Genomic DNA, 57,671 nt, shown 5'->3' on the forward strand with positions numbered 1-57,671 from the left:
CCGCTCCCGCCGCCCTCGATGTGGACACGCGGATAGGACCCGATACGCTTCTTCACCTGAGGAGTGCTTCTTTCATGCGCCGACCCGGACCCTAGACAAGTCCCATCGTCGCAGGTCAGGAGCACTCTTCGCGTTTCCGATCACGCATCGGACACCCGGCCACGCGAAAGCCCGAGGCTAACTCGCAGGTCACAGTGGGCGATTCTGCTGCTCGATGTACTGACGGACGATGGACAAGGGAGCCCCGCCCACCGACCCGGCGAAGTAGGAACCGGACCACAGACGCTGAGCCCGCCAGTAGTGCCGGACCAGTTCCGGGTACTCCTGGCGGAGCCGGCGTGAGCTGACGCCCTTGAGCGAGTTGACCAGCTTGGACAGGGCCACCTTCGGCGGGAAGTTCACCAGCAGATGTACGTGGTTGTCCTCGCCGTTGAACTCCACCAGCTCGCACTCGAAGTCCTCACACACGGCCCGCATGACCTCCTCCATACGCGTCAGGTGCACGTCCTCGAAGACCCTGTGCCGGTACTTCGTCACAAAAACCAAATGTGCGTGGAGGGCAAATGCACAGTGACGACCAGTACGAATGTTCTGATACTCAGCCATAGGCCAACTGCATTACGGTGTTCGGTATGCAGCTTCGGTACACCTTCCGCGTGTACCCGAACGGTCCTCAGCGTGCCGCGCTGTCCCGGGCGTTCGGGTGCGCCCGCGTTGTGTTCAACGACGCGTTGCGCACCCGAAAGGACGCCCGCGAGCAGGGCCTGCCGTTTCCGAAGGCCGGGGAGTTGTCCAGGCAGGTCATCACCGAGGCGAAGAAGACCGGGGCCCGTGCCTGGCTCGGTGAGGTGTCCGCCGTGGTGCTGCAGCAGTCCCTGCGGGACCTGGACACCGCATACACGAACTTCTTCGCGTCGCTGAAGGGCACCCGCAAGGGGCCGAAGACCGCAGAGCCCCGGTTCAAGTCCCGTAAGGACAGTCGGCAGTCGGTCCGCTTCACCCGGAACGCGCGGTGGAAGATCACTCCCGGCGGGGACCTGTCGTTGCCGAAGATCGGCAAGGTGCGGGTGAAGTGGTCCCGGTCCCTGCCGTCGGTCCCATCGACGGTGAGCGTGATCAAGGACGCGGCGGGAAGGTACTTCGCGTCGTTCGTCGTGGAGACCGAGCCCGAAACGCTGCCCGCCGTGGAATCGGTTGTCGGTATCGACCTCGGCCTGGGGCACTTCGCGGTCCTGTCCGACGGGACGAAGATCAGCAGCCCCCGGTTCCTGCGCCGGGCGGAGAAGAAGCTGAAGCGGGATCAGCGCAGTCTGTCCCGTAAGGCGAAGGGGTCGAAGAACCGGGAGAAGGCCCGGGGCAAGGTCGCCTGCGCGCATGCGCGGGTGGCCGATGCGCGGCGCGAGTTCCACCATCAGCTCTCCACACGGATCATTCGCGAGAACCAAGCGGTGGCCGTGGAAGACCTGGCGGTCAAAGGGCTCGCCCGCACGCGTCTGGCCAAGTCCATGCACGACGCCGGATGGTCCGCGTTCGTTGCGATGCTGGAGTACAAGGCTGTCCTGTACGGCCGTGTCTTCGTCCGGATCGGACGTTTCGAGCCCACGAGCCAGGTCTGTTCGGCCTGCGGTGTCAAGGACGGACCCAAACCCCTGCACGTCCGCGTCTGGCAGTGCCGGGCGTGCGGGGCCGTCCTGGACCGGGACATCAACGCGGCGGTCAACATCGCCCTGGCCGCCGGACTGGCGGTGTCAGCCTGTCGAGCGAGGGTAAGACCGGGACTTGTCCCGGCACAGCGCGAAGAAGCAGGAACCCACCGAGACGGTCGGACGACCGTGGTAGGAATCCCCGTCCCTTAAGGGCGGGGAGCGGAAGTCAAGGGCGATCAGGATGCCCCGGCCCGAGCCGTCGCTGCCGCGCTGCGCATCGACGAGGTGCACACCCGCTGCACCCCCGAGCACAAGGCGGAACTCGTCCGCGCCCTGCGGGACAAGGGACTGCGGGTCGCCGTCGTCGGCGACGGCGTCAACGACGCGGCCGCCCTCGCCGGTGCCGACCTCGGCATCGCGATGGGCACCGGCACCGACGTCGCCATCGGCGCCGCCGACGTGACCCTCGTCCGCGACGACATCGAGGCGCTCGCCGACGCAGTACGCCTTGCTCGCCGCACCCTGGCCACGATCCGCGGCAACCTGCTGTGGGCCTTCGGCTACAACGTCGTCACCATCCCGCTCGCGATGGTCGGCCTGCTGAATCCGATGCTCGCCGCCGCGGCCATGTCCCTCAGCTCCGTCCTCGTCGTCCTCGGCAGCCTCCGGCTGCGCCACTGGCAGCCCGCGCCCGCCCGGGTCCGACGGCCGCGCGAGCCACGAGCGGCCCTGTGATCCCCGCCTCCGTCAGGAAGAACCGTCCGTGAAGAATCCTCTGCCCACCCGTCTGCGTGCCCCGCTCGCCGCAGTCGCCTCCCCGGTGCTCGCCAGTGGAGTGGCCCTCGCCGGGCTCGGCGCCTGGACCACGAACGGCAACGCGGGCAGTCCGCCGCGCCTCGCCGTCGTCGAAGGGCACGTCTTCCTGCGCCTGGGCGCGACTCCGGAAACCGCCGCCTTCTTCACGATCACCAACACCGGGGGATCCACAGACCGACTCGTCTCGGTCACCTCCCCACGCACGGCCGTACGGCCGGAGCTGAGCCGGCACCGGATGTCCGACTCCCGAGCCGCCTACCGCGAACCCGCGGCGAGTGCCGCGATCCCGCCGGGGGACGGCCTCACCATGACCCCGCACGGCATGGACGTGACCGTCCGTCCGGACGACGACTGGCGGGAGGGGGAACGCATCCCCTTCACTCTGCGCTTCGAACGCGCCGACCCGGTGACCGTACTGGCGACCGTCGTACGCCCGGGAGAGAACCCGGCCTGAAGCGTGCCCCGCGCATCGGGTCCGATCCCGACCCGGCTCGTGAAGCCCGAGCCCGTCCCCGCCGGAGCGCTGGACCGTCGGTGGTCTTCGGCGCAGCACCCGTGTGAGCGCATACGCCGTGCCTTCGCGAGCTCACGTATCTATCCGATATTGGTGATGAGGCGGACACCTCGCCGTACCCAAGTCCGCCCCGCGATGGGAGGATGAGGGGCCATGGAGGCAGGGCGGATCGGGCGCGCGATGCGAGCGGCGATGTTCGCCGTTGTCTCCGTCACGCTCGCGGCCACCGGCCACGTCCTGATGTCCGAGGCCCCGCTGCCCTTCCGGGTACTTGCAGCGGGCTTCTTCGCGATTGCTGTGCCCGGCTGGTGGGTCGCCGCACGTGAGCGCGGCACCTGGCTGGTGATCGGCCTGACCGTCACCACCCAGGCCGTTCTGCACAACGCCTTCGCGACGGCCCAGACCCGCTTCACGCCGGCAGCCACCGTCTCCGCACACACGCGTCCGCCGGTCGACACCTTTTGCTCGACGGGCGAGGACATGGGGACGTGCACCGCGGCAGGAGGCGGCGGGCGGATGGCGGGCACGGACCACACGGCCCACGGGGGCTCCATGCCGTCCATGGAGAACATGGGGGACATGAGCCACGCGGCCTCCTCCACGGGCTCCATGGATCACATGGGTTCCATGGGGCACATGGGTCACGACATGGCGGGGATGTCGTCGACGGGCATGCTGGCCGCGCACCTCCTCGCCGCGCTCCTGTGCGGGCTGTGGCTGGCCCGGGGGGAGCGGGCGGCGTTCCAGATCTTGTGGTCAGTGGCCGGATGGCTGCTGGCCCCGCTCCAGATCCCCCTCACCGCCCCGGCTCCGTCGCCCCGTCCCATGACGAGGGCCTGCCGAGGTCTCAGCGACCGGCTTCCGCGGGGCTTGTTGTGCGCCCGCGACCTGGATCCACGCGGACCGCCCGGGGGCCTGGCCGCGCTCTGAAGCAGCGGCAGGCATCCCGAAGGACCATCCGCGACCGGTGAGACGACCGGCCGCGCGTCGCTGTGCCCGTATGGTACGGCGGCTTCCTTCGGGCACACCCGGGCCAAGCGGCTCCGGGTGCCCCTTCACCGGAATCCGGCCTCCCGCCCCCCGGCCTCGGCACGTGGCGACCTCATCGTCTCGTCCCGCGTGCGCGACAGCCCTGAGGGCACGGAGCGGCCCGGCTTCCGGACCGATCCGCGAAGGACACCAGGCGATGAAGACAACCCTGCCCGCCACCCGCGGCGGGCCGCGCCGGCAACAGCCTCACCGGCGTGGGAAGAACCCCGAGCCCGCAGCGTCTCCGTACGTCGTGGGAACCCAGCACGACGACGCCGCTTCCACCCACTGGGCCTTGGCCGCGCGCGCCGGGGACCCGGCGGCGGCCGAGGCGTTCGTACGGGCGCTGCACCGCGACGTCGTACGCTACGTCGCCCACCTCTCGGCCGATCCGCAACTGGCCGAAGACCTCGCCCAGGACACGTTCCTGCGCGCGCTGCGCAACCTCCACAGTTTCGAGGGACGGTCCTCGGCGCGTACCTGGCTCTTGGCCATCGCCCGACGTGCCGTCGTCGACGACTTCCGCAGGGCGGCGGCACGCCCCCGGCTCGCTGACACCGACGACTGGCGCCTCACCATCGAACGCACCCAGTCGGTCGGTCTGCCGGGCTTCGAAGAGGGGGTGGCGCTCCAGGAACTCCTCGCCGCGCTTCCCTACGAGCGACGCGAGGCGTTCGTCCTCACCCAGCTCCTCGGGCTGCCCTACGAGGACGCCGCGCGGGCGGCCGGGTGCCCGGTCGGGACGGTGCGATCCCGGGTGGCCCGCGCACGTGCGGCACTGATCGCGCAGCTCACCGCGAGTGAGGCGGCCGCGGGCGGCCCGCTGGAGGCGGTCGCGTAACCCTCACCGTCATGGGGGCAGTTCCCCGACCGGGATCTGCCCCCATGACGCGCCGGGTGCTCCCCGGCCGGACAGCAGCGCCATCCCCATCGGTAACCGGGTGAGTTCCCCGGTTTCGCGGTCGGATGACACACACGTCGCACACGTCTGGGTCAGGACGCATCCGGGTATATCGCCCCCGTTACGGAACCGTCCCCCGGACGGCTGGGCGCCGACGGGGTGCTGGGGCGGCTCGGCATCGCCCAGGCCACGCCGCAGGCCCTGCGTTCGGCGCGGCCGGGCGGCAGCGTGAACTTCGGCGTCCCGCACGACGTGGCCGTGGACGGCCAGGACCTGGACTGTCTGGCCAACCGGTGAGCTGGCCCGGGTCTTTCGCCGCACCCGCCGGGGACAGCGGGGCGTGACCAACTCGTCTCCGCGTCTCTGACGTACCAAGGCCCTCTTGCTCGGGAGCGGCCGGGGCCTGCTCCTTCCGTTGAAGAACCGCCTCGCCGTGGTCAGTCGGCATACCAAGCCGCTCGGTGACGACTATCTGGTGCCGCAGGGCATGGCGCCGGCCTCCAGCGGTGTGCGGGTCTGCCGCAGGCACCTGTTGAGCGGGGCAGGCAGACCTCGGCCGTGACGCTCGTTTGACGCTCCGGGCGCATGGAAGCCGCTCCTCGTGAGCGTGAAACCACGTCTGACCTGCTGGTTCTCTGCATGCCGCTTCCGATGACGTGATCCCGATGACGCACCATGTGGAGTGCGTGGCGATTCTGGACGTATGCGACACAGGGAGGTTGCGCCGTGATGCTCGCTCTGGCGGAAAATCAGGGGCCCACTCCTCGAACGTGGTTGGGGCTTGGTGGACGTGGAAGGTGAGGCCGGTGATTCGGCCTGATTGGATGACGGGACCGTGCTGAACGCCGCCGTTGATTTCGTTGTGCACGGTCCCAGGGCGCGTCGTTGAGTCAGCTGCGAGCTGCTGCAAAGACCTGGGTGCGGCTGCTGACACGGCCGGGGGCGCCGCAGCTGGTGGACACCGTCCTGGTGCGGACGTCCGAGGAGAGGGCATCAGGTGTCCCCGGCACCGATCTGCCGCCGCCCTCCGCGGAACAACGGATCGAATGCTTCCGCTCCTCGTTCTCGCCGGAGGCGTACCGGCTGGTGGTACGGCTCTCCGCGATTCGCCCGCTGAGCATGCCCGTCATCCAGCTGATCCGCATCGCGACGCTGCCCGCGACTACTTCGGCCGTGGTCGCGGAGGTACTGCTGGGCGAACTCCTCCAGCCCGTCACGGCAGACGGGGCAGCGGGGCAGCCGTTGTCGGCGGCGGCAGTCCTGGGCGGAACCGGCGAGGTCCTGTACGACTTCAGGCCCGGCGTCCGCGACCTGCTGGCCGGCGGGCTGGACACCGAGCAGTCCATCGAGGTCGTCGAGGCGGTCGGCCGGGCCCTCGAACCGTATCTGGGCCGCATGCCGGACTTCGCGGCACTGCTGGCGGATCCGGGCGGCAGTGCGCGCCTCTCACCGGGGACGACCGCGTTCGCGGTGCTCGTGAGCCCGCTCCTGGACCGGCTGTACGGGGGCGGGAGGCGGCCGAGGAAACGGTGGAGGCGGCGCACGCGGTTGACGAGCTGCCCCAATTGCCCGCCGTACCCCTGCTGTTCACGGTGTTCGGGCCCGAACTGGCGCGACGGGGCGATGAACCGGTCTCCATGGGGTCTCCGCAGCAGCAGGCCGTTCTGACGGCGCTGCTGCTGCACGAGCACCGGAACGTTTCCACCGTCCACCTGGTGGACGCGGTGTGGGGTACGGACGGTATGCCGTCGTCCGCGTTTCAAGCGGTGCGGGACCATGTGTCACGGTTGCGACGGATCCTCGCGCCCGCCGGCTTCGACATCGAGAGGCACCCGAGCGGATACAGCCTTCGTTCCGCACCGGCCGGTTCCGCGATCCCGCTGGACCTGACCGAGGCCGAGCGGCTGCACGCCGAGGCCGGTTCGGCACACCTGCTCGCCGATGAGCTCGGCATCGACCCGAGCCCCGAGCTCTCCCTGCTCCAGCAGCGCATCCTCCAGGCCGATGAGGGGCTTCTCGCCCCCTCGCAGTCCAGGCCGGAGGAAGGAACGGGAGTGATCCTGCGGCCCGTCCAGCTTCCGGCCACCGTCCCGGACTTCACCGGGCGCGCCTCCTTGGTACGCGAGCTGGGCGACCGGCTGGCGAGCGCCGAGGGGTCGGTGATGGCCGTCTCGGCCCTGGCCGGCATCGGCGGCGTCGGCAAGACGACCCTCGCGGTGCACGTCGCCCACCAGGCGCGGCAGCACTTCCCGGACGGCCACCTGTACGTGGACCTCCAGGGCGCCGGAGCACGCGCCGCCGAACCGGAGACGGTCCTCGGCGCGTTCCTGCACGCCCTGGGTATCCCCGGATTCGGCGATCCCCGCTTCCCTGGACGAACGAGTCGCCCTCTACCGCTCCACGCTCGACGGCCGCCGCGTCCTGGTCCTCCTCGACAACGCCCGCGACACGGCCCAGGTCCGCCCTCTTCTCCCCGGCACCGCGGGCTGCGCGGCCCTGGTCACCAGTCGCGTCCGGATGGTCGACCTGGCCGGCGCCCACCTGGTCGACCTGGACGTGATGTCCCCGGACGAGGCGCTCCAGTTCTTCACCGGCATTGTGGGCGAGGAGCGGATCAGCTCCGAGCGCGAGGCCGCCTTCGACGCGGTCGCGTTCTGCGGCTTCCTCCCCCTGGCCATCCGCATCGCCGCTTCCCGCCTGGCCTCGCGCCGCACGTGGACGGTCTCCGTCCTCGCGGCGAAACTCGCGGACGAGCGACGCCGCCTGGACGAACTCCAGGCCGGTGACCTCGCGGTGAAGGCCACCTTCGAACTCGGCTACGGCCAGCTGGAGCCCGCCCAGGCCCGTGCCTTCCGCCTCCTCGGTCTGGCCGACGGCCCTGACATCTCCCTGGCCGCGGCGGCGGCCCTGCTGAACCTGGAGGTGCATGCGGCGGAGGACGTACTGGAGTCCCTGGTCGACACGTCACTCCTGGAGTCGGGGGCCCCCGGCCGCTACCGCTACCTGAGTCTCGTGCGCCTCTTCGCGCGAGCATGCGCGGAGCGCGACGAACTTCCCGTATCGGAAAGGGAACTGGCGCTGTCGCGGCTGCTGCTCGGGGCTGACCTTCCGCGACGGCCGGGAGGCGCTGGACTGGCTGTATGCCGAAGCCGGTTGTCTGCTGGCCTGCGCACGGCAGTCCTCCGCCGAAACCCTTCTGGGCCGGGCCGTCGACCTCCTGTGGGTGGCGAGGGACCTCAGCGAGTCCGGCTCCAACTCCGTGCAGTACGAAGCGACGGCGGTGGCCCTGCACGAGGCCGCCGTGGCGTCGGGCGTCCACCGCACGGCGGGTCGGGCCGCCCTGGTCCTGGCCGAAGGACACTCCCTCGTGGGCCCGAGGCCGCCGTGGCGTCGGGCGTCCACCGCACGGCGGGTCGGGCCGCCCTGGTCCTGGCCGAAGGACACTCCCTCGTGGGCCGTCACGACGAGGCGGCGGAGGGAGCGGAGCGGGCGCTGCGGGAAGCGGCGATGTGTGCGGACCCGCCCGTCCTGTGCCGGGCGGTGAGTCTTCTCGGTACGGTCGCGCTGTACCGGAGCCGGTACGCCGAGGCCGAGTCCTACTTCCGCCGTGCCCGGGAAGAGTTCCGGGCCGACCGGGACGGTCCGGGCGAGGCAAGCGTGCTGTGCAACCTGTCCCGTGTGGAACTCGCGCTGGGAAAGCTGGCCGAGGCCCTGTCCCTCGCCGAGCGGGGTGTCGCCATGTATGACGGTCTCGGTGCCACGCTGCGCGGTGCCAACGCGCGCTACGCGCTGGGCCTCGCGCTCACCCGGGCGCGCCGGTACGCCGAGGCCCAGGAGTTGCTCGACGCGGCCGGGGCGGTCTTCAAGGAGCACCGACAGCACCTGTGGGAGGGGATGACTCGCTTCCGGTTGGCTGAGGTACATCTCGCGGCCGGGCGCCCGCAGCAGGCAGCCGCCCATGCCGAACAGGCACTGGCCGGCATGGGCGCTTCGGGCGGTGAATGGCGTCGCGGCAACATCCTGACCGTTCTGGGGCGCGCGCTGCGGGACATGGGCCAGCCCGACCGCGCCAGAGCGTGCTGGCAGGAAGCGCTGAACATCTACGAGGAGATCGGCCCCGCCGAGACCGCGGACCTGCGTGCCCTGCTCGATGACACGGTGGCCTCTTCCGCACCGAAGCCCGCCTGAACAGGGCCGCACCGGTCCCGCCCGTCAAGCCGGCCGGGGCGATCTGTCTCGCGCCCGTCGGGGCCGGTGGACCAAGGGACGCCCTGCGTGCGATATGCCCTGCGGGCCTCACCTCAGGGCAGTGTGGTCGCGAGTGCTCCGGCCGCCCGCCGCATCCGCTCCTCGTCGCCGCGCACGCTCCGGCTGAACTCCATGTGGAGGAACGGGACACCGTCCGCCGCCGCGCGTCGTCCCTGTTCGTTGCTGCGGCCCTCCAGCGCGCAGCGTCGCGCCCACGCCCGGCAGACGGCGAAGCCCTCTCGCTGTAGGGCGGTCGCCGTGCGGCGGGCCGCTGTGCGCCCCCGGTCGCCCTTGCCGGTGGACGCGATCACGTCGTAGTCCGGTTCGGTGGAGTCGGCGAAGCCGTGCACCTGCAGGCCCGGCAGCCGGCGCCGGACCAGTTCGTCGCAGACCACGTCGAAGACCGAGTCGCCGCGGTGCGCGACATCGGCGCGGTTCCCCTTCCCGGCGTTCCGGTGTGCGCCGGCCAGCACCAGTACCCCACCGGTCCTGGCGCGCAGCACCTCGATGCCCAGTTGCTCGCTGCGCGTGTCGGCGACCGGATGCGGCACCTGGACCGACCAGCGGACCGGGGTGCCGAGGTCGACGTAGACCCGCCCCCAACCCCGCCTGACCTCCGTCGCGCGGTCGGCGATCTCGGCGAAGCGCCGGCCGGTCCCGGTGTCGGTGAAGGTACGGATGCCGAAGTCGACCTCGGCCAGGCGTCGCCCGGCTTCGGCCCGGTGGCCGTCCAGGAAGAGCCCGACGGCCTCGGCGACGGTACGGCGCTGGGCGGGCAGAGGCCGCTGATAGTCGCTGTGCGCGACCGTTCCTCTGGTGAATTCGGTGATGCGCCGGGCCAGGTCGTCGCCGTCACGGGCATCAGAAGCGGCCGGACCGTGTCGGGCCCGGTCGCCGGACGGGACGAGAACCGCCGCCAGCGCGCCGATCGTGACCAGTATCACTGCGGTACTCAGCAGTATTGCCTTGATCGTTATCTTCACGGCAGGGTCTCGTGTCCTATTCAAACGAAAATATCAGGGGTGTCATCATTCCCTCTCAACTCCTTCGCGGCCCGCGCCGCCGTGCTGGCGCTCCTCGCCGCCACCGCGGCGGGCTGCTCCCTGCCGGGCAGTGACAGTGACGCCGCCGACGCGCAGTCGGGCCCGTCGTTCACCGTCGCCGCCGCGGGCGACATCCTGATCCATCCGCAGTTGACCGAGCAGGCCCGCAAGGATGCCGAGTCGGCCGACGGCAGGGGGGCCGCAAGCGGCGGCACCGCCGCCGACGGGCTCGATTTCGGCGCGATCATGGCCGGGGTCAAGCCCGTGATCAGCAAGGCCGACCTGGCGATCTGTCACTTCGAGCCGGTCATCGGCAAGCCGGAGGGGCCGTTCCAGAGCTACCCGGACTTCCTGGTCCCGCCGCAGATCACCGCGGCGATCAAGGATGTCGGTTACGACACCTGCTCGACGGCGTCGAACCACACGCTCGACCACGGAGCCGAGGGCGTGAAGCGCACGCTCGACACCCTCGACAAGGCAGGTCTCAAGCACACCGGTTCGGCGCGCAGCGGCGCGGAGGCGGCCAAGCCGCTGATCATGGATGTGAAGGGCGTGAAGGTCGCCCAACTGTCGTACGCCTTCGGGTTCAACGGCCGCGAGATCCCGGCCGACAAGCCCTGGATCGTCAACCAGAACTCGTTCGACAGGATCGCCGCCGCCGAGAAGGCCGCCCGCAAGGCCGGTGCCGAAGTGGTGATCCTCAGCATCCACTGGGGCCGCGAACACCATCCGGATCCGAGCGCCCCGCAGCTGAAGCTCGCCCGCAGGCTGGCGAGGGAGACCGGGATCAACCTGGTGATCGGCCACCACGCGCACGTGGTGCAGCCGATGGAGAAGGTCGACGGCACATGGGTGGCGTACGGCCTCGGCAACCAACTGGCGCGGCACGACGTGCCGTCCGGGCTGACCGAGGAAGGCGTCATCGGCTGGTTCGAGTTCCACAAGCGGGGCGACACATGGGATGTGGACGCGCACTACGTACCGACGCTCGTCACCATCCCGCCGGACGCCGACGAGAGCGACCCGGACTCCGTGGACGCGGCCGGTAAGCGGGGCGCGGTGAAGGACCACCGGCTGCTGAATCTGGCCGAATCCCTGCGAGGCGACAAGGACCTCTCGTCCGAGGAGCGGGCGAGGTACCGGCTGGCATTCGAGCGCACCCAGGGCACGATGCTCAACCGGGGTGCCGCCAAGGACGGTCTGAAGCCGTTGGAGGGCCTCCCGGACTGATCACCGTCCCCCCGGACGACCGTACGCCGACCTCCCCGCCGACCAGCGGCCGAGCAGCAACCGACCAGCCGCCGGCCGCTGGCCGACTCCTGGCTGTTCCACAGATGTCTCACGGGTTTCCAACAGGTGACGCACAGCTGAGTGATCGCCGAGTGGCCCAAAGTCAAGAATTGAGCTTCAAACGTCGCGTACGTCACACCGGCAACTCTCCGTACAACTTTCCGCCAAGCTTCCGGGTCGTGGAACTGATCGCTACAGCTCCACGGCATGCATCGGCGCGGGCCTCAACTCGGGCCAGAACCTGAAAGGCAACACTCATGGCCGCTTCGTCTGCGAAACGGCGGCACAACGTCCGACGCCGGGCCGACATGTCGCTGTTGGGCGGCATCCGTCCACCCATCGCGGTCCTCTCGGCCCTGCTGCTCTCCCTCGCGGGCATCACCGCCCTCGGTCTGGGGAGAGCCGGCCAGGACCCCGTACCCGAGGCCGTGCTGACCTCGCAGCAGCACTTCGCCGAGGACGGTGCCGTCGCCATGCGCGCCTCGATCGACGAGAGCGCCACCGACCTGACCCGTACCGCCGGGCTCTTCAGCGCGGGCGATCCGGTCTCGCCGGACGCCGTCCTCGACAAGATCGGCAGTGTCTACCAGAAATGGATGGGCACGGCCGTCGTGGAGATCAAGTCCGGGCGGATGCTTGCCGCGCGCGGTGAGAACGTGCCCGTCACCGCCGTCGACACGAGCAAGCTCGCCGAGAAGGACGGGCTCAGCCCGCGCATGGTGCGGCTGCAGAACGGTGAGACCCGGCTGCTCGCCTTGGCCCTGCTCTCCTGGCCGGACCGGCCGCAGCAGTTGCTGATCGCATCGAGCAGTCTGCGCTTCCCGGGCATCAGCCTCGGGCAGTTCCGCTCCATCGCGGTCATCGACAGCGAGGGGCGCATCCTCAGCAGCGACGGCATTCCGGAACCCGAGCAGGTCCTCACCGATCTTCAGCGCGACGGCGTCAAGCGCTCCAACAAGCAGCTGAAAGCTTTCTCCAAGACCGCTGCCGCCAAGGCGGCGCAGCACCCGCTCAAGGCGAAGGAGCCCGGTTCCGGCGGCTTCCTCGGGATCAGCGGCAGCCTGCTCGGCGACTCCTTCGAGGGCGACCGCTCCATCGCCGGATATGCCACGCTCACCGGCCCGGAGCCCGGCGAAGGGACCGTCGCGACCGCGCTCGGCCTGACCGTCGTCTCCATGGTCGACGTCGCGGTGGACCCCACCCGGGTCGCCGGGCCGCTCTTCGGCCTGCTCGCCGCGGCCGCGCTGCTGCTGATCGGCGCCCTCGCGGTCGCCCTGCTGCTCGGTACGGTCCAGCGGCCGCTGCTGAAACTCTTCCTGGAGAGCCGTCGGCTCACCCGCGGCGATCTGACCCGCCCCGTCACCGTCCCGAGGTACGGCGAGGCCGCGCGGATCGGACAGGCCCTGGAACGGCTGCGCCGCCAGCTCCTGGGCGAACCGGCCGGCACCACCGACGTGTCCTCCGGCGCGCCGCGCCGCCGCCGTGTCGGCACCCGCGGCCTCGTCGTGGTCTGCGGCGTCCTGCTCCTCGCCTGGTCGGCGCCGATGCTGCTGCTCTTCAACCGCGCCGACTCGACCGTCGCCGTACCGGAACAGATCATCAGCGACCAGCGCGAACGCACCGACACGCTCTCCGACCGGGTGCGCCGCGCGCTCAACGAGGGTCACGCCGACCTGGTCTCCGTCTCCGCGCTGATCGGCAACCGGACCAGCCCCGACGACATGAAGAAGGTCCTGGAGCGCACCCGCACCGAGCATGTGCGCTACCGGTCGCTGTACGTACGCTCCGCCGAAGGCACCATCCTCGCCCGCGCCGGCGAGTCCCCGCACGATCTGCCCGCGAGCGGGAGCGCCGTCGACAAGCTGTTCGCGCAGCCGATCAGCGTCCTCAACGAGTCGGGCAAGGAGCCCGTCATCGCCGGATACGCCGAGATCCCGGGCCGCGACGGATCCGCCGTGATCGGTGAGTTCCGGATCGACTTCGTCAACTCGCTGCTCAAGCGCCCCGGCCTCGGCCAGATCCGGGTCGTCGACGACGAACGCCGGGTCCTCGGCGGCAACACCGGCTACCTCGCCTTCCAGAGCCTTCCGAAGCGGCTCGACGAACTGGCGACCGGCACCAACCAGAAGACCGGCCTCAGCGCCCGCGCCAGCGGTGTCATGTACCGCGACGGTGACGGAGTCCAGGTCGCCGGAGCCGCGCCGTTCGTCGGCGGCGGAGCAGCGAAGAAGCTCGGCTGGACGGTGGTCAGCTGGCAGCCCGCCGCGGGTCTGGCGATCCCCGAGTACAGCCTGCAGAACCGCACGGTCCTGGCCGGACTGCTCGGCATCACCGCCGCCGCCGCTTGTCTCGGCTGGCTGCACATCGTCGTCGTACGGCCGCTGCGCGAACTGGCCGGCAAGGCCGAGGCGCTCGCCGACGGCGATCGGCGCACCGTGCTCTTCCCACACCACCACGACGAGGTCGGCGCGGTCACGCGAAGTCTCGAACTCGTCCGGCAGCAGCTCCAGGAGCAGCGCAGACGCGATGGCGCCCCCCTCGCCGGAAGGAACTGATCGGCCTTGCTCTTCCTCTACACCGTGCTCGTGATGTGCTGCGCGATCCTGCTGGTCGCGGGCATCGTCGAGCAACGTCGCCACTTCAGCAATCTGGAGCGGATCCCGACCCGTGTGCTGGTCAACGGCATTCGCGGCAAGAGCTCCATCACCCGGCTCTGCGCCGGCGCGTTGCGCGGCGGTGACCTCGTCACCGTCGCCAAGACGACCGGAACCGCGGCCCGCTTCATCCACCCGGACGCCACCGAGGAGCCGGTCTACCGCAAATTCGGCATAGCCAATGTGGTGGAGCAGATCGGCATCGTGCGACGTGCCGCCGCGTACACCCCGGACGCGCTCGTCATCGAATGCATGGCTGTCATGCCGGCGCTCCAGGAGATCAACCAGTCGAAGCTGATCCGGTCGACGATCGGCGTGCTCTGCAACGTACGCGAGGACCATCTGGCCGAGATGGGCCCGACCCTGGACGACGTGGCCCGCTCGCTGTGCCGCTCCATGCCGGAGGGCGGCATCTGCATCACCGCCGAGAAGGACCGCTTCGACATCCTCCAGGAGGAGGCGGACGCCCGGGACTGCAAGCTGATCTACGCGGACCCGGAGACCGTGAGCGACGCGGAGCTGCGCGGGTTCAGCTGGTTCACCTTCAAGGAGAACGTGGCGATCGCGCTGGCTGTCGCCGAACTCCTCGGCGTGGACCGGGAGACCGCGCTCCAGGGCATGTACGACGCTCCGCCGGACCCGGGCGTCCTCTCGGTCGAGCGGTACCGCACCCACGACGACAAGCGGCTGCGGTTCGCGAACGTCTTCGCGGCCAACGACCCCGAGTCGACGCTGATGAACATCAACCAACTGCTCGACCTGGGGGGCGATCAGCCGGCCGCTGAACGTCGTCATCAACTGCCGCCCCGACCGCGTCGAGCGCAATGGGCAGATGGGCCAGATCATCCCCGACCTCCAGCCGGAGAAGGTCTTCGTCATCGGGCACCCGGCGAAGAGCGCCATCGACGCCATCCCCGCCGAGTGGCGGCACACGGCGGTCGACCTGGGCGGTGACAAGCGCGATCCGGAGGAGTTCATGCGCCAGTTGCTCGACCGGCTCGGCCCCGAGTCCTCGCTCGTCGCGATCGGCAACATCCACGGGCAGGGCGAAGTCCTGCTGGAGCATCTGGCCGAACTCCCCGCGGACGAGACGGTGGACGAGCCGGCGGACGCGCCGGGCGTGAGGGACGCGCGGGACGGACTGCCCGGCGAGGCACGTGCCGCATCACGCGACGACGGCCCGCCCACCGCGGCCGTGCCCGTGATCCCGGCCCAGCCCCGCCGTGAGGCGCCCGCCCTCGAACCGGGCCATGTGCGGCACGACGAGACGCTCGCGCTTGCGCGGTACACACCGCGCCTCGACCCGTTCGCGCCCTACCCCGAGGCCTACGAGGCCCGGTATCAGCAGCGTCAGCCGGCTGTGCTGCCCCTCGCCGTACGCCCCCGGCAGCCCGGACCGGAGCAGTCGGGAGAGGCGCTGCGGCAGTACCCGCAGGAGCAGTCGGGACAGCCGACCCACCAGCCCCCGCAGGAGCAGTCGGGACAGCCGATGCGGCAGCCCGGACCGGAGCAGCCGGGACAGCAGCCGCAACAGCCCCCGCAGGAGCAGCCGGGACAGCCCTGGCCGACATCCGAGATTCCGGCACAGAGTCCGGCGCAGCCGCCCGCACAGCCTTATGTACGCGGTCCGTTCGAGCCGGTTCGGCCGCCCGCCCCGGCCCAGCAGCAGAACCCAGGAGAACCCCGTTGATCCCCTCCGTCCTCACCCCCGAGATCGCCGCGATCGGTATCGCCCTGGGGCTGATGTTCTCCCTGGTCTGCTATCTGACGACCAACCTCTCGCCCGGCGGCATGATCACCCCGGGCTGGCTGGCCCTCACCCTCGTCGAGGACCTCCAGCGCGCGGCCATGGTGGTCGGCGTCACCGTGCTGACGTACGTCGCCGTCCTCGGCCTCCAGCGCGTCGTGATCCTCTACGGCAAGCGGCTGTTCTCCACCGTCGTGCTCACCGGCGTCATCTTCCAGGCAACGCTGATGATCGTGCTGTCGCTCGAATTCCCGCTGATGTACACCAACCAGACGCTCGGCTTCATCGTCCCGGGCCTCATCGCCTACCAGCTTGTCCGCCAGCCCAAGGGCGCGACTCTGCTCGCGACCGGCACGGTGACGCTGATGGCGTACGTCGTACTCACCGCCGGAATCCTGCTCGGCGCCCTGCCCACCGTCTGACCGACCGACACCGCTCGACCCACCACCCGGAGCTGACCGACCCATGAGTGCCAAGACCAAGCGTGGCCCCCGCCCGGTGCTGCATGCCGTCACGGTGATCAGCCTGCTTGCGGGCAGCGCCTACCTCACCGTCGAACTGCGCAAGGACGAGCAGGCCAAGGCCCCCGCCGTGCAGGCCGTCACCGACAACCCCGCCCTGCGCTCCTCCGGCGCCGGTCTCAACGGCGAAAAGAGCTGGGAACGACTGCAGAACCCCGCCCGCACCCTGCTGCGCGGGGCCGATGGTGAGGTCCTCGCCAGCTTCACCGACGGCGCCCGCACCGCCACGCTCACCGGTCCCAGCCGGACCTTCACCGAGCCCGCCTACACCAAGTCCCGGGTCGTCACCGAGGACTGGGTCCGGCTGATGCCGTACCAGTGGAAGAAGGGCGCCGAGAAGGAGAAGTGGTTCAAGGACTGGTTCAAGGAGTTCTTCGGCAGCGAGGAGGACGACCTCTTCGCGATGGCCTTCCAGTACGTCGACCAGGCGCCGATCAAGAAGGACGACGAGGGCGTCTCGTACGCAGGGGACGCCAACTTCGGTCCGATCAACCCGAGCGGCAGCCCGGGCAACGACTACCGGCTGGAGGAGTCCGACTTCTTCGACTACCTCGGCATCCCGTACACCTTCCGCAACGGCACCACGATGCAGCCGCGCCCCGAGCGCGCCCGCTCGATGGACTGCTCGGGCTTCATCCGTACGGTCTTCGGCTACCGCGCCCGCTATCCGCTGATGGCCACCGACGCCCTCGGCGACGGACTGCCGCGCACCGCGAACGGCATGGCCCGCTCCAGGCGCGGCGCGGACGTCATCGAACTCAAGGGCATCACCTCCGCGGACCGGCCGAAGAACATCGACGTGCTGCAACCGGGAGACCTGGTCTTCTTCAAGCTCGACCGGCGGACCAAGCAGCGACTGGACCACGTCGGCATGTACATGGGGCACGACACCGACGGACACAAGATCTTCGTGTCCAGCCGGGAAGAGGTCAACGGCCCGACCATCGGTGACAAGGGCGGCACGTCCAGGCTGGACGGAAACGGCTACTACGCCGCTACGCTGCGCAGCGCCAAGCGCCTGTGAAGCAGCCCCCGGCCACCTCGCGCCGCACCGCCCGGAGGCCCGCCGTTCGGCGTGGCTCCGGGCGGTGGGTGCCGGGCTGAGGGGCGTCGACGGGGCCGAGGACGCCGGTCCACGGGGCCGGAGGCCGTCCAGCCGTCCGCGCCTTCGTCATTGGCCTCGCCAGATGTTGTCGAAGGCCGCCTTGTCGAGCGCTCGCCGTTGTCGCTGGAACTCAAGGTCCCGCAGGGCGTCGTCCACGGCGGCGAGCACCGTCGTGATCGATTCGTCGGGCACGCCGGGGGAGTCACCGATCGGTTTGTCGCGGATCCCGGCCGCCGCCGCGAGCGCGGCGAGGACGGGCTCATCGGCAGTCCAGCGGTCCGCCGCCCGGCGACGGGCGGGCGAATCGGCAAGGACCATCCGACTGGTCGCGGAAGGCACCCAGCGCGGTCGGTTCTGCGCAGTGAGCTGTCCCTCCGCCTCAAGGGCGGCCAGATAAGCCGTGGACAGACCGCGGCCGCGCCGCCACAGCCAGTCGTCGAGCGATTCGTAGGGCGGTTGTCGGACGAGTGACGACACGGCCTCGTCCAACAGGGGATCGTCCATCGCCGGCGCGTGGCCCGGCACGATTCGATCGCCGTCCAGCCTGACGGCCTCGGCACCCAGGAGGTCGATCACCTCCGCCCCCGCGAGCACCAGTGAAAGATCGCCTCGTTCCAGGGGGCGCCTGGCCGCCCTGTCGATGGCGGCGATCAACAGGTCCCGCGGTGTGCTCATGAATGGCTCCACGTCAGCGGTGTCGGGGTGTCGGGGGCGCACGGCCGCCTGGAACTTCCACGGCACCGGCGTCGTCGACGCCGTCGCGTGGCGCAGTGGCACCGGTCTCTCGCGGTGACGGCTCCGGCTGCGACGGATGAGGCAATGGACGCCGGCGGATGACCGCGCGTTGTCGTCCGACCGGTTGTCGACGGCGATCAGGCCCGTATTCGAGTCTACGAAGCGAGGATGCCGGCCGCATCCCGCGCCGACCGACCTGGCCCGCCGGGGATGCGCACTCTGGCGGGAAGGCCGGCGGTCGCGGTCGGCTGACGTCCGGCAGGTACCTTCCGGGGGTTCGACGACCTCGCCGGTTGCTCGGGAGAACGGCGCAGTGGGGTGCGGTGACGTGGCCTCTGGTGTCCCGGCCCTGGAGACCCCGTCCTCGCGGCCGGGGCTCCGGCAACCCGGGCCGGGAGTTCGAGCGAAGGTGTGAGGGTCGCTCCCGCGCGCAGTTCGCGGCTGCTCGACGCGGCGGGCCGCGCTGAGCTCGCGGCTGCTCGACGCGGCGGGCCGCGCTATCCGTACGAGAGGTTGGAGCAGGGGTTGTCGTCCGCGGAGCGGGCGTCTGCGGCGACCTTGGAGGGCACGGCGGACGGCGCGGCCGACGCGGTGGCTTCCGGTTCGGTCGCGTACATCGTGCCGAGGACGACCGCGATGCCGGTGGCGGCGACCGGGGTGAGCTCCGCGCCGGGGAGGGCTCGGGCGACCTTCCCGGCCTGGTCCTTCTGGCCGGGGCCGTACTCGACCACGGTCTTGACCTGGGTGCGGACCGAGGCCGTCGTGGTGTTCGTGACGGTGAAGCCGTGCTCGTCGAGCACGGCGGCGGCACGGGCCGCGAGGCCGGTGACGGTGGTGCCGTTGTAGACGGCCACCGAGACGCCGGTGCCGTAGTCCGAGTCGTCGCTGCCCGGCGACGTCGACGGTGACGGAGCGGACGCCTTCACGTCCCCCTTTCCCCCGGCGTCCTGGCCGTCGATGGTGCGGTCGGCCCTGAGCGCCGCCCACAGTGCGTCGGCGTCGGGGTGGACGATCGCCACACGCGCACCCTGGTACTTCCACGGCACGGTCACGAACTTGGTGTTGTGCAGGTCGATGTCCTTCATCGACATCGCGAAGGAGACCAGTTTGTCCGCGGAGCCGAGTCCGGGGTCGACGGTCATCGACCTGGTGGCCGCGTCCGCGAGCGGCAGCAGTTTGGTGGGCGTGAGTCCGTCGCTCTTTATCTGTTTCAACAGGCTGGCGACAAAGGCCTGTTGGCGTTTTATGCGACCTATGTCGGAGCCGTCTCCGATGCCGTGCCGGATGCGCACGTAGTCGAGCGCCTGCTGGCCGGAGACGGTCTGCGGGCCCTTGGCGAAGATCCGCTTGCCACGGGTGAGGCGATGGGGGTTGAGGTCTCGCTGATAGACGTCCTGGGGCAGGCAGACCTCGACGCCCCCGACGGCCTCGGTCATCGTCGCGAAGCCCTTGAAGTCGATGACGACGGTGTGGTCGACGCGCAACCCGGTCAGTTTCTCGACCGTGTTCTGGGTGCAGGCGGGGTTGCCCTTGGCCGTCGCACCCACCGAGTACGCCGCGTTGAACATGACGTTGGTCCCCGGCTGGGACCAGGTGCCGTCAGGCAGTTTGCACGGCGGGATGTCGACCAAGGTGTCACGGGGGATGGAGACGGCTATGGCGTGCTTCTGATCCGCGTACGTGTGCAGCAGGAACGCGGTGTCGGAGCGGCCGATGTCGTTCTTGTCCCCGCCGCCCAGGTCGCTGTTGCCGTCGGTCCTCCCGTCCGAGCCGATCACCAGGACGTTCGAGCCCTTGGTGGAGGCGGGCGGCCGGTCGCCGGACACGCCGTCCGAGCTGAACGTGTTGATGTTCCCATTGAGCCGCATGTAGACCCAGCCCGCGCCGGCCGTCAGCAGGACGAGCAGGGAGACCGTGACGGTGAGGACGGTCCGGGTGCGGCTCCGCTTGCGCCGCCGACTGCGTTCGGCCACTGCTCGCGCACGGTGCCGGGATGCCTGGTGGCTGCCTGTCATTCGTCCACACCCCATCAGTTCCGGTCAGAGGGAAGGGGTGACCGTTCCCGACTCAACAGTTGTACAGTTGCGCAATGTAGCAAGCATTTCCGAGAGATGGTGCCCCGCGTGGTCCATCGAGGAGAGAGAAGGGTTGGGTGGAGTGTTCCGTAACGCGCTGGAGCCCTGGCATCTGCTGATCCTGGGACTCGTGATCGTCCTGCTGTTCGGTTCGAAGAAGCTGCCCGACACCGCACGGGCGCTGGGGAAGTCGCTCCGCATCCTGAAGAGCGAGACCAAGGCCATGAAGGAGGAGGGGGCGTCCCCGTCGGCCGCTCCCGGGGCCGACGCCCCCGAACCGCCGGCCCCGAGGACCATCCACTCGGCCCCGGGCGACGCCGCCTCGGCCCGTCCGGTGGCGGAGAGCGGCGTCGAGCGCCACTGAACGTCGCGCGTCCGCGGTGCGGTGGCTCGGTTCGTACGGTGAGGCCGAGGCGGCGCGTGTGCGCCGCTTCCGTCTCCCTGCGGCGACTTTAAAGGTTGCGCAATATTTGAATATGGTGGGTTCACTACGCGTCCGGCGGAGCCCTGTTGTTCCGGTGGGCGCATCACCGGCGCGTGTCGAAGGAGAGCAGTGGTGTTGGGCGTCAGTCTCGCCAAGGGTCAGAACGTCGTCCTGAACCAGGACGGCACCCCACTCGCGGATGTCACGGTCGGCCTGGGCTGGGACGCCCGTCCGGTCGGCGGCACGGACTTCGATCTCGACGCGTCCGCGATCATCTGCGGACCGGACCAGAAGGTCGTCTCCGACCGGCACTTCGTCTTCTACAACAACCTCGCCAGCCCGGACGGGGCGGTGCGGCACACCGGCGACAACACCACCGGAGAGGGCGACGGCGACGACGAGCAACTCCTCGTCGACCTCGACCGGCTCGACGAGAAGACCGGGCAGATCGTCTTCACCGTCTCCATCCACGACGCCCAGAACCGCGGCCAGAACTTCGGACAGGTCGAGGACGCCTACATTCGCGTGGTCGACAACCTCACCGGCCGTGAGATGTGCCGCTACGAACTCTCCTACGACGCCGCGGGCGAGACGGCGATGGCCTTCGGCGCCCTGTACCGCAGGGGCGGCGAATGGAAGTTCCGTGCGATCGGGCAGGGTTACGCATCCGGCCTGGCCGGTATCGCCGTCGACTACGGCGTCGACATCGCCTGAGCCGGGCGGAGGGGCGGCCCCGTGCCATGGGCGCGGGGCCACCCAGAGGCGTCACGGGCGCCGTGTGCCGGGGAGGTCCGGTCCGCTGAAACCGGGGCCGACGAAGTCCGGGCTGCTGAAGTCCGGGCGGCCGAAATCCGGGCTGCTGAAGTCCGGGCTGCTGTAACGGGGTCGGTGCCCGGAGCTCGCACTCCGGCCGGGCTCGGGCGCCGCGGGCTCCTGCCCGAGCGGCTCGACGGGCTCCCGCCTGAGCTGCTCGACGAGGAACGGCCCGATGCCGTTGTGGCGCAGGGCTCGGAGCCACGCCTCCCTGGCCCGATCGAGGTCGGCGTCGAGGCCGGGGGAACACACCGCACTGCTGCTCGCACGGGGTTCCCGGTGCGCGGCGGCGGTCCGGTAGAGCGCGAGGATGCCGAAGGCGGCGGTGAACGCGGCGATACCGAGGCATATCCAGCCCGCCGCGATCAGCGTGCCGGCCATGGCGGGCGCGCTGCCGGCCAGCCGGAGCACGTACCCGAGGAGAAGGAACGTGGCCGCGGCAACAGCGGCGAGGACCGGGGTGAGAACCGCCAGAACGGGCACCAGGCCCGCGCCCGTGTCCTCCTGGTGCCCCGGCCCGGACAGGGGTGTCGCCCGATCGGCGGGCCCACCGTTCTGGATCTGTCGCCGCAGGTCCGCGTACGACCGGTACGCGGACTCGGCGGCCGACGCGACGTGAGGACCGGCCGCCAGGCCCCTGACGCGCAACTGGTCCGTGCCGATGCGGGACCGGGCCAGCAAGTGCCGAATCTCCGCGGACCCGATGACATCGTCGAGAGCTGACGCATAGTCGGCTCTGTCCTCGTCCCGCAGTGGAAACGGCCGGTCCATTCCATCCCTCGATTTGTGTGATCCGTTGTCCTGCGCCTTCGCGGCGGCGACGGCGTGCGAGCCCCCACGGGTGGGCGGCCGGTGCCGGCGTCCGGCCTCGGAAGGCGCGCCCGCCGTCGGCACCGCCAACCGCCGACCGTCGGCCGTCAACCGGGCCCGGAGTGCCGCGGGTCGAGGGTCACGGCGCCGCTGTCTTCAAGGTCGGGTGCGTCGTACGACGCACCGTGTTCAGAGGCTGACGCCGAAGTCCGCGACGATGCCGCTCAGGCCGGAGGCGTACCCCTGGCCGACTGCGCGGAACTTCCACTCGGTGCCGTTGCGGTACAGCTCGCCGAAGACCATCGCGGTCTCGGTCGAGGCGTCCTCGCTGAGGTCGTAGCGGGCGATCTCGGCCCCGCCCGCCTGATTGACCACCCGGATGTAGGCGTTGCGGACCTGTCCGAAGCTCTGGCCCCGTCCCTCCGCCTCATGGATCGAGACGGGGAACACGATCTTGGCGACCTCGGCGGGCACGGTGGGGAGATCGACCTTCACGATCTCGTCGTCCCCCTCGCCCTCGCCGGTGAGGTTGTCGCCGGTGTGCTCGACCGAGCCGTCGGGGCTCTTGAGGTTGTTGTAGAAGACGAAGTGCGCGTTGGAGAGCACCTTGCCGGCCGCGTCGCACAGCAGCGCGCTGGCGTCCAGGTCGTAGTCCGTTCCGGTGGTCGTACGGACGTCCCAGCCCAGACCGACCAGCACCGCGGTCAGTCCGGGCGCCTCCTTGGTCAGCGAGACGTTTCCGCCCTTGGCGAGGCTCACACCCACAGCGTTTCTCCCTCTTCACGACATCGGCCCCGGACGGTCACCGTCCGGGCGCTCTGTGACAGCAACTGAAATCTACAACACTGTAGAGTTGGTGAGTGGCAGAGTGGCAGTTGTCCGCACGGCGGCGGCGGACCACCGGCGACGGTCGGTACGATGCCCCGTCGCCCGGCAGAACAGGCGGCCGTACGGGAAGGGGACCGCGTCGTGACCGCAGAGGAGGACGGGCGGCAGGGACAGCGCGCCCGCAGACGGGGCCAGGGAGAGCTCGAAGCCTTGGTGCTGTCCGTGCTGGGCGACGCCCGTACGCCGGTCACCGCGAGCTGGGTGCAGGAGCGACTCGACGGCGGTCTCTCGTACAGCACCGTCATCACCATCCTGACCCGGCTGCACGGGAAGAAGGCCGTGTCGCGCACCGGCTCCGGGCGTCCGGTCCTGTGGCGGCCGGTCGCGACGGACGAGGCCGGACTCACGGCGCTGCGGATGCGCCGGCTCCTCGACAAACAGGACGACCGCGACGCGGTGCTGTCCAGCTTCGTCTCGGCACTCTCCTCGCACGACGAGGAGTTGCTGCGGGCGCTGCTCAACGAGAGTGCGCCACCGGCGCCCGGAACACCGCCGGCTGAACCGGAGAGCTGAGCGATGGGCGTCTTCGTCTTCCTGCCCCTGGTGTTGCCGTTGACCGCGCTGCCGATCGCGCGACTGGCCGAGCAGCATCTGCACCCGCGGCGTGCCGCCCGTCTACTGACCACCGTGGCGGTGATCCTCGCGTCGTGCAGCACGGTCTGCCTGGGGCTGCTGATGGTCGTCGGTACGGCCCAACTGCCCGGAAACCCGCTGCCCGACGGCTGGTCCGACGACGAGGTGCGCGAGGCCGTCCCGCACGACAGGTTCGTCGGCAAGGCGGCCATTGTCGCGCTCGTGGCCGTGGCCGCGTCCTGGGTGCTCACCGTGCACCGTCACTACCGCTTCCGTTCACGTGCCCACCGGGTCCTCGCCGCGCTGCCTTCGCGGGCCGAGGTCGCGGTGCTGTCCGACGCCGTGCCGTACGCCTACGCGCTGCCCGGCGCACCCGGCCGGATCATGGTGTCCACCAGCATGCTGGCGTGCCTCGACGAGGCCGAGCAGCGGGCGCTGCTCGCCCACGAACGCGCGCACCTCTCGGGGCGTCACCATCGACTGCTGCTCGCCGCCCAGCTCGCGAGCGGGGCGAACCCGCTGCTGCGACCGCTGCGGTCCGCCGTCGCGTACAGCACCGAACGCTGGGCGGACGAGGAGGCCGCACGGGTCACCGGCGACCGGCGGACCACGGCTCGCGCCGTCGGCAAGGCGGCTCTGATCTCCCACCGGGCCACCTCGCCGACCGTCGCGGCCTTCGCCGCCTCCGGCCCCGTCCCGCGCCGGGTCGCCGCGCTGCTGGGGCCCGTTCCGCCCGACCACGGCTGGCCTCCGGCGCTCACCGCGACCGGCGTCGCGGCCCTGTTCGCGGCGGCGGGCACCGCCGTGTCCACGCTGTCCTCGCTCAACGCCGCCTTCGCCCTCTTCCTCGTACTCGAAGCGGCGACCCCGTTGTCATGACACAGCCGTGGCGCCCCGGTGCGGACGCCCGGCCGGGCAACGGGCTCTCCTTCGGACGGAGGCCGGGAGCAGCTGTTCTCTACAGGAATGTAGGGTTCGTCCACCGCAAGTCGCGGTGGACGAGGGAGTGGTGAGCGAGCGGCCGATGGGCCGGGCGCGGAGGGTCAGCGTGAGCAATGAACGCAGGAAGCCGCGCGGCAGGGCGGGGCGCAGGGCCGACGAGAATTCACGGGGGCGGCTCACCAGACGGGGCAGGCTCGTCGTCCGCGGCAGCGTCGCCCTGGCGGTGCTGCTCCTGGCCGCCGGTGGTGCCGGTGCCTGGATCTATCAGAACCTCAATGGGAACATCCACTCCGCCGACCTCGACGACAAGCTCGGCGCCGACCGGCCGGCCAACATGAGTCCCGGATCCAAGAACATCCTGGTGGTGGGCTCCGACTCCCGTGCCGGAGACAACGGGAAATACGGCAAGGGCCTGACCACCATGCAGTCGGACACCCTGATGGTCATGCATGTGGCGGCCAACCGGGAATGGGCCACCGTCGTCTCCCTCCCGCGGGATTCATGGGTAGGAATACCGGCATGCGACCGGGGCAACGGCACCACGTCCACACCGCACCACTTCAAGATCAATGAGGCCTTCGCCGTCGGCGGAACCAGCGGCGACGTCGCCGGGGCGGCTGCCTGCACCATCAAAACCGTCGAACAGAACACCGGCCTGCGCATCGATCACTTCATGTCGATCGACTTCCAGGGCTTCAAAGGCATGGTGAACGCCCTCGACGGCATAGAAGTCTGTCCCGAGACGGCGATCCACGACAAGAAGGCGCACCTCGATCTGGAAGCGGGATGCCAGACGGTCAAGGACGAGAAGGCCCTCGGCTATGTCAGGACCCGCTACAGCGTGGGGGACGGCTCCGACCTCGGCAGAATAGGCCGTCAGCAGGAATTCATGGAGGCGCTGGTGGCCAAGGCGCAGAAGAAGCTGACCAGCCCGACCGCTCTGTACGGCTTCCTCAACTCGGCGACCAAGTCACTGACCACGGACAAGGAACTTGCGGGGGTCACACCGATCGCCGCGCTCGCCTCCGAACTCAAGGGCATCCCCGGCGACCGGCTGGCCTTCCTGACCGTGCCGAACTACGCCCGCGAGGCGGATGTGCCCACCGACAAGGCCAATGTCGTCTGGCAGTACCCCCAGGCAGCGGATCTCTTCGCTTCCCTGGCCAGGGACAAGGAAGTCGACAAGAAGTCGCTGGAGGCCGCCGGTAAGAATCCCGTGTACGCCACCACGATTCAGGTACGCGTACTCAACGGGACAGGAAAGCAGGGGCGGGCCGCGGAGGTCGCGGAAGCCCTGCGTACGGCTGGCTACACGGTCATCGGCACAGGCAACGCCCCCCATGGCACGGCCAGGACGGCGGTGACGTTTCCGCAGGGACTCGACCGGCAGGCGAAGGCGTTGGCCTCCCGGCTGCCGGGAACGCGAGCGACCCAGGACTCCGCTGCCGCTCCCGGGTCGGTGACCCTGACAGTCGGCGAGGACTTCGACGGCCTCCGCTGAACCCGCGGCCGGCAGTCGCCGCGCCGGTGTACCGCATCCGCCGAGCCGGCGTCCGGCTTTCGTCGCGCCGACGCGTGGCCTCCGCGGAACCGGCGGCCGGCCTTCCGCCGCGTCGACGGACGGTTTCCGCTGAATCTGCGGATGGTGGACGGCGGATGCCCCGGCGCTGCGATACCTCCGGGCAGCGCGCAGTCCAGCGACGCGCAGCGGACACCTGCCGGGCCGGCAGCAGGAGCCACCGGCCCGGAAGGAGGGCCGCTGCCCGGAGGGTGCACTCATAGGGCGTCGGAGACCGGATGTGCGTGCCCGGCTTTCCGGGCGACGCCCTGCCCCGGGCGGTGAAGCCGCCGTCGACACTGACGATGACGATGCCGATCCACAGCACGGCACGCGCCTGTGCGGCTGCCTTGCGGTCCTCGGCGTCCCAACCGTGCTCCGCCGGCGGAGCAGCCGACGGAACCGATCAACGACGGGCCCGCCGCCACCCGGTGGATGGTGGGCTCACCCTTCGTCGCTCTCGCTCTCCTCGTCCTCGAAGGCGTCACCGATTTCGTCGACGACTTCGGCGGCGACCATGCCGCCGACGACTCCGACCGCGACGCCCGCGGCGACGCCCGCGACCACCGCACCGGTGCTGGGCCCGGAGCGCCGGTGGTCATCGCCGTGGTGTGTGCCGTGGTGGAACTCGGAGTGGTGCGTGTCGTGGTGCCCGGTGTGTCCGTACGAGGCGGAGTACGGGTCGCCGGGAAAGCCGCCGTGCGAGCCGCGACCGGCCACGATCTGCCCGATCCACGAGTCGACCTCGGCGATCCAGTCCGTGTGGCCCACGGCCTGGTGGGAGACGGCGAAACGGTGGACGGCATCGTGGCCTTCGGAGAACGGGCCGCCGCGCTTGTCGGTCTCGATGACGACCTCGACACCACCGGACGACGCGAGGAAGGTCACCTCGATCTCGTCGACGGCATGCGCGTGGTGCGCGGGTGGGGAGAGTTCGATCTCCTGGTAGAAGGGCAGTTGTTGCCCGGTCCCGTGGATGTGGCCCAGTTCCAGATCGGCGGACTTGAACCCGAAGCCCAACTGCCCCAGCGCTTCGAGGACTGCTTCCTGCACCGGAAGCGGCACCACGTCGAGAGCGTCGAGGTCGCCCTTGTCCTTCGCTCCGGCCACCTCCACCTCGGTACGCACTCCGAGGATCACCCCGAGCGGCTGCCCGTGGAGACGGGTGACGGGTGTCTCCCACGGCAGCGTGAGAGAGAACGGGACCGTCTGCTCGGCCCCCTCCGAGAGGCGGAATCCACCGCCGACCGTGACGCGGTCGAAGACGACCGTGCCGTGTTCCTCCCCGTCGTGGCTCTCCGCCTCTACCTGGGCGACCAGATCGAGGGTGATCTGCTCGATGGTCACGTCAGCCTGGCCGCCGCGCAGATGAACGCGTCCGGTCAGGGGGCCGCCGGGCAGGACAGGGCCGGGGTCCAGGACCGTGTCGACCGATGGACCACCGATTCCGATGGCTCCCAGCAGCTTCTTGAACACCATGATGGCGTCCGCTCCTTCATATGGGTCTGTACTCAGGTGTGGCGATACGCCGGGCCGCCTCGCTTCTGGTCGGCGGACCCGGTGACGGTGGGGCGGAGCGCTACTTGGCGGCAGCGTCCAGTGCGGCGAGCGTCTGGGCCCAGCGGGCGTACTTCAGGTTGGCCAGATCTGCCACCGTCTTGATCCCGAATGCCTCATGAAGGAGCTCTCCGTGGCGCTCCGACACACCCTTCAGGGCGGAGACCGGGGCCGAGGGAATCGTGGACAGGTCCTTGTCCGCGTAAGCCTTGTCGAGCACCTTGTCCAGGTCGATTGGGACCACTGCTGCCTCCTGTGAGCGCACTGCCCCGCCTGTTCGGCGGAGTGCCGCGGGCGCGGCTGTCAGCAGAACTACCCCGGAAGGTAAAGCAGTTCCCAAGAAGATCGACGAGAGGTGCATTTTCGGCCACGGCGTCATGTCCTGCTGACGGGCAAAATGCAAGGTCAGCCCGATGGGTGAACGTGATCGATCACGGGCGGCGCTGCTTTGCCTTCGCTTTACGCACCCGGGTGAACCGGCTGTCGGGCACGGCCGCGGGAGGTCGTGCTGTCGCGTTCGAGAGGGTCGCTTCCGGCCGTGTGCCGCGCACCCTTGCCCGGTCTGTGGAGCCTCGGCGGGAGGGAATCCAACAAGCGTGTATCGCGGGGTGGTTGAGGCGTATGGCGCGTCGGTCGAGACCCTTCTTCGGGTGCTCTCGGGGCACCTATGGGCGTGAACCTAACAGGCGTCGAGTCACCATGTCTAGACCAACTTCGATTGCCGTGTGCGTGCACTTGATTACGTAAGGTGATGCTCGTGTGACCTGGGGCACAAGCTCCTTGACAGTCGCCGGAAGGGTGCCGAAAGCTCGTTCATCATTGGTCTGGACCATGAGGGATGAGCGGGGTTCATGTTCGACCCGTCACATGTTTCCGCCGCGGATGCACGCGTTCCGCGAAGTGAACTCCCGTGCAAAATACGGGAGTTGACACTAGGGGCACCGTGGGGCCGCGATATCGGCCGCGGCGTCGTCGGCCCTCTCCCCGCTCGGTCCGCAACGGCTCGGGGTGGTTGTTCCGGTGCGTACCGGCAGGAGGAGTTGATGGATCGGCAGTTTCCGGACGTACGGCTCGCGTTGTGCGAGCTGTGGCAGGCGTTCGGCGGAATGGCGCTGCTGGCCCGATACGGCTCCGAAGCGCCCTGGCCGCATGCGTCCTGGGCCCGGGAGGCGCACCGAGCGTTGACGCCGCGCCTGAGAGCGGTCGTCGCTCTGGCCCGGCCCCAGGGGCGCATCCCGTCGTTCCTGACCGCGGGCGTCACTGCGCGAAGGGCGAGTGTCGCCGATGAGCTCGACGCGATGGTGCGTACGCCGCCCGGACTCGTCCGTGACGAACTCGCCCGGGAATACCCCCAGGCGTTCGCCGATCCATTGATTGCCGCGCTGATCCGCGATCCGGAAGCGCAACTGGGATACCTGGCCGTGGAGTTCACCAACTTCTGGCGGTCCGTGATCGAACCGCGCGGAATCGGGCTGGTGCGCACCCTGGAGGAGGAGATCCTCTTCCGCTCGCGCACTCTGGCGATGAGCGGGGGAGCGGCGCTGCTCCACGACCTCGGGCTCCCGTTCGAGCGCACGGACGGCGCGGATCGCCTGACCGTCGTGCCGATGCTGCTCGCGGACGGCACCCACTGGTGGTCGGTCGCCGACGGTCGGACCGCGGTCTCCTTCGCGGCGCGAGGAGCGGGCCTCCTGCGCGCCGAGCCGAAGAAGGACGGCACCGCACAGCCGCAACGCGCGGACCGCCTGGCGATCCTGCTGGGCCGGGGCCGCGCCTCCGTCGTCCGTGAACTGGCCGTCCCCATCACCACGTCCGCGCTCGCCGATCAGTTGGGCCTCGCCGCGAGTACGGTCTCCCAGCATCTGGCGGCCCTGGTCGCCGCCGGCGTGGTGCAACGCCACCGGGCCGGTACCCGCGTCCTCTACGAGCTCAATCGTGAGGGCGTGACGCTGACCGAGTGCCTCATGAATCAATAGTCGGCGCGTGCGTGGGGCAGGCGCGCGGGCGCGGCCTCCATGGCGCGGTCTCCTCGGAGCGCCGTATCGAAAGACATCGCGGACCAAAGAAAGCATTGACAGGTGCATGGTGAATTTGTCGGCTGTAGTGATTGACAGAGCGTCAATTCAGGAAAGCCGGGCGCTTTCTGTCGATCCACCCACGATCCCGACCTGACCCGCCGTAGTACGCGTCGGGGCGCAGAGCCATTCCCTGCCCGTTCACCAGGCCGTACATCGGGAGCCGACCTCGTTGCCGCAGAGCGCAACTGCGGCGATTCGGCGGACACCGAAAGGGTTGTCCGATGCCTTGAGGTCGACAAAAGTCGGGTGGGAACTGCTCGACCGGAGGACCGCAAAGACGTGAGCAAGACACTCGTGACCGTCAACTTCCTGAGACCCGAACGCGTCGCCGTACCGACCTGACGCGATACCCGACGCGGGGCCGCGACAGGCGGGAACGCCCAGTGACCGTCCTCGGCCCGTAGTCGCCTCACGCTCTCCGCTCCGGCGCTGATCCCGGATGACGGGGCGGCGCGGTCGACATCCGTCCCCGGTCGCGCCATCGCCCTGCGACGCGGCGGGTCTCTCCCCCGACCTTCCACCCTTCCGCGGAATCGGACGCGCGCGGTGGGCCTCGGCCCGGCCCGTGACCGGGCGGCCAGCCGCGTCAGCCACTTCATCCGGCACGTGCCACGGTGCGGCGCCCGGTACGGGAACCGCTGCGGAAGCCGCTGTTCCGCCCAGCTTTGAGAACGCGAACCTTGGAGTGATTGCATGCCGACGCCTGACCGATATCTGCATCGAGCCCCTTCGGAGCGCCCGTACTTCAGCTCGGACGGTGAGTCATATCTGGCGCAGACGCCGTTGCGGGACATCCGGAAGACGCGAGAGCTCCGCGTGCTGTCCGATGAGGACTTCGCCTGTTGGCAGACCTATGGGTATGTCATCGTGCGGAAGGCGATTCCCGCTGACGCGGCGCGGCGCCTGCTCGAATTCACCTGGGATTTTCAGGGGCTCGATCCGGCCCGGCCCGACAGCTGGTACGAGGACAAGCCGTTCCGGTCCGATCTGGACAAGGAACTGCATGTCTACGGGTTCGTCGAGGCGTACCACCACCAGCTCATCTGGGACAGCCGGCAGGCGCAGCGCGTATACGACGCGTTTGTCGATGTGTGGGACTGCGAAGAGCTGTGGGTGACCCTGGACCGGCTCAATCTCAACCCGCCCAACGTCAAGAACCGCGACCGTGCGCTCATCGCGCCCACGGACAAGGGGTTCGACATCGAGCTCCACTGGGACGTCGACACCACGCTCGGTGTTCTGCCGCAGCGGGTCCAGGGGCTCATCGCGCTGAACGACACTCAGCCGGAACTGGGGGGCTTCCAGTGCTCGCCCGAGCTCTTCCGGCAGTTCGAACAGTGGAAGGTCGCTCAGCCGACGGACCGTGATCCGATCAGGCCGGACGCCGACCGGGCGGAGTTCCCCGTGGTCCGACCGGAACTCAAAGCCGGTGACCTGCTGATCTGGAACGGTCTGCTCGCGCACGGCGTGGCGCGCAACACATCGGAGCGCGGTGTTCGCGCAGTCCAGTACCTCTCCATGATGCCCGCGCTGGAGCCGCACGACGCACTGAGGCGGTCCCGGGTCGAATCGTGGCGGCACCTCAGCACACCGGACTGGAACAAGACGCTGGTCGGCGACGCCACGACGCACGAATCCCGGCGATACGGCACCGCGGCACTGAACGAACTCGGCGAGAAGCTGCTCGGCCTCACGTCCTGGAACGGGCAGGAATGCGAACGATCGACCGGAGAGCCGGCATGCGCAGAATCTGCCTGACCCTTCCCACCAACAGGGCGTGTGCCGCGACGATATCGGCCCTGGGTGAGGAAGCGGACTACGCGGCCCGTCACTTCGATGTCGAGGTGCATCTGCTGATCCTGGATTCCTCCGGCGAAGCGGCGTTCGCCGAGCACGCCGGAGCCGTCCGCGATGCGCACCGGGCACCGAATGTGATCGTGCACCACCTCGACGAGGCGGCACAGAGGGGGTTTCTGCGGCGCGTGATCCGGCAGGCGGGGGTCGTCAAGCCGGAGCTGATGCTCGACCTCATGCTCCCGGCCGGTGTCTCCTACGGCGCCTGTACCAATCGCGCGTTCCTGATCGGCAGCGCGCTCGGATGCGAGTCGGTCCATCGCAGGGATTCGGACAGCCGCTATCAGCAACTGAACGGCGAGCCCGTCTTTCCCGTTCACCACGAGCTCACCTCGCTCGGAAAGACGGCGTTCGACGCGGCATCCGGTGTGTCCGAGACCGCTCTGGCGCCGGAGCACGGGCACAAGCCGGTGGCGATGGTGGGCAGTTCCTTCGTCGGTGAGCTGTCGGTGGACATCAGCGAGATCTCCCGGCTCGACCGCGACGTCTACTACGACGTCGTCAGCCTGTGGGCCCCTCTTCAGTGGCCGGACGAGGCGAAGAGGGCCCTGGTCGACGCATCCTTCACTGGGGCGGGCGCCGAGGTCTTCGTCCGCGATCGCTCGACCCTGACCCATGTCGATCCCATGCGCGTGGACATGTGCAACATCAGTTTCCAGCACGAGGTGTACGAACGCGTGCCGCTGCCTCCCGCGACCGACACCATCGGCAGCGACTACTTCCTCATGCACCTGGTGCACGACGGCACACTGCCCGGCGTCCTGCACAACCGCAACATCGTCAACTTCTACACCCCCGAGCGCAGAACCGACGCGGGCTTCATGACCTATCAGACGCGGTTGACGAAGTTCTTCCTGTCGATGCTCTACTTCAACTTCGTCTACGCCAGGATGGCGGCGGCCGGCGCGTCACTGCTCGACGACCGGCATCACGTCCGGGCGGACACGATCGCCGAACTCGTCAGGGAGAGCGCCCGTTCGGACCGGGAGGAGAACGTACACCGCCTGGACGTCCTCGATCGTTCCTACCGGAAACTGGGCGGCAGATACGCGGAGTTCGCCGGCCTCCTGGAGTCGCGCGGCCCACGGCTGCTCGAAGAAGCCCAGGAGGACATCGAGGACTTCGCCCTGCTGATCGAAGCGTGGGCACCGCTCGTGCGGGCGAGCAGGTCCACCGGCGTACCCCGGCCGCGCGGGTAGCGGGGACCGGACCCTCATCATGCACCTGAACGCATCCCTGCGCGCCGCGCTTGCGGCAGCCACCGAGGATCACATCGTCTTCGATCTCGCGGGAATCGAAGCGCAATACGAGTCGCTGTTACGGGAGTTGCCGGGCATATCCGTCCGCTTCGCCATGAAGGCCTGCCCCGTGGACGAGGTCCTTGCCTGTCTGGCGAACAGCGGATCCGGCTTCGACGCGGCAAGTCCCCAGGAAATCGCGCAGGCATTGAGGACCGGTGTACCGCTCGGCCGGATCCACTACGGCAACACCATCAAGTCCGACCAGAATATTCGTGACGCGTACCTTCTGGGCATCAGGGATTTCGCGACCGACAGCCTGGCGGACGTGGCAGCCCTGGCGGCCCATGCCCCCGGCTCCCGCGTCTTCTGCAGACTCGCCACCAGCGGCGACGGTGCGCTCTGGGGTCTCAGCCGGAAGTTCGGCTGCTCGGGAACCGACGCGGTACACGTGATGGAAGCGGCAGGGGCGGCGGGTCTGACGCCGTCCGGCCTCTCCGTCCACGTCGGGTCGCAGCAGATGACATCCGAAGCGTGGCAGGACGCTTTCGAGTGTCTTGCCGATGTGATCACGTCACTGAACCGGCGGGGGATCCTTCTGGATCACATCAATCTCGGTGGCGGCCTGCCGGCTCTCGGATATCTCGACAGCCGAGGCAGGCCTTTGGATCCTCCGGTGGACAAGATATTCGCCGTGATCCGAGAAGGAATGCAGCGGCTCGGGGACATATCGGAATCCCCGCTGGAATTCCTCATGGAGCCGGGACGTCATCTGGTCGCCGACCACGGCGCCATCAGGGCACATGTGTCACGGCTGACGTCCAGAGAGCAGATCGACGGCGAACGGCAGCACTGGCTGTACCTGAGCTGCGGGAAGTTCAACGGCCTGTACGAGATGGACCAGTTGCAGTACAGGCTGGTGTTCCCCTCCCACCCGGACGCGGAATATGTGCCGGCTGTCGTAGCGGGCCCTACCTGCGACAGTGACGACGCCTACGCCCACGAACACAACCTCGTTCCCGTGCCCGAGTCGGCCGCGTCGGGAGATCCGGTCTGGGTGCTCTGCTGTGGCGCCTATGCCACCAGTTATATGACACAGGGATTCAACGGTTTCCAGCCGATTCCCTACACCTGGATACACGACACCTGGATACGCGGCGGACATGACGACGAACGCGGGAGTCGAAAGGGCCGGCGGCACCCGGGACCGTCTTCCGGCACCGAGATGTCCGTGGAAGGGCTGGAAGGATGAGGTACGACGTGCGCATACGGCATATATCCGACGAGGACTGGGACGGCATCGCGACGCTGGAAGCCGGCGCGTACACCGGCGACGGGCTGTCCGAGGGGCGGGCCGCGCTGCAGTCCAGGGCCCACGCCTCGCCGGCCACGTGCTTCGTACTGGACTGCGAGAAGCGGTTGGCGGGCTATCTGTTGGCGTTGCCCTACCCGATGTTCGAGTATCCGGATCTGAACCGAATGGAAGACATCGTCTTCCATTCACGCAACCTGCATCTGCATGATCTCGTGATCGCCGAAGAGTTCCGTTGCAGAGGCCTGGCGAAGCATCTCCTGCATCACTTCACGGCGGTGGCGGGCGCGAAGGGATATGAAGGGATATCCCTGATCGCCGTTTCAGGAAGCGACGACTTCTGGTCGGCGAACGGATACAGAGCCCATCACGAGTTCGCTCCTCCGAGGGGTTATGGCGCTGATGCGGTGTACATGTCCAGGGCGGTGCCCGGTGCGGTAGCTGTCGTCGCGCGCCCGCCACGGATTACGGGACAGCCCTCAGCCAATGATCCGTTGTACGGGGCACCTCTGGAAGACGAAGTAGGCTGATCTCATATGTTTGGCGTTCGTGATGAATTCCGCCGAGCACAGCTGGCCATCGCAGCGTTGTTCTGTTTTCTTGGTTTCCAGTACGCCACCTGGGCGTCGCGGCTTCCCACGCTCAAGGCGCGGCTCGACCTGACAGAAGCGGAACTCGGCCTGTTGCTGATGGCATGCGGTGCGGGCGCGGCGGCGTCGTTCCCGCTCGTGGCGATACTCATGAGGCGGCTGGGATCCCGGCGTCTCGCCGTCCTGTCGGCCGTCTGCCTGAGCCTGCTCCTGCTCGCGCTGGCCGTGGCACCGAACTATCCGGTCGCTCTCGTGATCATTTGTTGCGACGGCGTCGCTGTCGGCAGCCTGAATGTCGCGATGAACGCGCAAGGAGCCGCCCTCGAAGTCACCTACCGGCGGACCGCCATGGCCAAACTGCACGCGACGTTCAGCGCCGGTTCGCTGTGCGCCGCCCTGCTCGCGTCCGGTATGAACATGCTGACCCCGGCCGTCTCGGCGCATTTCGGTGTGGCCGCGGTCCTTCTTCTGCTGCTGGTCGGACTCACGCGGTCGGGACTGCTGATGACGGAGGACCGGCAGGCCCCGGCCCCGAAGAGGAGCCGTCGCAAGCTGACCAGGCCGTCTCGCGTGACGCTGTGGATGGGCTGCGCCATGGTGTTCGGCACGGTGACCGAAGGCGCCATGAACGACTGGTCCGCGCTCTACATGAAGGACGTCGTCAACGCGGCATCGGAACTGGCACCCATGGGCATCGCGGTCGTCTCGGTCATGATGGTGCTGGCCCGCATCTTCGCCGACGGCTGGCGCAGCCGCTGGGGCGACGGACGCATCGTCCGGGTGGGCAGCGCGGTGGCCGGCGCGGGGCTGGCGCTGGCCCTGCTGGTCGGCGGTGTGGTGCCGACGCTGATCGGGTTCGCCTGCGTCGGACTGGGCGTCGCGGCCGTGACCCCGTGCATCTACGTCGCCGCCGCGGGACAGGGCACGGACGCGCTGGCCCTGGTCGCCGCCATGGGAACAACCGGCCTGCTGGCCGGACCTGCGGTGATCGGCTTCATCGCCGGCGCCGGCAGCCTGGTGTGGGGCATGGGCGCCGTTGCCGTCTCGGCCGTCCTCGTGTCCCTGTGTGCCACGCAGATCCGTTGGCCGAGCCTCGCCGAGTCGAAACCGGAGCCCTCTGCCCTGACGTGACATCGGGTGCACCGCCCGGTGACATCGCATCGAGCGGCACATCGAAGGACCACCGGTCCGGTTCGTCATGAACTGGGCGGGTGCGGACGGATTGCCCGCCGGGAGAATATCGGCCAGAGCACCGCTGACGTGTCAAGAAGCCCGCAGTCTTTGGGCAGACTTCAGGGACGACGTGGAGGATGGACCGACCGGAGGTGCGAGGGAGAACGTGATCGAGAAGATTCTGCCGTCCCAGGTGACCGTGGCCGAGGCGCTCTCGGACCCGCCCGACGCCGCTCTCTTCCCCGGCGAGGAAGAGCTGATCCGCAACGCGGTGGAGTCCCGGCGCAAGGAGTTCACCACCGCGCGATGGTGCGCCCGCCGTGCGCTCGGTGAGCTCGGTCTCGCACCCGTCCCCATTCTGAAGGGCGAACGCGGGGCGCCGGTATGGCCGCGAGGCGTGGTCGGAAGCATGACCCACTGCGCCGGCTACCGGGCCGCCGTGGTCGCCCGCCGGGCGGATGTGCTCACCGTCGGCATAGACGCCGAACCGCATGACCCGTTGCCCGACGGGGTGTTTGAGGCCATCTCCCTCGCGACGGAACGGCAGCGGGAACGCCGGCTGCGCGAGACATCACCCGAGATCCGCTGGGACCGGTTGCTGTTCAGCGCGAAGGAGACCGTCTACAAGGCGTGGTTCCCGCTCACCCACCGCTGGCTCGGCTTCGAACAGGCCGACATTGAGCTCCGCACGGACGGCACCTTCACCGCCGAACTGCTGGTCCCCGCCACGGCACCGGGCCCGGCCACCGCGGCAGTGGCGGCCCCGACGGCCTTCCGTGGCCGCTGGCTGGTCGCGGACGGCCTCGTGGCCACCACGATCGCCGTGGCCAACGAGAGGGACGCACACACCGGGTAAGGGCTGTCCCGTAATCCCTGGCGGGCGCGGCGCGCACACTCCGGGGTGACGCCTGAGGACACCGCGAGAACGGTTGCCGGTCAGCGCGCCTCCGGTGCGCGGTCGGCGGAGGCGCCGGCCCGTGTCTCGTCGGACGCATGGGTGTGCCCGTAATCTCTGACCGCATGAGTCAAGACCGCATGAGCCGACAAGGCATGAGCCAAGACCGCAAGCGCGCACGTGAGTTGGGCATCCCGCTGACGGGGGAGCCGGGGTCGTGGAACGCGATCACGGACGTGCCCGGTGTCGAGGTCGGGTACGTCACCCTCGTCGAGGGCGACGACGTACGCACCGGGGTGACGGCGCTCCTGCCGCGCGGTCGCGACGGCGTGGGCACACCCTGCGCGGCCGGCTGGCATTCCTTCAACGGCAACGGCGAGATGACCGGGACCACGTGGATCGAGGAGAGCGGCTCGCTCGCCGTTCCTGTGGTCGTCACCAACACGTACGCGGTCGGACCGGTGCACCGGGGCGTGGTCGACTGGGTGCGCGCCAACTGCGGCGGCATGGCGCCGGAATGGCTGCTGCCGGTGGTCACGGAGACCTGGGACGGCCACCTCAACGACATCCACGGCTCGGCCGTGGAGCCCCGCCACGCGGCGGCCGCGATCGAGGCCGCGGTCTCCGGTCCGGTCGAGGAAGGGTGCGTCGGCGGCGGAACGGGCATGCGCTGCTACGGCTTCAAGGGCGGCTCGGGGACCGCTTCGAGGGTGGTGGAGTACGGCGAGGACCGGTACACCGTAGGCGCCTTCGTGCAGGCCAACTTCGGCGCACGGAAGGAACTGGTCGTGGCCGGCGTGCCGGTCGGGCGCGCGCTGGCCGATCCGGTCGAGGCGTCCGCGGCCGAACCGGAGCCCGGTGCGGAGCGCCCGGTGCCGCCCGGCGCGGGCTCGGTGATCGTGGTGGTGGCGACCGACGCGCCGTTGCTGCCGGGGCAGTGCAAGGCACTGGCCCGTCGGGTGACGCTGGGCCTCGCCCGCACCGGCACCACCGGCAGCCATTTCTCCGGTGACCTCTTCCTGGCGTTCTCCACGGCCAACCCGTCCGCACTGACCAGTACGTTTCCCGAAGGCGACGGCAGCGCACCGTACGAGTCGATGCGCTTCGTCCCCTGGGGCCGGATGGATCCCTTCTACGGTGCGGTGGTCGAGTCGGTCGAGGAGGCGGTGCTCAACGTGCTCACCGGCGCTCACTCGATGACCGGCCGGGCCGGTCATCACGTTCCCGCGCTTCCGCTGGACCGGGTGACGGAACTTCTGGCCGCGCGGGGACGGTGACGTGGTTCCGAAGCCATGGCCGAAGGCGCGTTCCGAGATGCGTGGCCAGACACTTCCGGGGGCGCGATCGGGTGCGTTCAAGGGTGCGTTCGGAGGTTCCCGCGGGGGGAGACGGGCGCACGGCGCGGTGGTCACTGGTCTCGTACAGGTTCGTCGGCCATACTGCCCGCCGTGGAGCAGCGCATAGATCCGAACACTCAGCCCGGGTACGCCGCAGGGACAGACCCGGCGTACATCCCTGGTCTCACGGCCCCCGTCACTGCCGGAAAGCCTGATACGAGCGAACCGGGGACGAGCCGGGAGCACACGGACGAGGAGCAGACAGACCAGGAACGGACGGGGGAGCGGCCCCCCGGTGCCGTCGCCCCCGACGATGCCGTCGCGCAGAGCGTGTCCGAGGACGCGGCAGCCGACGGGGTGGCCGCCGCCGAAGCGGCGGCCGACGACAAGGAGGCGGAGGAGGGCCCCGCATTCCAGGTGAGCGACCGTCGGGGATCGATCGCCGCGGACCGTGGTGGCGTCACGTTCCGGCTGGACGACCAGGAGGCCGAGTTCGGCTGGGACGAGATCGGCGCGGTCGAGGTGAAGTCCCCCCGGTTCGGCCGCCGGTTCACCGTCACGGTCCACATGTCGACCCGTCGATGGTTCAACGCCGAGGTCGAGGCACCGGCCAGGAGCGACCTCAAGCGGTGGGAGGAGGAACTCGACGCGGTCCTGGACGTCTACTTCGAGGAGTCCTGACCGGACCGGCGCCGTTGGCGCGGGGGCCTGCGGCCGGGATGTCCGCGGGCCCCCGCACGTCCGCGTCCCCCGCCTGACGGCCCGTCCCATGTCCGCCCCGCGGCGTGCACGCGCGTCAGGCTCCGCTCCGGCGACCGCCGCGCAGCGCGTCGAGTACATGGGGCCAGGCTTCCGCCCCGAGCGCGGCGTCCGCCGCGGGTGAGCCTCCGTACAGGAACGACGCGGAGGGGGGAGCCGGGCTCTCGCCCGGGAACCGCGGGCGGTGGCCCGCGTCGGGGCCGCTGATCATCCGTACCGGCAGGCCGGCCGTCCGGCGACGGGCGGCCAGTTCCTCGGCGAAGGGCAGCGAGGGCCACATCGCATCGTCCCCGCCCGCGACCAGGACGAGTTCCGCCGCGGCCTTCTCCACGGCGATCGTCGCCGCATCGACGCGGTCGGCGAACGTCCGCCGGCTGCGCTCGTACCAGCCTCGGACGGCGACCGGAGCGTCCGTCGGCCGTGCGGGCGTCGGCGCCCAGGCGTCGTCGAGTGGCACGAACGGCAGCGGGTCGCCCCGCCAGGTCCAGGAGGACCGGTGCGGCCGGGTCCGGCCATCCAGGCCGGGGCCGACGTTCGCCCAGGTCACCGAGGTGGGAGAGAGTGCCACCACGGCGTCGATGCCGGGCAGCAGCACGGACAGGTGCAGGGCGGCTTCGGCTCCCTTGGACACGCCCAGGACTCCGATCCGCCGGGCGCCACCCGCGCGGAGCAGTTCGATGGCGGGTGCGAAGGTCTCCAGCGGGACCTCACAGATGCCGGGCGGCTGCCCGAGCCCGCCGAACCAGCGGATCGACAGGGCCGCCATGCCCTCCCGGGCCAGGACGCGGCACCGCTCGTCCTCGATGCGCCCGCTGGACCCGGAGAGGACGAGCACCCCGACCCCGTCGTCCCGGACCGGGCCGTGCGCGGGCATGGCGAGAAACCCCTCGCGAACGCCCGGTCGAGGGGCCTCGTGAGGGGTTTCGTGGGTCCTCCCGCGAGCGCTCCCGCCCGGATCGCTGAACGCGCGCTCGACGATGTCCATCGGTCGGTCAGGCGTCCGCGAGCACCACGGAGCGGGTCAGGTGACGGGGGTTGTCCGGGTCCAGGCCACGGGCGGCGGCGCGGGCGATCGCCAGACGCTGGACGCGCACCAGTTCGGCCAGCGGGTCCAGGTCGCTCTCCACCCAGCGGGCACCGGTCGCGAGGACCTGCTCGGCGAGACCCTCGGGGGCGGAGCCGAACATCCAGGTCGCGGTGGAGGTGGTGGCGATGCTGATGGGGCCGTGGCGGTACTCCATCGCGGGGTACGCCTCCGTCCAGGACAGCGAGGCCTCCTTCATCTTGAGCGCGGCCTCGTTGGCGAGCCCCGCCGTCCAGCCGCGACCGAGGAAGGTGAACTGGGTGCAGTCCAGCAGGCCTTCGGGCAGCGGCTCGGCCAGCGCGGTCTCCGCGTCGCGGACCACGGCGTCCGTGTGCAGACCGAGGTGGGCGCGGAGCAGGGTGAGCAGCGTGGTGGCGAACCGGGTCTGCACGACGGACCGCTCGTCGGCGAAATCGAGCACGACGACATCGTCGGCGGACGTCATGACCGGAGTGTTCGGATCGGCGGTGATGGCCACGGTGCGGGTGACACCACGGAGCCGGTCGAGCAGTTCCAGCACCTCGGTCGTGGTGCCCGAGCGGGTGAGGGCGACGACGCGGTCGTAGCCGCGCCCGAAGGGGAACTCCGAGGCGGCGAAGGCATCGGACTCGCCCTGACCGGACCCCTCGCGGAGCGCGGCGTAGGCCTGGGCCATGTAGAACGAGGTGCCGCAGCCGACGACCGCGATGCGCTCACCGGTGGCGGGCAGCGCGGCCGCCTGGGTCTGGGCCAGCTCGGCGGCGCGGCGCCAGCACTCCGGCTGACTGGCCGTCTCGATCTCGACAAATGACACTTTTGCACTCCGTATCCGTAGTGGGATGCTCGTTTACGCACGCTATACGCGATGTGCGAGCATTATCAAGCATCCTGTTTGCAGGAGGCTTGACTGGGCGGAGCCTTGTGCGACGCTTGCGCGTGTCCGGTGACCGTACCCAAGGGGATGGGTGCCTGAAGCCCGGGTTCGTAAGGAGAGTTCTCTTGTCCAGGGATGCCCGGTGGAACGCGCTGCTGGAACTTGTCGGTAAGAACGGCCGCGTGGAGGTCGAGGACGCCGCCGCCACGCTGGATGTCTCGGCCGCGACCATCCGCCGCGACCTGGACCAGCTCGCCGAACAGCAGCTGCTCACGCGTACCCGTGGGGGCGCGGTCGCGCACGGTGTCAGTTACGAACTGGCCCTGCGCTACAAGACCGGCCGTCACGCCCCGGAGAAGCAGGCCATCGGCCGCGCCGTCTCCGAGCTGGTGGCGGTGGGCGAGGTGGTGGGGCTGACCGGTGGTACGACACTGACCGAGGTCGCCCGTTCGCTGGCGGTGCGCTCCGACGTCGTCGGCGACACCGCGACGGGGATGGGCGGTCAGCCGACCCTGACCGTTGTCACCAACGCACTCAACATCGCCAACGAGCTGGTGATCCGGCCGCAGATCAAGATCGTGGTGACCGGCGGAGTGGCCAGGCCGCAGTCGTACGAGCTGACGGGTCCGCTGGCCAGTGGGGTGCTGGGCGAGATCACGCTGGACGTCGCCGTGCTGGGCGTCAACGCGATCGACACCGAGCGCGGCGCGTACGTCCACCACGAGGGCGAGGCCAGCATCAACCGGCTGCTCGCCGAGCAGGCGCAACGGGTGGTCGTGGCGGCCGACTCCTCGAAGATCGGCAAGCGGGCCTTCGCCAGGGTCTGCGATCTCGGGCAGGTCGACTTCCTGGTCACCGACAAGGGGATCACGCCCGAGGCGACCGCCCGCTTCACGGAGGCCGGCGTCACCGTCATCGCTGTCTGAACCGCTCGTCCGAACGGCGGGCCGTCACCCATGTGGTGGCGGCCCGCCGTTCTGGTGAGCGTGTGCCCGAAGCCGGGCGGAGCGGCGGGAGGGGCGTACCTGCTTGAGGATGTTGCTAGAGGTGATCTTCGGCGCATGATCGAGCACCAAGGATCGCCATATGGCCGGAACCCGCCTGGTCGACCAGGGCTCCTGATGGGCCGTTCGCTGCCACTTCTATGCCGCTTCTGTGCCCTATTTCGGGTCTTGTGTGGTCGCTCGGCGCGCCTCCCCGGTTCGCGGGGAAACTTTTTCTATGCCAATAGATGTTCGTTACCTCTGTGAAATGAACAAGTCTTGCCATCCAGGTGCACCGTCGTGAACTATGTGCCTGTTGCCGCGAAGGAGCGCAGGCCACACCCACGATGGTGCGGGCCGCCTCCGTGGACGCGCGGGACGCTCCCTTGCTCCATCAGCCCTGGAGGTGCCTGTGACGATGGCAGATGCGCCGGTCTCGGCCGTGCGGTCGCCTGTGCCGCAGCCCCATGACCGCGACGACGCGGATCAACCCGCCGGGAAGAAGCGCAAAGACATACGAATACGGCAGCCGCTCCGGCAGCGTCTCAAGCGGGACAGAGCGCTGCTGCTCTTCTGTCTGCCGGGGGTGCTGTACTTCGCGCTCTTCTTCTACCTGCCGCTCGCGGGCAATGTCATCGCCTTCCAGGACTACCAGCCGTTCCTGGGCTTCAAGCAGAGCCCGTTCGTCGGGCTCGCGAACTTCACCGCGCTGCTCGCCGAACCGGACTTCTGGAGCGCGGTCTCCAACACCCTGCAGATCACCGCGATCCAGCTGCTGCTCTACTTCCCCGCGCCGATCGCGCTGGCGCTGCTGCTCAACTCGCTCATCAGCGAGAAGATCAAGCGGTTCATCCAGACCGTCGTGTACCTCCCGCACTTCCTGTCCTGGGTCGTCGTGGTCGCGATGTTCAAGCAGGTGCTCGGTGGCGCGGGTTCGGTCACCACGCTCCTGATGGAGCACGGGGTCAACATCGGCAATGTGATGACGGACCCGGGCACCTTCAAGCTGCTGATCACCGCCCAGGCCATCTGGAAGGACTGCGGCTGGGGGACGATCATCTTCCTGGCGTCCATCGCCTCGATCGACATGGGGCAGTACGAGTCCGCCGCCATGGACGGGGCCGGCTGGCTGCGCAGGATCTGGCACATCACCCTGCCGGGCATCCGGCCGGTGATCCTCATGCTGTTGATCCTCCGCCTCGGCGACATCCTCTCGGTCGGCTTCGAGCAGATCATCCTGCAGCGCGACGCCGTCGGACCGGACGCCTCCGAAGTCATGGACACCTACGTCTACTTCCACGGCGTCATCGACGGCGACTGGGGGATGAGTACGGCCGCGGGTCTCATGAAGGGCGTCATCGGATTCGCCCTCATCCTCGCCGCCAACAAGCTGGCCCACCGCTTCGGTGAGCAGGGAGTGTACCGATGAGTCAGCAGACCCTTGCGTCACGGCTGCGAACCGCCCGCTTCGGCCCCCGTGGCGGCGAGCGCCGCCGAGCCTCCTCCGGCCGCCCGCCGTGGATGGAGCGGCCCCACTGGTACGGGCAGGGCGCCAAGGCGGCCGCACTGGTCGTCCTGACCGTGATCGTGCTCTATCCGTTCGTCCTCGCCATCGGTACCAGCCTCGCGGGACGCGAGGAGCTCAACGCCAACGGCGGTTACGTCCTGCTGCCCAAGCACCCGACGCTGGAGGCCTACCGGGTCATCCTCTCCGGCGGAGTGGTCACCCAGGCCGCCCTGGTCTCCATCTGCATCACGCTGATCGGCACCGCGCTGAGCCTGGCGTGTACGGTGATGATCGCGTACGGAACCTCACGTCCCGGCACCGTCCTCGGCAAGCCGATCCTGCTGCTGGTGCTGGGCACGTTCCTCTTCGCGCCGGGCATCATCCCCACATACCTGGCCGTCCAGCAGTTCAGGATGCTCGACACCTACGCGGCGCTGATCCTTCCCGTACTGCTCAACGCGTTCAACATCGTGGTCGTGCGCTCGTTCTTCCAGAGCATTCCCGAGGAGCTGTACGACGCCGCGCGGATCGACGGCGCGGGTGAGCTGACCGTGCTGCTGCGGATCGTCCTCCCGCTCTCCAAGGCGGTCCTCGCCGTGGTCGGCCTCTTCTACGCGGTCGGCTACTGGAACAGCTTCTTCAACGCAGTCCTCTACCTCAACGACTCCAGCAAGTTCCCCATCCAGGTGATCCTGCGCAGTTACGTCCTCAACGGCCAGAGCATCAACGCACAGGCCATGGGCGTCCACGCGGTGCCGCCCGCGACCTCCTTGCAGATGGCCGTACTGATCATCGCCATCGTGCCCATCTTCTGCGTCTATCCCTTCCTGCAGAAGTTCTTCGTCAAGGGCGTCCTCACCGGGGCGATCAAGGGCTGATCCGCCCACCCGGACATCGCCCCACGCACTTCACACCCTCCAAGGAGCACCCCCATGTCCACCAACTTGTCCAGGCGCGGTTTCATGGGCGCGGCGGGGATCGCCGGCCTGACCGTGGCCGGTCTGACGTCCCTGACCGCGTGCGGCAGCGGCGCCACTGTCAGCAAGGGCGGAGCCAAGGCGTCCGCCAAGCTGAAGCTCCCGACGTACGTCGCCGCGCAGACCGCTCCGGCCGACCTCGCGGGCAACGCGGCCGGGCTGGACGCCACGTATCTGCGCTACCCGAAGAAGCTGACCAGGTCCGTGGCCAAGGCGCCCGGCGACGGCAGCCGCATCACAGCCCTCACCGAGACGTTCACCACGCCCGCGCCGCCGCAGGCCAAGAACGCCTACTGGCAGGAGCTGAACAAGCGTCTCGGGGCGCGGTTCGACATGACGATCGTCGTCGACCAGGGCGTCGACGCCTACCTCACCAAGTTCAACGCCATGATGGCCAGCGGTGACATCCCCGACCTGGTCTGGTTCCCCCCGAACCAGGGCATCCAGCGGGTGCCCGAACTGCTCGACGCCAAGTTCCACGACCTCACGCCGTATCTGTCCGGCGACGCGGTCAAGGCCTACCCCAACCTGGCGAACCTGCCGACCACCGCCTGGAAGACCGCCGTGATCAACGGCAAGATCCGCGGCGTCACCGTCGCCTACGGTTCCATGGGCCAGGTCTACGTCGTCAACGAGGACTTCTGGAAGCCGGTCGGCGGAGCCGAGTTCACCAGCGCCGAGGACTTTCTCGCCAAGGGCAAGGAGCTTCTCGACGCGAAGCGCAACAAGTACGTCCTGGAGCCGGCGTACGTGAACCATGTCGGCATGTTCGGCCAGTGGTTCGGCGCCCCCGCGAGCTGGCGGCTGGAGGGCGGCAAGCTCACTCACATGTACGAGACCGAGGAGTACCAGGAGGCCCTGGCGTTCGGCGTCAAGGTGGCCAAGGCCGGTCTCTTCTGGCCCGACCCCAATCTCTCCACCACCATGGAGAAGATGGCGCAGGGTTCGCTGGGCGCCTATGTGCAGTCCTTCCCCAGCTTCCTGGTGGACGCCAAGACGTACGATTTCCCGTTCGGCGTCATCGTGCCCTTCGCCGCCAAGCCCGGCGCGAACCCGCGGTACAGCATGGGATACGGCTCCGTCGGCTACACCGCCATCAGCAAGAAGGCCGACGACAAGCGGGTCAAGATGCTGCTGGGCGTACTCGACTACCTGGCCGCGCCCTTCGGGACCGAGGAGCGGCTCTTCCTCGACAACGGCATCGAGGGCAAGCACTTCACCCGTACGTCCGCCGGCGATGTCGAGCTCACCGACAAGGGCAACGCCGAGGCGGTCACCACCGCCATGCCGCTCGCCTTCCTGGCCGCCGGTCCCGAGTACATCTACCTACCCGGCAAGGCGGAGCTGGCCGGACGGATCCACGGCCGGCAGCAGGAGCTCCTCAAGATCAACCAGTCGAATCCGGTCAGCGGTCACTTCTCCGACACGTACACCAGCAAGGGCGCCTCGCTCACCACGGCGATGAGCGACGTCCAGAAGGACATCATCGCGGGCCGCAAGCCGATCTCCGCCTACAAGGAGGAGCTGCGCAAGTGGCGCTCCGGCGGCGGTGACACGATGCGCGCCGAGTATGAAGCCTCGCTCGCCGGTAAGTAGTCCCGGCCGGTACCACCGCGGACAGGGCCGCACCCACCGGTACGGCCGCCCGCTCCATCACCGCGCACACGCCCGCACCACCAGTACAGACAGAAGGGACCACCGTGTCAGACCTGCGACTCGGCGTCATCGGGCTCGGCCTGCGCCGTTCCATCGCGATGTCCGCCCACCACCCCTCAGAGGGTTCGGCGATCACCGCCGTCTGCGACCTCGACCCCGAGGTGCGGCAGCGTGAGGCCGAGCGCTTCGGCACCGATGTCGCGGTCGAGGACTACAAGGAGCTCCTCGGCCAGGACGACCTCGACGCGGTCATCGTCGCCACCCCGGACGACACCCACGAGACCATCGCCATCGACGCTCTCCGGGCCGGCAAGGCGGTCTTCGTCGAGAAGCCGCTCGGCATCACCGTCGAGAGCTGCGACAACGTCCTGCGCGCCGCGTACGAGACCGGAACCCGGTTGTACGTCGGGCACAACATGCGCCACATGGGCGTCGTGCGGCTGATGCGCGACATCATCGCCCGCGGTGACATCGGCGAGCCCAAGACCGTGTGGGTGCGCCACTTCGTCGGCTACGGCGGTGACTACTACTTCAAGGACTGGCACGCCGACCGGACCCGCACCACCGGCCTGCTGCTCCAGAAGGCCGCCCACGACATCGACGTCCTGCACTGGCTGGCCGGCGGCTACACCCGCCGCGTCAACGCGCTCGGTGACCTCCTGGTGTACGGCGACCTGCCGCGCCGCGAGCCCGACACCCCGCGCCCGGCGAACTGGCTGCGCCAGTTCGACTGGCCGCCGACGGCCCGCAAGGACCTGCACCACATCGTGGACGTCGAGGATGTCTCGGTGATGAACATGCAGCTCGACAACGGCGTCGTGGCCGCCTACCAGCAGTGCCACTTCACCCCGGACTACTGGCGGAACTACACCGTCATCGGCACCGAGGGCCGACTGGAGAACTTCGGTGACGGCCCCGGTGACGAGGTCAAGGTCTGGAACACCGGACCCAGTGGATACCGGGGCGACGCCGACATCACCTACCGGGTGCCGGACGCCGGTGGTTCGCACGGCGGCGGGGACACCCGGATCATGGAGGAGTTCTGCCGGTTCGTACGTGAGGGGGGCGTCACCGACACCTCGCCGGTCGCCGCCCGGATGAGCGTCGCCGCCGGTGTGCTCGCGACGCGTTCCCTGCGCGAGGGCGGTGCGCCGTACGACGTGCCGGCCCTCGACCCGGAGCTCATCGCCTACTTCGAACGCGGCCAGGTCCGCTGACACGAACGGCAGGAGACGTTTCGGGACCTCCGGCGACAGCGCTGTAAGGCGTCACCACCGGAGGTCCTGATGCGATTGTTTTCGGCCATGCTCGGTGAGTAATCGGCGCATTCCTGTTTGGCGGGAGCCCGGAAGGTGACCGGGGTGGCGAGTGGTGTCCCGGGATGTATTGGGAGTGATTGTCCGTAAGGTGCCCTGCGCGGGTGCGGGGTGCTGGTCTCGCAGGGTCACCGAGCCGCCGGTACCGAGTGGCGCGAGCGGCGATTTCACGCCAATGGCGCTTTGCGGTGGCCGAGTTCGAACGCGTGGCCGGATCACGGTCGGCATAATCGCGTCCATGTCGATCACCCGCGGAGACGTCGTTGACCTGGGGCGTGGCCTGTACGCATGGCTCCCGCCGAAACGGGGCTGGGGGCTGGCGAACTGCGGTCTGCTCGTCTCGCCCCGCGGCGCCCTCTGGATCGACACCCCGTACGACACCATGCTGGCCGGCCAGTTCCTGGCCGAATCCGTGAAGCGGCTGCCCGACGGCGTCTCCATCGACCGGGTGATCGTCACGCACGCGAATGGTGACCACTTCTGGGGTGCGGGCGTGCTCCCCGACGCGGAGATCATCGCGACCCGCGAGGCCCGGGAACACATCCACTACGAGCCCACCCCGAAGCAGCAGCACGCCCTCGTCGCCACCGGCGACCGGGCCACCGCGCTCGGGGCCTACCTCGGACGGCACTTCGGCCCCTTCGACTGGTCGCGGACCGAGCCGGTGCGGCCGACCACCTACTTCACCGGGGAGCTGGAACTGACCCTGGGGGAGTACCCGGTCCAGCTCTCCGCCCTGCCGTCCGCGCACACCACCGGCGACCTGATGGTCCATCTGCCCGCGCAGCGCGCCGTGTTCAGCGGGGACGTCATCTTCTCCTCCACGCCCGCCCAGCCCGGCGACCACCCCGTGCACTGGGCGGGACCGCTGAGCAATGTGATCGCGGCCTGCGAACGGATCCTGGCCACCGGCGCCGAGATCATCGTCCCGGGGCACGGCCCCGTCCTCGACCCGGCCGGGGTGCGCGATCACATCGTGTATCTGGAGTACGTGCGCGAGCGCGCCCACGCCTTCCACGCAGCCGGGGTCCCCGCGCTGGAGGCGGCCCGCCGGGTCATCGGCGAGGGACGCCATCCGGAACTCGGGCTCCCCGAACGGCTGGTGGTGACCATCGGCAGCGAGTACCGGCAGCTCGACGGCACCGAACTGCCCGGAGTGCTCCAGGTGATGACCGATGTCGCCGTGCTCGCCCAGGAAATGGAACAGTCCCGTGAGCCGGCCGGTCCGGCGGAGCAGTAAGCGGAGCTTCCGCCGCCGCTTGGGCCGGAAGACCGATCCGACAACAGAAACGCGGTGACGGCATGGGATGGATCGTGGCGGTGATCGCTGTCGCCGCGGCCGTGGCGGCAGCGTTCCGCGCGCAGAACGCGGCGCGTTCGGAGCACCTGGCCGTGGCCCGCGCCGAGCTGGCCGAACGCCAGTCGAAGTCCGCCGAGGCACGTACCGCCGCCCTCGTCGAGGAGATCCGGCAGCTGGCCCACAAGCGAATACCGGCCGCCGCGCTCGCCCTCTCCCACCCCTTCGCCCCGGTTCCGGGACTGCGGGAGGCGGCCGGGGTCGACGGCGATTCCGCCCGGCTGCTCACCGAGGCCGTGCAGGCGGCCCGCACGGCGGTGGTCGAGGAGCGCGGCCGTGTCGACGCGGCCGCCCGCGCGGCGATGCGCGGCACCTCCGCCAAGATCCAGTCCCTGCTCAACCAGTCCCAGCAGCTGTTGCACGAGCTTCAGCACGAGTACGACGACCCACGGATCCTGCAGCTGGACTTCCGTAACGAACTGGCGCTGCGACGCACCCAGTCCACCGCCGTGCTCTGCGACGCCTGGCCGGGCCTCGCCCGCCAGAACTCGCCGCTGGTGGAGGTCGTGCTCGGCGCCCAGTCCCGGGTCGCGGGCTACGAGCGGATCAAGGTCGCCAATCACCTGCGCGACGAACGGCTCGCGCTCGTCGCCCGTGCCGCGGAACCCCTCGCGATCGCGCTCGCCGAACTGCTGGCCAACGCCACCGCGTACTCGCACCCCGACACCGATGTACAGGTGACCGTCCAGCAGAGCGGTGGCCGTGGTGCGTTCCTGGTCGTCGACGACGCGGGCATCGGCATGGACGACGACGCGCTCGACCGGGCCCGCGCCCTGCTGGCCGGTCCGTCCGAGGTACTCCTGACCGAGCTGGGCGACCCACCGCAGACCGGTTTCGCCGTCGTCGGCCGACTTGTCGTGCAGTACGGCTTCCACTGCCACATCGAGGCGTCGCCGTTCGGCGGAATGCGTACGATCCTGCGCGTCCCCGCCCATCTGCTGACCGTGCTGCAGGAGGACCACGGCCTCTCCGCCCTCGCCCCGAAGCCGGTGCAGGCCCAGGCCTCCCGGCCCGCCCCCGTCCCCGCCGCGCCGGACCCCGCTCCCGCACCGCACCCCGTCGGACTGCCCAGCCGACGCCGACGGTCGCCCCGGCCGACCCCGGCCGGGCCCGCGCCCGCCGCGGACACTGGGGACCGGGAAAGGGTGTCCCGTACACCTGAACAGGCCGAGGCTTCCTGGGCGGCACTCCAACAGGGCACCCTCAACGGCAGGAGCGTCGCCGGCCAGCCAACCGTACCGGCCGCGGACGACCACCATCCGGACGGCCACGACGGCCACGACGGCCACGACGGCCGCGACGACCAAGGAGACGACGAGACGTGAGCGCCCCCACCCCCACCACCGGTGATCTCGCCTGGGTGCTGACCCCCCTGCTGGAGCTGCCCGGAGTCCAGCACGCGGTGGTCGCCACCGGCGACGGCCTCGTCGAGGGCGCGTCGCCCGGCCTGGACCGGGCATCCGGCGAACGGGTCGCCGCCATGACCGCCACGTTGCACGCCGCGGCCCGCGCGTTCACCACGGCCTTCACCGGCGTCGAGGCACCGCGCCTGGCCCAGACGGTCGTCGAGTCCGACCAGGGCTTCGCCATCGTCGTACCGGCCGGGAACAACACCACGCTCGCCCTGTTCGCGGAACCCGGAGCGAAGCTCGGCGACATCGCCTACCAGATGCAGGTGCAGGTCACCGCCCTGACCCGGGCCATGAACGCACCCGCCCGCCAACCGGACACCACCGCCCGGCCATGACCCCCGGCCCCGGACGCCGTCTGATCCCCGCCTATCTGGTCACCGGCGGCCGGACCCGGCCCGCCGGTCCCGCCCTCGACCGGCTCGCCGTACTCGTACGCACCGGCACAAACCTGCCTGCGGACACCGGCTCGGAGCAGCGCAGGCTGTGCGAGCTGCTCGAACCGGGCGCGCTCACCGTCGTCGAGTGCGCGGCCCATCTGGACCTGCCGGTCAGCGCCACCGTCTTCCTGGCCACGGACCTCGCGGCCGCCGGACATCTGCACACCCGACCGCCCATCCCCAGCGCCGGGGAGATCGACCGGTCGCTCGTCGAGAGGCTGCTCGTTGGACTCCGCTCCCTCCACTGACCGCACTGGTATCGGCTATCTGCCACCGGCCGCCCGGACCCTGATGAAGCTCGTCGTCACGGGTCCCTTCGGCGTGGGCAAGACCACCCTGATCCGCACGTTGTCGGAGATCGCCACGCTCCACACCGAGGAGGCGATGACCCAGTCCAGCACCCGGTTCGACGACACCGCGGGGCTGCCGGACAAGACCACGACCACCGTCGCCGTCGACTTCGGCCGGCTCACGGTCCTCGACGACCTGGTGCTCTACATGTTCGGCACCCCCGGCCAGCAGCGGTTCCTCCCGCTCTGGGAGGACATCGCGCGTGGCGCGCTCGGCGCCCTCGTCCTGGTCGACACCCGCAGGCTCGCCGACTCCTTCGCGGTCATGGACATGGTCGAGGAGCAGGGACTGCCGTACACCGTCGCCGTCAACCGCTTCCCCGACGCACCCGCCCACACCGACGAGGTCCTGCGCAAGCATCTCGACCTCGCCCCCGAGACCCCGCTCGTGCAGTGCGACGCCCGCGAACGCCCCGGCAGCATCGACGCGCTGATCGCACTGGCCGAGCACGTGCTGACCCGATTGCCCAGGCCAGAGGAACCGTCATGACATCGCCCGTACAGCCGCCGCAGCCCCTCGCGCTGTACGGCCCGGACTTCGCCGCCGACCCGCAGAGCCATTACCGGCGCCTGCGCGCGCACGGCCCTCTCGCCCCCGTCCGGCTCGCCCCCGGCATCGACGCCCTCCTGGTCACCGACTACCAGGCCGCCGTCGACCTGCTGCGTGACACCCACACCTTCACCAAGGACCCGCGCGCCTGGCAGGCCGCCGTCCCCGACGACTCGCCGGTCCTGCCCATGCTCGGCTACCGGCCCACCGCGCTCTTCAGCGACGGCGACGTGCACGCCCGCTACCGCGAGGCCATCAACGACAGCCTCGCCCTGATCGAGCCGCACATCCTGCGGGCGGAGGTCGCCCGGGTCGCCCGGCGGCTCATCCGCGCATTCGCCGCCACCGGAAGCGGCGACCTGATCGCCCAGTACGCCAGGCGGCTTCCGTTGCACGTCTTCGTCACCTGGTTCGGCGTACCGCCCGGCGACGGCGAACGGATCGTCAACGGCATCGGCGGCATGTTCAACTCCGCCGAGGACGCCGCCACGGCGTACGCCGATCTCGTCGACGTCGTCACCGACCTCGTCGCCGACCGGCGTGCCCGTCCGCGTCGCGACCTGACCTCCTACCTCCTCGCGCACCCGGCCGATCTGGACAATGACGAGACTGTGCGTCAGATCACTCTGATCATGAGCGCGGGCCACGATCCGACGACCAATCTGATCGGCAACGCGCTGCTGCACATGCTCACCGACACGCGTGACACCGGCTCGCTGCACGGCGGCGCGATGACGGCGCACGAGGCGATCGACGAGGTCCTCTGGCAGGACCCGCCGCTGGCCAATCTGGCGGCCCACTACCCGCGCCGCGACACGGATTTCCATGGCGTCCGCCTGCGGGCCGGCCAACTGCTCCTGGTCTCCTACGCGGCGGCCAACAGCCAGTCACCGCCCGGCCTTTCGGACTCCGGGGTCGGCTCCGGGACCAGCGCCCATCTGGCCTGGTCGGCCGGGCCGCACCGATGCCCGGCCAAGCAGCCGGCACTGCTCATCGCCATGACCGCGATCGAACAGCTCACCAGTCAGCTGTGTGACGTGGAGCTGGACGTTCCGGTCAGTGGACTGAAGTGGCGGCCGGGACCGTTCCACCGCGCACTGGTCCGGCTTCCGGTACGTTTCACCCCCGTCGACATGACGGCGGAAACGGACCGGCGCGAAGCCGTGGACGGTACGTCGGACGGGCCGTCAGCGGTGTCGATCAGCCCGTGAACCGTGTCGGTGGTAAGCCGAACGGGTGAGGGACGAGAGAATTGCCCGATGAACAGCGAGCGCAGCCGGCGCAACGCCGACCGAAGCACAGACGGGGTGGTCCGGTGAGCAGGTACGACAGGTACGACGTCACGGACGAGCAGTGGGAGGGGCTTGCCCAGGTCGTACCTCTGCGCAGCCGCAACGAGTGGCCGTCGAGGGTCGATCACCGTACGGTCCCCGACGAGCGGGCGGAAGCCGAACAGCGGCGCCTCGTCGTGCTGCGGGTCCAGGTCTTCGCGGACGCACGGGAGGTGGCGGAGTACCTGGTCGCACAGGTCCCGGTGCTGCTCGATCTGACCAGCGCGGAGACGGATGTGGCCAAGCGCATCCTGGACTTCACCAGCGGGGTCGTCTTCGGACTCGGCAGCGGGATGCACCGGGTCGACCGGAACGTCTTCCTGCTGTCACCGGTCGGCATGGAGGTCGAGGGGGTCACGGCGGCGGGCGTACCCGGTCCGTAGGAGGGGCCTGCGGGCGGGTGGCGAGGGCGACCGGTCGGTCAGGACGGATGAGGACCGGGTGGGGCACGGCCGTGGACATCCCCCGAACATGGGAATGCGGTCCGGGCGGAGTTGCCGCTTCGGCGTAGCCCGATCGTAGGAAGGTCGTTCAGGCGGAACGGTTCTCCTGTCCACGGCCTGCTTACGGTCCGCCCATGAGTGCACTCTGCCCGGGGACCACCCCGTCGCCGCCCAACGGTACGACCGCGCCCGGTCCCGCTCCCGTGATTGCGGGGAGCACCCCCGAGCCCGGCCCGGCTCCCGCCGTGATCGCCGACCACGTGTCCATGCCCGGCCCTGCCTCCAGCGTGATCGCCGACGGCTCGTCCGTGCCCGGCCCCGCGTCCCCGACTTCCGGTTCGCCGGTCGGGCCGCGGGCCGTGTCGCGGGCCGGCGGACCGGTCCGTTCCGCCGGCCCCGTCGTCACGGAACTACGGTTGTCCGCCTACGCCTCGCACCGGGGTGCCACCTTCCCCATCGGCCCGGTGACACTCTTTGCCGGGCCCGGCGGCAGCGGCAAGTCGAGTGTGCTGCGGGCGTACGAGGCGCTGGCCCGGCTGGGCGCCGGGGACCCGCTCGACGAGGTGTTCTCCGATCCCGCGGGGTGTGTGCCGGAAGGGGCCGCGGCCGATGCGCAGGGCCGTCGCGGATTCCGCATCGGCTGCACGACGGACGGCCCGGCGGGCCCGGTGCGGCTCGACGTCGCCGTGCAGGCGGAGCCCACGCTCCGAATCGTCGGCGAACGGCTCACCGGCGGCGGCGAGACCCTGCTGTCGACCGCCTTGCGCGACCCGGGGCGCTCGACGGTCCAGGCGGCCTGGCACACCGCGGGGGTGGTCCCGGTGACACGCGCTCCGCTGCCCGACGACCGCCTCGGAACGGCTCTGCTCCCGCTGCGGGTGGCGGGCCGGACCGAGGGGCAATTACAGGTCCTGGCCGCCGCTGAACAGATGGTCGTGGCCCTGAGGTCGGTCTTCGCCTGTGAACCGCAGCCGCTGCGGATGCGGGCCCCGGTCCCGCCGGGCGACGGACGGCTGCATCGGAGCTGCGACAACCTCGCGGCGGTGCTGGAGCGTACGTACACGCGGTGCGGCCAACGCCATGCCCGGCTGGTCGCTGCCGCTCACGCCGGATGCGCGGGGCCGGTCACCGCACTGGGCGTCGAGCGGCTCACCGACGGATCGCTGCGCGCGACGGTGGGGCGCGGCGATGGAGGCGTCACGCCGGTCGGCCGGCTCGGCGACGGCGAGTTGAGATATCTCGCACTGGCCCTGGTGCTGCTCAACGGCCCCGGGGTGTTGGCGGTGGACGCGGCGGGCGAGGTGCCGGCGGCCATGCAGACCCTCACCGTGCTGGCCGACGGACTCGATCGTGACCTGGACGGACGGCAGTTGCGCGAACTGCTGGCCCTGGCGGTACCGATCGGGGCGGCCGGGCACCTCAGGCTGGTGGGGACGGTCTCGGAACCGGGCGCGGTACGGGTCCGGGAGACGCCCGGGGTGACGGTGGTAGACCTGGAACCGTGACAGAACTTGATGTACGGGCCCTGCAGCAGCGGCTCGCCGCGTTCGCGGCCGCACGGGACTGGGAGCAGTACCACACCCCGAAGAACCTCGCGGCGGCACTGAGCGTCGAGGCGTCCGAACTGGTCGAAATCTTCCAGTGGTTGACGCCCGAGCAGTCGGCGAGGGTGATGGAGAGGCCTGAGACGGCGCACCGGGTGGCGGACGAGGTCGCGGATGTCCTCGCGTATCTGCTGCAGTTCTGCGAGGTGTTGGGGATCGATGCGCTGGCGGCGCTGTCGGAGAAGATCGACCGGAATGAGACCAGATTCCCGGTTTCGGAGCTCTCAGACCCTCCTGGAACCGGGGATCGTCACTCTTCGGAGTGATCAACTTATTCGCGTCGCCTTCGTGTCCACAGATTTCCGAATTCCCCTGGCTTTTCGGTACCGACGCCCTCACTGTGGGTAATGGATGAGTTGAGCGGCTTTTCGTACGGACGGGGGTAACGCATGGAAGCGGAGCGGCTTGTAGGGGTCAGTCGGCGCGCGCTGGCGCAGAGCCGGGGCACGCCGGACATCATCGCCGAGGCATGGCAGGCCCAGGCGCTCGCTCAGGCGATCGGCAGTCGCCTGGCGGCCGACGGGCCCCAGGAGTTACGGGGCGAGGCGCGCGGACTCAGCGAGATCGGCGGGAGGTGCGGTGGAGCACTGGACCACCCGGCGGCGCGGGCCGGGGTGGCGCGGGCCGCGCAGCTCTCCGAGCTCGTCGAACCTCGGGCGACGCTGACGGGGCTGGGCGCGTTGCTCGGGGAGGTGGGGATGGCCCTGGTCGGGGTGGCCTGCGAGACCGACGAGCAGGGGCTCTACTGGCAGTGCATGGAGGCGATCGACGCGGCCGACGAGTCCATGGACCGGGTGCACGGAATGCTCCGTCGGCTCGATGAGCAGGACCGGGAACGGCAGCAGGATCTGGAGCGCGGCCGGGGGCGCGACGGCCCGTACGCCCCGCACGGCGCGGTCCGCGGACCGGCGGGTTCGGCGGCGGGCCAGTCGTGACGGCGGGGAACTCCGGAAGCGACGGAGGCCGGGGCGGGGAAGGAGAACGGTTCGCGGTGCAGGATGGATGCATGGATCTTCGAATCTTCACCGAGCCCCAGCAAGGGGCCGACTACGACACCCTGCTCACCGTCGCCAAGGCGGCCGAGGACCTCGGCTTCGATGCCTTCTACCGGTCCGACCACTACCTCCGTATGGGCCCCGGGGACGGGCTGCCGGGTCCGACCGACGCCTGGATCACTCTGGCCGGGCTGGCGCGCGAGACCAAGCGGATCCGGCTCGGCACGCTGATGACCGCGGGGACCTTCCGGCTCCCCGGCGTGCTCGCCATCCAGGTCGCGCAGGTCGACCAGATGTCCGGCGGTCGTGTCGAGCTCGGCCTCGGCGCGGGCTGGTTCGAGGAGGAGCACAAGGCCTACGGCATTCCCTTCCCCAAAGAGAAGTTCGGCAGGCTGGAGGAGCAGCTGGAAATCATCACCGGGTTGTGGGCGACCGAGATCGGCAAGTCGTTCAGCTTCGACGGCACGTACTACCAGCTGACCGATTCACCCGCGCTGCCCAAGCCGGCGCAGGCCAAGGTGCCGGTCCTGATCGGCGGCCACGGTGCGACGCGTACACCGCGGCTGGCGGCCCAGTACGCGGACGAGTTCAACATCCCGTTCGCGTCGCTGGAGGACAGCGAGAAGCAGTTCGGCCGGGTCAGGGAGGCGGCCAAGGCGGCCGGTCGCGGACCGGACGACCTGGTGTACTCCAATGCCCTAGTGGTCTGCGTGGGCAGGAACGACGCCGAGGTGGCGCGCCGGGCCTCCGTCATCGGCCGTGAAGTGGCGGAACTGAAGGCGAACGGGCTCGCGGGCTCGCCCGCCGAGGTGGTCGACAGGATCGGCCGTTACGGCGCGATCGGGTCGTCCCGGATCTACCTCCAGGTCCTGGACCTGGACGACCTGGAACATCTGGAGCTGATCTCCTCGCAGGTCCAGTCCCAGCTCACCTGAGCCGGGAACCGCCCCGGCTCACGGGAACGGGGATCGGTGCCGGTTCCCCCGAATCGGGCACGGTTCCGGTTCTTCCGGGCCGGGAGACCGGTCCCAGCTCACCCGAGCACGTGGCCGGGGGACCGGCCACCGCTCGCCGCACACCCGCGCCGGTGCAAGGCCCGGCTCAGGAGGGAGTCACCCGTGCAGCCCGTCCCGCCGGTCGATGGCCCGCCTGCTCGTGCGCTGGACCGTGCCCTCTGCGAGGGAGTGGTGCTGCTCGACGGCGGTCTCTCCAATCAGTTGGAGGCGCAGGGCTGCGATCTGTCCGACGCCCTGTGGTCGGCCCGGCTGCTGGCCGACGGACCGGAGCAGATCGAGGCGGCGCACGGAGCCCATGTGCGGGCGGGCGCACAGGTGCTCATCACGGCCAGTTACCAGGCGAGCTTCGAGGGATTCGAGCGGAGGGGGATCGGGCGTGCCGGAGCCACGGAACTGTTCGCGCGCAGTGTGCGGCTGGCGCGGCGGGCCGCAGCTGGGGCGGAGCGGGAGGTCTGGGTCGCCGCCTCGGTGGGTCCGTACGGGGCGGTGCTGGCGGACGGCAGCGAATACCGGGGCCGCTACGGGCTCTCCGTTCGGGAGCTGGAGCGGTTCCACCGGCCCCGGGTCGAGGCGTTGGCCGCCGCCGGGCCCGATGTGCTGGCGCTGGAGACCGTGCCGGACATCGACGAGGCCGAGGCGTTGCTGCGGGCCGCCGAAGGGTGCGGGCTGCCCGTC

At 69.7% G+C, this 57,671-nt stretch carries 50 protein-coding genes and 4 pseudogenes (1 of these 54 running past the window's edge); 44 read left to right on the forward strand and 10 right to left on the reverse strand.

Annotated elements, in window-relative coordinates:
* Window positions 1-189 precede the first annotated feature (189 nt).
* Window positions 190-606 (reverse strand): IS200/IS605 family transposase, encoded by a 417-nt coding sequence (tnpA, locus tag ABZ826_RS26690; RefSeq protein ID WP_114242432.1) that lies wholly within the window; start codon window positions 604-606, stop codon window positions 190-192.
* A gap of 26 nt (window positions 607-632) precedes the next feature.
* Between tnpA and ABZ826_RS26695 the strand changes: the two genes are divergently transcribed.
* The 8 genes and pseudogenes from ABZ826_RS26695 (at window position 633) to ABZ826_RS26730 (ending at window position 9,094) form a co-directional block, all read left to right on the forward strand.
* Entirely contained in the window at window positions 633-1,856 is a 1,224-nt protein-coding gene (locus tag ABZ826_RS26695) for an RNA-guided endonuclease TnpB family protein (protein WP_361453284.1), read from the forward strand.
* A 21-nt stretch (window positions 1,857-1,877) separates the two neighbouring features.
* Window positions 1,878-2,381, forward strand: a pseudogene (locus ABZ826_RS26700) (HAD-IC family P-type ATPase); the annotation flags it as partial.
* Between the two features lie 28 nt (window positions 2,382-2,409).
* Window positions 2,410-2,916: a copper chaperone PCu(A)C gene (locus ABZ826_RS26705; RefSeq protein ID WP_361453287.1), complete on the forward strand. Its 507-nt coding sequence runs from the start codon at window positions 2,410-2,412 to the stop codon at window positions 2,914-2,916.
* 213 nt (window positions 2,917-3,129) lie between these two features.
* Window positions 3,130-3,906 carry a hypothetical protein gene (locus ABZ826_RS26710; protein WP_361453290.1) on the forward strand — a complete coding sequence of 259 codons (777 nt, stop codon included), beginning with the start codon at window positions 3,130-3,132 and terminating at the stop codon, window positions 3,904-3,906.
* Between the two features lie 256 nt (window positions 3,907-4,162).
* Entirely contained in the window at window positions 4,163-4,846 is a 684-nt protein-coding gene (locus tag ABZ826_RS26715) for a sigma-70 family RNA polymerase sigma factor (protein WP_361453293.1), read from the forward strand.
* A 198-nt stretch (window positions 4,847-5,044) separates the two neighbouring features.
* Window positions 5,045-5,182 (forward strand): annotated as a pseudogene (locus tag ABZ826_RS26720) (IMP dehydrogenase); the annotation flags it as partial.
* Window positions 5,183-5,791: 609 nt separating this feature from the next.
* Complete coding sequence (locus ABZ826_RS26725; protein WP_361453296.1) at window positions 5,792-6,574, forward strand: hypothetical protein; 783 nt, start codon at window positions 5,792-5,794, stop codon at window positions 6,572-6,574.
* A pseudogene (locus tag ABZ826_RS26730) lies at window positions 6,544-9,094 on the forward strand (tetratricopeptide repeat protein). The gene ABZ826_RS26725 and the pseudogene ABZ826_RS26730 overlap by 31 nt, the downstream one beginning before the upstream one ends.
* A 113-nt stretch (window positions 9,095-9,207) precedes the next feature.
* On the opposite strand, the gene ABZ826_RS26735 reads toward ABZ826_RS26730, so the two are convergent.
* The gene (locus ABZ826_RS26735; protein WP_361453299.1) at window positions 9,208-10,137 is read right to left on the reverse strand and encodes a hypothetical protein; all 930 of its coding nucleotides are present in this window, start codon (window positions 10,135-10,137) and stop codon (window positions 9,208-9,210) included.
* Between the two features lie 39 nt (window positions 10,138-10,176).
* Here ABZ826_RS26735 and ABZ826_RS26740 point away from each other — a divergent pair, with 39 nt between their 5' ends.
* From ABZ826_RS26740 to ABZ826_RS26760, 5 genes and pseudogenes are all read left to right on the forward strand, one after another.
* Window positions 10,177-11,427, forward strand: coding sequence for a CapA family protein (locus ABZ826_RS26740; protein WP_361453302.1), 1,251 nt, complete (start codon window positions 10,177-10,179; stop codon window positions 11,425-11,427).
* A gap of 317 nt (window positions 11,428-11,744) precedes the next feature.
* Window positions 11,745-14,042, forward strand: a complete 2,298-nt coding sequence (locus tag ABZ826_RS26745) for a HAMP domain-containing protein (protein ID WP_361453305.1) — start codon at window positions 11,745-11,747, stop codon at window positions 14,040-14,042.
* Between the two features lie 6 nt (window positions 14,043-14,048).
* Window positions 14,049-15,831 (forward strand): annotated as a pseudogene (gene pgsB / locus ABZ826_RS26750) (poly-gamma-glutamate synthase PgsB).
* Window positions 15,828-16,310: a poly-gamma-glutamate biosynthesis protein PgsC/CapC gene (locus tag ABZ826_RS26755; RefSeq protein ID WP_352269127.1), complete on the forward strand. Its 483-nt coding sequence runs from the start codon at window positions 15,828-15,830 to the stop codon at window positions 16,308-16,310. The pseudogene pgsB and the gene ABZ826_RS26755 overlap by 4 nt, the downstream one beginning before the upstream one ends.
* 43 nt (window positions 16,311-16,353) lie before the next feature.
* Window positions 16,354-17,433, forward strand: a complete 1,080-nt coding sequence (locus tag ABZ826_RS26760; protein WP_361453309.1) for an NlpC/P60 family protein — start codon at window positions 16,354-16,356, stop codon at window positions 17,431-17,433.
* A 147-nt stretch (window positions 17,434-17,580) separates the two neighbouring features.
* Here the strand turns inward: ABZ826_RS26760 and ABZ826_RS26765 are convergent, their stop codons facing one another.
* Window positions 17,581-18,189, reverse strand: coding sequence for a GPP34 family phosphoprotein (locus ABZ826_RS26765; RefSeq protein WP_361453312.1), 609 nt, complete (start codon window positions 18,187-18,189; stop codon window positions 17,581-17,583).
* 557 nt (window positions 18,190-18,746) lie between these two features.
* Complete coding sequence (locus tag ABZ826_RS26770) at window positions 18,747-20,264, reverse strand: LCP family protein (protein WP_361453315.1); 1,518 nt, start codon at window positions 20,262-20,264, stop codon at window positions 18,747-18,749.
* Between the two features lie 142 nt (window positions 20,265-20,406).
* Here ABZ826_RS26770 and tatA point away from each other — a divergent pair, with 142 nt between their 5' ends.
* Together tatA and ABZ826_RS26780 are read left to right on the forward strand one after the other, a co-directional pair.
* Complete coding sequence (tatA, locus tag ABZ826_RS26775; protein ID WP_361453458.1) at window positions 20,407-20,688, forward strand: Sec-independent protein translocase subunit TatA; 282 nt, start codon at window positions 20,407-20,409, stop codon at window positions 20,686-20,688.
* Between the two features lie 195 nt (window positions 20,689-20,883).
* Complete coding sequence (locus tag ABZ826_RS26780) at window positions 20,884-21,462, forward strand: TerD family protein (RefSeq protein ID WP_361453461.1); 579 nt, start codon at window positions 20,884-20,886, stop codon at window positions 21,460-21,462.
* 51 nt (window positions 21,463-21,513) lie between these two features.
* On the opposite strand, the gene ABZ826_RS26785 is transcribed toward ABZ826_RS26780, so the two are convergent.
* Window positions 21,514-22,332 carry a hypothetical protein gene (locus ABZ826_RS26785; RefSeq protein WP_361453318.1) on the reverse strand — a complete coding sequence of 273 codons (819 nt, stop codon included), beginning with the start codon at window positions 22,330-22,332 and terminating at the stop codon, window positions 21,514-21,516.
* Window positions 22,333-22,560: 228 nt separating this feature from the next.
* Entirely contained in the window at window positions 22,561-23,136 is a 576-nt protein-coding gene (locus tag ABZ826_RS26790) for a TerD family protein (protein WP_361453321.1), read from the reverse strand.
* Window positions 23,137-23,340: 204 nt separating this feature from the next.
* On the opposite strand from ABZ826_RS26790, the gene ABZ826_RS26795 reads away from it, so the two are divergent.
* The 3 genes from ABZ826_RS26795 (at window position 23,341) to ABZ826_RS26805 (ending at window position 26,275) form a co-directional block, all read left to right on the forward strand.
* The gene (locus ABZ826_RS26795; RefSeq protein WP_361453324.1) at window positions 23,341-23,772 is read left to right on the forward strand and encodes a BlaI/MecI/CopY family transcriptional regulator; all 432 of its coding nucleotides are present in this window, start codon (window positions 23,341-23,343) and stop codon (window positions 23,770-23,772) included.
* A 3-nt stretch (window positions 23,773-23,775) separates the two neighbouring features.
* Window positions 23,776-24,711, forward strand: a complete 936-nt coding sequence (locus ABZ826_RS26800) for a M56 family metallopeptidase (RefSeq protein ID WP_361453327.1) — start codon at window positions 23,776-23,778, stop codon at window positions 24,709-24,711.
* Window positions 24,712-24,991: 280 nt separating this feature from the next.
* Window positions 24,992-26,275, forward strand: coding sequence for an LCP family protein (locus ABZ826_RS26805; RefSeq protein WP_361453464.1), 1,284 nt, complete (start codon window positions 24,992-24,994; stop codon window positions 26,273-26,275).
* Window positions 26,276-26,776: 501 nt separating this feature from the next.
* Here the strand turns inward: ABZ826_RS26805 and ABZ826_RS26810 are convergent.
* Together ABZ826_RS26810 and ABZ826_RS26815 are read right to left on the reverse strand one after the other, a co-directional pair.
* Window positions 26,777-27,811: a sporulation protein gene (locus ABZ826_RS26810; RefSeq protein WP_361453330.1), complete on the reverse strand. Its 1,035-nt coding sequence runs from the start codon at window positions 27,809-27,811 to the stop codon at window positions 26,777-26,779.
* A gap of 100 nt (window positions 27,812-27,911) precedes the next feature.
* The gene (locus tag ABZ826_RS26815; RefSeq protein ID WP_361453333.1) at window positions 27,912-28,133 is read right to left on the reverse strand and encodes a hypothetical protein; all 222 of its coding nucleotides are present in this window, start codon (window positions 28,131-28,133) and stop codon (window positions 27,912-27,914) included.
* Between the two features lie 799 nt (window positions 28,134-28,932).
* On the opposite strand from ABZ826_RS26815, the gene ABZ826_RS26820 reads away from it, so the two are divergent.
* From ABZ826_RS26820 to ABZ826_RS26860, 9 genes are all read left to right on the forward strand, one after another.
* Entirely contained in the window at window positions 28,933-29,865 is a 933-nt protein-coding gene (locus tag ABZ826_RS26820; protein WP_361453336.1) for a helix-turn-helix domain-containing protein, read from the forward strand.
* A 795-nt stretch (window positions 29,866-30,660) separates the two neighbouring features.
* Window positions 30,661-31,725, forward strand: coding sequence for a phytanoyl-CoA dioxygenase family protein (locus ABZ826_RS26825; RefSeq protein ID WP_361453339.1), 1,065 nt, complete (start codon window positions 30,661-30,663; stop codon window positions 31,723-31,725).
* Window positions 31,707-33,020, forward strand: a complete 1,314-nt coding sequence (locus ABZ826_RS26830; protein ID WP_361453342.1) for a DUF6271 family protein — start codon at window positions 31,707-31,709, stop codon at window positions 33,018-33,020. The genes ABZ826_RS26825 and ABZ826_RS26830 overlap by 19 nt, the downstream gene beginning before the upstream one ends.
* Before the next feature lie 19 nt (window positions 33,021-33,039).
* Window positions 33,040-34,311 (forward strand): type III PLP-dependent enzyme, encoded by a 1,272-nt coding sequence (locus ABZ826_RS26835; RefSeq protein ID WP_361453345.1) that lies wholly within the window; start codon window positions 33,040-33,042, stop codon window positions 34,309-34,311.
* Window positions 34,308-34,901 carry a GNAT family N-acetyltransferase gene (locus tag ABZ826_RS26840; protein WP_361453348.1) on the forward strand — a complete coding sequence of 198 codons (594 nt, stop codon included), beginning with the start codon at window positions 34,308-34,310 and terminating at the stop codon, window positions 34,899-34,901. Before ABZ826_RS26835 ends, ABZ826_RS26840 begins: the two co-directional genes overlap by 4 nt.
* A 6-nt stretch (window positions 34,902-34,907) precedes the next feature.
* The gene (locus ABZ826_RS26845; RefSeq protein WP_361453351.1) at window positions 34,908-36,092 is read left to right on the forward strand and encodes an MFS transporter; all 1,185 of its coding nucleotides are present in this window, start codon (window positions 34,908-34,910) and stop codon (window positions 36,090-36,092) included.
* Window positions 36,093-36,300: 208 nt separating this feature from the next.
* Window positions 36,301-36,990, forward strand: coding sequence for a 4'-phosphopantetheinyl transferase superfamily protein (locus ABZ826_RS26850; protein WP_361453354.1), 690 nt, complete (start codon window positions 36,301-36,303; stop codon window positions 36,988-36,990).
* A 194-nt stretch (window positions 36,991-37,184) separates the two neighbouring features.
* Window positions 37,185-38,306 carry a P1 family peptidase gene (locus tag ABZ826_RS26855; protein WP_361453357.1) on the forward strand — a complete coding sequence of 374 codons (1,122 nt, stop codon included), beginning with the start codon at window positions 37,185-37,187 and terminating at the stop codon, window positions 38,304-38,306.
* 171 nt (window positions 38,307-38,477) lie between these two features.
* Complete coding sequence (locus ABZ826_RS26860) at window positions 38,478-39,047, forward strand: hypothetical protein (RefSeq protein WP_361453360.1); 570 nt, start codon at window positions 38,478-38,480, stop codon at window positions 39,045-39,047.
* A 115-nt stretch (window positions 39,048-39,162) separates the two neighbouring features.
* Here ABZ826_RS26860 and ABZ826_RS26865 read toward each other — a convergent pair whose 3' ends face one another.
* Window positions 39,163-39,999 (reverse strand): acyl-CoA thioester hydrolase/BAAT C-terminal domain-containing protein, encoded by an 837-nt coding sequence (locus ABZ826_RS26865; RefSeq protein WP_361453363.1) that lies wholly within the window; start codon window positions 39,997-39,999, stop codon window positions 39,163-39,165.
* Between the two features lie 118 nt (window positions 40,000-40,117).
* Window positions 40,118-41,002 carry a sugar isomerase gene (locus tag ABZ826_RS26870; RefSeq protein ID WP_361453366.1) on the reverse strand — a complete coding sequence of 295 codons (885 nt, stop codon included), beginning with the start codon at window positions 41,000-41,002 and terminating at the stop codon, window positions 40,118-40,120.
* 185 nt (window positions 41,003-41,187) lie between these two features.
* Here ABZ826_RS26870 and ABZ826_RS26875 point away from each other — a divergent pair, with 185 nt between their 5' ends.
* The 17 genes from ABZ826_RS26875 to mmuM form a co-directional block, all read left to right on the forward strand.
* Entirely contained in the window at window positions 41,188-41,988 is an 801-nt protein-coding gene (locus ABZ826_RS26875; protein WP_361453369.1) for a DeoR/GlpR family DNA-binding transcription regulator, read from the forward strand.
* Between the two features lie 511 nt (window positions 41,989-42,499).
* Entirely contained in the window at window positions 42,500-43,474 is a 975-nt protein-coding gene (locus ABZ826_RS26880) for an ABC transporter permease subunit (RefSeq protein ID WP_361453467.1), read from the forward strand.
* The gene (locus tag ABZ826_RS26885) at window positions 43,471-44,430 is read left to right on the forward strand and encodes a carbohydrate ABC transporter permease (RefSeq protein WP_361453372.1); all 960 of its coding nucleotides are present in this window, start codon (window positions 43,471-43,473) and stop codon (window positions 44,428-44,430) included. Before ABZ826_RS26880 ends, ABZ826_RS26885 begins: the two co-directional genes overlap by 4 nt.
* Window positions 44,431-44,484: 54 nt before the next feature.
* On the forward strand, window positions 44,485-46,125 hold the full coding sequence (locus ABZ826_RS26890) for a hypothetical protein (protein ID WP_361453375.1): 1,641 nt from the start codon (window positions 44,485-44,487) through the stop codon (window positions 46,123-46,125).
* A gap of 104 nt (window positions 46,126-46,229) precedes the next feature.
* Window positions 46,230-47,402 (forward strand): Gfo/Idh/MocA family oxidoreductase, encoded by a 1,173-nt coding sequence (locus ABZ826_RS26895; protein ID WP_361453378.1) that lies wholly within the window; start codon window positions 46,230-46,232, stop codon window positions 47,400-47,402.
* 337 nt (window positions 47,403-47,739) lie between these two features.
* Window positions 47,740-48,741: an MBL fold metallo-hydrolase gene (locus ABZ826_RS26900; protein ID WP_361453381.1), complete on the forward strand. Its 1,002-nt coding sequence runs from the start codon at window positions 47,740-47,742 to the stop codon at window positions 48,739-48,741.
* 62 nt (window positions 48,742-48,803) lie between these two features.
* Window positions 48,804-50,183: an ATP-binding protein gene (locus ABZ826_RS26905; protein ID WP_361453384.1), complete on the forward strand. Its 1,380-nt coding sequence runs from the start codon at window positions 48,804-48,806 to the stop codon at window positions 50,181-50,183.
* Window positions 50,180-50,605 carry a roadblock/LC7 domain-containing protein gene (locus tag ABZ826_RS26910; RefSeq protein WP_361453387.1) on the forward strand — a complete coding sequence of 142 codons (426 nt, stop codon included), beginning with the start codon at window positions 50,180-50,182 and terminating at the stop codon, window positions 50,603-50,605. The genes ABZ826_RS26905 and ABZ826_RS26910 overlap by 4 nt, the downstream gene beginning before the upstream one ends.
* Entirely contained in the window at window positions 50,602-50,955 is a 354-nt protein-coding gene (locus ABZ826_RS26915) for a DUF742 domain-containing protein (protein ID WP_361453390.1), read from the forward strand. The genes ABZ826_RS26910 and ABZ826_RS26915 overlap by 4 nt, the downstream gene beginning before the upstream one ends.
* Complete coding sequence (locus tag ABZ826_RS26920; protein ID WP_361453393.1) at window positions 50,933-51,547, forward strand: ATP/GTP-binding protein; 615 nt, start codon at window positions 50,933-50,935, stop codon at window positions 51,545-51,547. The genes ABZ826_RS26915 and ABZ826_RS26920 overlap by 23 nt, the downstream gene beginning before the upstream one ends.
* Window positions 51,544-52,818, forward strand: a complete 1,275-nt coding sequence (locus tag ABZ826_RS26925; RefSeq protein WP_361453396.1) for a cytochrome P450 — start codon at window positions 51,544-51,546, stop codon at window positions 52,816-52,818. The genes ABZ826_RS26920 and ABZ826_RS26925 overlap by 4 nt, the downstream gene beginning before the upstream one ends.
* A gap of 104 nt (window positions 52,819-52,922) precedes the next feature.
* Entirely contained in the window at window positions 52,923-53,321 is a 399-nt protein-coding gene (sepF, locus tag ABZ826_RS26930; protein ID WP_361453399.1) for a cell division protein SepF, read from the forward strand.
* Between the two features lie 326 nt (window positions 53,322-53,647).
* Window positions 53,648-54,886: an ATP-binding protein gene (locus ABZ826_RS26935; protein WP_361453470.1), complete on the forward strand. Its 1,239-nt coding sequence runs from the start codon at window positions 53,648-53,650 to the stop codon at window positions 54,884-54,886.
* A complete protein-coding gene (locus ABZ826_RS26940) occupies window positions 54,883-55,251 on the forward strand; it encodes a nucleotide pyrophosphohydrolase (protein WP_361453402.1) in 369 nt (122 codons plus the stop codon). The genes ABZ826_RS26935 and ABZ826_RS26940 overlap by 4 nt, the downstream gene beginning before the upstream one ends.
* A gap of 123 nt (window positions 55,252-55,374) precedes the next feature.
* Window positions 55,375-55,920, forward strand: a complete 546-nt coding sequence (locus tag ABZ826_RS26945) for a DUF6099 family protein (RefSeq protein WP_361453405.1) — start codon at window positions 55,375-55,377, stop codon at window positions 55,918-55,920.
* A 71-nt stretch (window positions 55,921-55,991) separates the two neighbouring features.
* Window positions 55,992-56,915, forward strand: a complete 924-nt coding sequence (locus ABZ826_RS26950; RefSeq protein WP_361453408.1) for an LLM class F420-dependent oxidoreductase — start codon at window positions 55,992-55,994, stop codon at window positions 56,913-56,915.
* Window positions 56,916-57,140: 225 nt separating this feature from the next.
* Window positions 57,141-57,671, forward strand: partial view of a homocysteine S-methyltransferase gene (mmuM, locus tag ABZ826_RS26955; protein WP_361453473.1) — the 5' portion only. It continues 393 nt past the right edge of the window; 531 of the gene's 924 nt are visible here — the first part of the coding sequence; its start codon is at window positions 57,141-57,143; its stop codon lies off the right edge, out of view.

Origin of the sequence: Streptomyces sp. NPDC047515 (assembly GCF_040643055.1) — a bacterium.
Taxonomy (GTDB): domain Bacteria; phylum Actinomycetota; class Actinomycetes; order Streptomycetales; family Streptomycetaceae; genus Streptomyces.

Bases quoted from the DNA above. Each gene is read 5' to 3' on its own strand.
- tnpA (WP_114242432.1), bottom strand. From the start codon at position 606: ATGGCTGAGTATCAGAACATTCGTACTGGTCGTCACTGTGCATTTGCC.
- ABZ826_RS26695 (WP_361453284.1), top strand. From the start codon at position 633: ATGCAGCTTCGGTACACCTTCCGCGTGTACCCGAACGGTCCTCAGCGT.
- ABZ826_RS26710 (WP_361453290.1), top strand. From the start codon at position 3,130: ATGGAGGCAGGGCGGATCGGGCGCGCGATGCGAGCGGCGATGTTCGCC.
- ABZ826_RS26715 (WP_361453293.1), top strand. From the start codon at position 4,163: ATGAAGACAACCCTGCCCGCCACCCGCGGCGGGCCGCGCCGGCAACAG.
- ABZ826_RS26745 (WP_361453305.1), top strand. From the start codon at position 11,745: ATGGCCGCTTCGTCTGCGAAACGGCGGCACAACGTCCGACGCCGGGCC.
- ABZ826_RS26760 (WP_361453309.1), top strand. From the start codon at position 16,354: ATGAGTGCCAAGACCAAGCGTGGCCCCCGCCCGGTGCTGCATGCCGTC.
- ABZ826_RS26765 (WP_361453312.1), bottom strand. From the start codon at position 18,189: ATGAGCACACCGCGGGACCTGTTGATCGCCGCCATCGACAGGGCGGCC.
- ABZ826_RS26770 (WP_361453315.1), bottom strand. From the start codon at position 20,264: ATGACAGGCAGCCACCAGGCATCCCGGCACCGTGCGCGAGCAGTGGCC.
- ABZ826_RS26785 (WP_361453318.1), bottom strand. From the start codon at position 22,332: ATGGACCGGCCGTTTCCACTGCGGGACGAGGACAGAGCCGACTATGCG.
- ABZ826_RS26800 (WP_361453327.1), top strand. From the start codon at position 23,776: ATGGGCGTCTTCGTCTTCCTGCCCCTGGTGTTGCCGTTGACCGCGCTG.
- ABZ826_RS26810 (WP_361453330.1), bottom strand. From the start codon at position 27,811: ATGGTGTTCAAGAAGCTGCTGGGAGCCATCGGAATCGGTGGTCCATCG.
- ABZ826_RS26820 (WP_361453336.1), top strand. From the start codon at position 28,933: ATGGATCGGCAGTTTCCGGACGTACGGCTCGCGTTGTGCGAGCTGTGG.
- ABZ826_RS26825 (WP_361453339.1), top strand. From the start codon at position 30,661: ATGCCGACGCCTGACCGATATCTGCATCGAGCCCCTTCGGAGCGCCCG.
- ABZ826_RS26830 (WP_361453342.1), top strand. From the start codon at position 31,707: ATGCGCAGAATCTGCCTGACCCTTCCCACCAACAGGGCGTGTGCCGCG.
- ABZ826_RS26835 (WP_361453345.1), top strand. From the start codon at position 33,040: ATGCACCTGAACGCATCCCTGCGCGCCGCGCTTGCGGCAGCCACCGAG.
- ABZ826_RS26840 (WP_361453348.1), top strand. From the start codon at position 34,308: ATGAGGTACGACGTGCGCATACGGCATATATCCGACGAGGACTGGGAC.
- ABZ826_RS26845 (WP_361453351.1), top strand. From the start codon at position 34,908: ATGTTTGGCGTTCGTGATGAATTCCGCCGAGCACAGCTGGCCATCGCA.
- ABZ826_RS26855 (WP_361453357.1), top strand. From the start codon at position 37,185: ATGAGCCAAGACCGCAAGCGCGCACGTGAGTTGGGCATCCCGCTGACG.
- ABZ826_RS26865 (WP_361453363.1), bottom strand. From the start codon at position 39,999: ATGCCCGCGCACGGCCCGGTCCGGGACGACGGGGTCGGGGTGCTCGTC.
- ABZ826_RS26885 (WP_361453372.1), top strand. From the start codon at position 43,471: ATGAGTCAGCAGACCCTTGCGTCACGGCTGCGAACCGCCCGCTTCGGC.
- ABZ826_RS26890 (WP_361453375.1), top strand. From the start codon at position 44,485: ATGTCCACCAACTTGTCCAGGCGCGGTTTCATGGGCGCGGCGGGGATC.
- ABZ826_RS26900 (WP_361453381.1), top strand. From the start codon at position 47,740: ATGTCGATCACCCGCGGAGACGTCGTTGACCTGGGGCGTGGCCTGTAC.
- ABZ826_RS26905 (WP_361453384.1), top strand. From the start codon at position 48,804: ATGGGATGGATCGTGGCGGTGATCGCTGTCGCCGCGGCCGTGGCGGCA.
- ABZ826_RS26915 (WP_361453390.1), top strand. From the start codon at position 50,602: ATGACCCCCGGCCCCGGACGCCGTCTGATCCCCGCCTATCTGGTCACC.
- ABZ826_RS26925 (WP_361453396.1), top strand. From the start codon at position 51,544: ATGACATCGCCCGTACAGCCGCCGCAGCCCCTCGCGCTGTACGGCCCG.
- ABZ826_RS26935 (WP_361453470.1), top strand. From the start codon at position 53,648: ATGCCCGGCCCTGCCTCCAGCGTGATCGCCGACGGCTCGTCCGTGCCC.
- ABZ826_RS26945 (WP_361453405.1), top strand. From the start codon at position 55,375: ATGGAAGCGGAGCGGCTTGTAGGGGTCAGTCGGCGCGCGCTGGCGCAG.
- ABZ826_RS26950 (WP_361453408.1), top strand. From the start codon at position 55,992: ATGGATCTTCGAATCTTCACCGAGCCCCAGCAAGGGGCCGACTACGAC.